At 55.5% G+C, this 42,827-nt stretch carries 37 protein-coding genes; 23 read left to right on the forward strand and 14 right to left on the reverse strand.

Annotation, left to right across the window (positions count from 1 at the left end):
* The 11 genes from ACFQUU_RS25310 to ACFQUU_RS25360 all read right to left on the reverse strand — a co-directional run.
* Window positions 1–220 (reverse strand): acyl-CoA dehydrogenase family protein (locus ACFQUU_RS25310; protein ID WP_382250896.1); only part of this gene is annotated, 220 nt, incomplete at its 3' end.
* 46 nt (window positions 221–266) lie between these two features.
* The gene (locus ACFQUU_RS25315; protein WP_382250897.1) at window positions 267–3,854 is read right to left on the reverse strand and encodes a molybdopterin cofactor-binding domain-containing protein; all 3,588 of its coding nucleotides are present in this window, start codon (window positions 3,852–3,854) and stop codon (window positions 267–269) included.
* A complete protein-coding gene (locus ACFQUU_RS25320) occupies window positions 3,851–4,348 on the reverse strand; it encodes a (2Fe-2S)-binding protein (RefSeq protein ID WP_382250898.1) in 498 nt (165 codons plus the stop codon). The genes ACFQUU_RS25315 and ACFQUU_RS25320 overlap by 4 nt, the downstream gene beginning before the upstream one ends.
* Before the next feature lie 10 nt (window positions 4,349–4,358).
* On the reverse strand, window positions 4,359–5,135 hold the full coding sequence (locus ACFQUU_RS25325) for an ABC transporter ATP-binding protein (protein WP_382250899.1): 777 nt from the start codon (window positions 5,133–5,135) through the stop codon (window positions 4,359–4,361).
* A complete protein-coding gene (locus ACFQUU_RS25330) occupies window positions 5,135–5,914 on the reverse strand; it encodes an ABC transporter ATP-binding protein (protein WP_382250900.1) in 780 nt (259 codons plus the stop codon). The genes ACFQUU_RS25325 and ACFQUU_RS25330 overlap by 1 nt, the downstream gene beginning before the upstream one ends.
* Window positions 5,914–7,809, reverse strand: a complete 1,896-nt coding sequence (locus ACFQUU_RS25335) for an ABC transporter permease (protein WP_382250901.1) — start codon at window positions 7,807–7,809, stop codon at window positions 5,914–5,916. Before ACFQUU_RS25335 ends, ACFQUU_RS25330 begins: the two co-directional genes overlap by 1 nt.
* A 127-nt stretch (window positions 7,810–7,936) precedes the next feature.
* Entirely contained in the window at window positions 7,937–9,142 is a 1,206-nt protein-coding gene (locus tag ACFQUU_RS25340; protein ID WP_382250902.1) for an ABC transporter substrate-binding protein, read from the reverse strand.
* Window positions 9,143–9,196: 54 nt separating this feature from the next.
* Complete coding sequence (locus tag ACFQUU_RS25345) at window positions 9,197–9,781, reverse strand: amino acid synthesis family protein (RefSeq protein ID WP_382250903.1); 585 nt, start codon at window positions 9,779–9,781, stop codon at window positions 9,197–9,199.
* Between the two features lie 58 nt (window positions 9,782–9,839).
* Window positions 9,840–10,481, reverse strand: coding sequence for an amino acid synthesis family protein (locus ACFQUU_RS25350; protein WP_382250904.1), 642 nt, complete (start codon window positions 10,479–10,481; stop codon window positions 9,840–9,842).
* 71 nt (window positions 10,482–10,552) lie between these two features.
* Window positions 10,553–11,482: a UPF0280 family protein gene (locus tag ACFQUU_RS25355; RefSeq protein WP_382250905.1), complete on the reverse strand. Its 930-nt coding sequence runs from the start codon at window positions 11,480–11,482 to the stop codon at window positions 10,553–10,555.
* A gap of 13 nt (window positions 11,483–11,495) precedes the next feature.
* Window positions 11,496–13,139 carry a 6-hydroxynicotinate reductase gene (locus ACFQUU_RS25360; protein WP_382250906.1) on the reverse strand — a complete coding sequence of 548 codons (1,644 nt, stop codon included), beginning with the start codon at window positions 13,137–13,139 and terminating at the stop codon, window positions 11,496–11,498.
* A gap of 446 nt (window positions 13,140–13,585) precedes the next feature.
* Here ACFQUU_RS25360 and ACFQUU_RS25365 point away from each other — a divergent pair, with 446 nt between their 5' ends.
* The 4 genes from ACFQUU_RS25365 to ACFQUU_RS25380 all read left to right on the forward strand — a co-directional run bounded on the left by ACFQUU_RS25365 (window position 13,586) and on the right by ACFQUU_RS25380 (window position 17,441).
* Window positions 13,586–14,359 carry a ferredoxin--NADP reductase gene (locus ACFQUU_RS25365; RefSeq protein WP_382250907.1) on the forward strand — a complete coding sequence of 258 codons (774 nt, stop codon included), beginning with the start codon at window positions 13,586–13,588 and terminating at the stop codon, window positions 14,357–14,359.
* A gap of 64 nt (window positions 14,360–14,423) precedes the next feature.
* On the forward strand, window positions 14,424–15,155 hold the full coding sequence (locus ACFQUU_RS25370; protein ID WP_382250908.1) for a TetR family transcriptional regulator: 732 nt from the start codon (window positions 14,424–14,426) through the stop codon (window positions 15,153–15,155).
* Between the two features lie 79 nt (window positions 15,156–15,234).
* Window positions 15,235–16,434 (forward strand): amidohydrolase family protein, encoded by a 1,200-nt coding sequence (locus ACFQUU_RS25375; RefSeq protein WP_382250909.1) that lies wholly within the window; start codon window positions 15,235–15,237, stop codon window positions 16,432–16,434.
* 65 nt (window positions 16,435–16,499) lie between these two features.
* On the forward strand, window positions 16,500–17,441 hold the full coding sequence (locus tag ACFQUU_RS25380) for a DMT family transporter (RefSeq protein ID WP_382250910.1): 942 nt from the start codon (window positions 16,500–16,502) through the stop codon (window positions 17,439–17,441).
* Between the two features lie 191 nt (window positions 17,442–17,632).
* On the opposite strand, the gene ACFQUU_RS25385 is transcribed toward ACFQUU_RS25380, so the two are convergent.
* The gene (locus ACFQUU_RS25385) at window positions 17,633–18,460 is read right to left on the reverse strand and encodes a class I SAM-dependent methyltransferase (RefSeq protein WP_382250911.1); all 828 of its coding nucleotides are present in this window, start codon (window positions 18,458–18,460) and stop codon (window positions 17,633–17,635) included.
* A 497-nt stretch (window positions 18,461–18,957) separates the two neighbouring features.
* Here ACFQUU_RS25385 and ACFQUU_RS25390 point away from each other — a divergent pair, with 497 nt between their 5' ends.
* The 3 genes from ACFQUU_RS25390 (at window position 18,958) to ACFQUU_RS25400 (ending at window position 20,237) form a co-directional block, all read left to right on the forward strand.
* On the forward strand, window positions 18,958–19,128 hold the full coding sequence (locus ACFQUU_RS25390; RefSeq protein ID WP_382250912.1) for a CsbD family protein: 171 nt from the start codon (window positions 18,958–18,960) through the stop codon (window positions 19,126–19,128).
* Between the two features lie 444 nt (window positions 19,129–19,572).
* Window positions 19,573–19,824 carry a hypothetical protein gene (locus tag ACFQUU_RS25395; protein ID WP_382250913.1) on the forward strand — a complete coding sequence of 84 codons (252 nt, stop codon included), beginning with the start codon at window positions 19,573–19,575 and terminating at the stop codon, window positions 19,822–19,824.
* A 155-nt stretch (window positions 19,825–19,979) separates the two neighbouring features.
* Entirely contained in the window at window positions 19,980–20,237 is a 258-nt protein-coding gene (locus ACFQUU_RS25400; RefSeq protein ID WP_382250914.1) for a hypothetical protein, read from the forward strand.
* A 70-nt stretch (window positions 20,238–20,307) separates the two neighbouring features.
* Here the strand turns inward: ACFQUU_RS25400 and ACFQUU_RS25405 are convergent, their stop codons facing one another.
* Window positions 20,308–20,712 carry a VanZ family protein gene (locus ACFQUU_RS25405; protein ID WP_382250931.1) on the reverse strand — a complete coding sequence of 135 codons (405 nt, stop codon included), beginning with the start codon at window positions 20,710–20,712 and terminating at the stop codon, window positions 20,308–20,310.
* A 566-nt stretch (window positions 20,713–21,278) separates the two neighbouring features.
* Here ACFQUU_RS25405 and ACFQUU_RS25410 point away from each other — a divergent pair.
* From ACFQUU_RS25410 to ACFQUU_RS25485, 16 genes are all read left to right on the forward strand, one after another.
* The gene (locus tag ACFQUU_RS25410) at window positions 21,279–21,482 is read left to right on the forward strand and encodes a hypothetical protein (protein ID WP_382250915.1); all 204 of its coding nucleotides are present in this window, start codon (window positions 21,279–21,281) and stop codon (window positions 21,480–21,482) included.
* 1,242 nt (window positions 21,483–22,724) lie between these two features.
* On the forward strand, window positions 22,725–23,873 hold the full coding sequence (locus ACFQUU_RS25415; RefSeq protein WP_382250916.1) for a glycosyltransferase: 1,149 nt from the start codon (window positions 22,725–22,727) through the stop codon (window positions 23,871–23,873).
* Between the two features lie 184 nt (window positions 23,874–24,057).
* Window positions 24,058–25,203, forward strand: coding sequence for a glycosyltransferase family 4 protein (locus tag ACFQUU_RS25420; RefSeq protein ID WP_382250917.1), 1,146 nt, complete (start codon window positions 24,058–24,060; stop codon window positions 25,201–25,203).
* Complete coding sequence (locus tag ACFQUU_RS25425) at window positions 25,193–26,275, forward strand: NAD-dependent epimerase/dehydratase family protein (RefSeq protein ID WP_382250918.1); 1,083 nt, start codon at window positions 25,193–25,195, stop codon at window positions 26,273–26,275. The genes ACFQUU_RS25420 and ACFQUU_RS25425 overlap by 11 nt, the downstream gene beginning before the upstream one ends.
* Before the next feature lie 43 nt (window positions 26,276–26,318).
* The gene (locus ACFQUU_RS25430) at window positions 26,319–27,725 is read left to right on the forward strand and encodes a UDP-glucose dehydrogenase family protein (RefSeq protein WP_382250919.1); all 1,407 of its coding nucleotides are present in this window, start codon (window positions 26,319–26,321) and stop codon (window positions 27,723–27,725) included.
* A complete protein-coding gene (locus ACFQUU_RS25435) occupies window positions 27,715–28,848 on the forward strand; it encodes a GNAT family N-acetyltransferase (RefSeq protein WP_382250932.1) in 1,134 nt (377 codons plus the stop codon). Before ACFQUU_RS25430 ends, ACFQUU_RS25435 begins: the two co-directional genes overlap by 11 nt.
* 43 nt (window positions 28,849–28,891) lie before the next feature.
* Entirely contained in the window at window positions 28,892–29,713 is an 822-nt protein-coding gene (locus ACFQUU_RS25440) for a hypothetical protein (protein ID WP_382250920.1), read from the forward strand.
* Window positions 29,710–31,050: a murein biosynthesis integral membrane protein MurJ gene (gene murJ, locus ACFQUU_RS25445; protein WP_382250921.1), complete on the forward strand. Its 1,341-nt coding sequence runs from the start codon at window positions 29,710–29,712 to the stop codon at window positions 31,048–31,050. Before ACFQUU_RS25440 ends, murJ begins: the two co-directional genes overlap by 4 nt.
* Window positions 31,051–32,244, forward strand: coding sequence for a glycosyltransferase family 4 protein (locus tag ACFQUU_RS25450; protein WP_382250922.1), 1,194 nt, complete (start codon window positions 31,051–31,053; stop codon window positions 32,242–32,244). It begins immediately after the preceding gene.
* Window positions 32,225–33,478, forward strand: coding sequence for an O-antigen ligase family protein (locus ACFQUU_RS25455; RefSeq protein WP_382250923.1), 1,254 nt, complete (start codon window positions 32,225–32,227; stop codon window positions 33,476–33,478). Before ACFQUU_RS25450 ends, ACFQUU_RS25455 begins: the two co-directional genes overlap by 20 nt.
* A gap of 80 nt (window positions 33,479–33,558) precedes the next feature.
* The gene (asnB, locus tag ACFQUU_RS25460; RefSeq protein ID WP_382250924.1) at window positions 33,559–35,577 is read left to right on the forward strand and encodes an asparagine synthase (glutamine-hydrolyzing); all 2,019 of its coding nucleotides are present in this window, start codon (window positions 33,559–33,561) and stop codon (window positions 35,575–35,577) included.
* A gap of 331 nt (window positions 35,578–35,908) precedes the next feature.
* Window positions 35,909–36,769 (forward strand): class I SAM-dependent methyltransferase, encoded by an 861-nt coding sequence (locus ACFQUU_RS25465; RefSeq protein ID WP_382250925.1) that lies wholly within the window; start codon window positions 35,909–35,911, stop codon window positions 36,767–36,769.
* Between the two features lie 184 nt (window positions 36,770–36,953).
* Window positions 36,954–38,057 (forward strand): glycosyltransferase, encoded by a 1,104-nt coding sequence (locus ACFQUU_RS25470; RefSeq protein ID WP_382250926.1) that lies wholly within the window; start codon window positions 36,954–36,956, stop codon window positions 38,055–38,057.
* A 72-nt stretch (window positions 38,058–38,129) separates the two neighbouring features.
* A complete protein-coding gene (locus tag ACFQUU_RS25475; RefSeq protein ID WP_382250927.1) occupies window positions 38,130–39,875 on the forward strand; it encodes a hypothetical protein in 1,746 nt (581 codons plus the stop codon).
* Window positions 39,876–39,922: 47 nt separating this feature from the next.
* Complete coding sequence (locus ACFQUU_RS25480) at window positions 39,923–41,056, forward strand: glycosyltransferase family 4 protein (RefSeq protein ID WP_382250928.1); 1,134 nt, start codon at window positions 39,923–39,925, stop codon at window positions 41,054–41,056.
* 49 nt (window positions 41,057–41,105) lie between these two features.
* Window positions 41,106–42,596, forward strand: coding sequence for a hypothetical protein (locus tag ACFQUU_RS25485; RefSeq protein WP_382250929.1), 1,491 nt, complete (start codon window positions 41,106–41,108; stop codon window positions 42,594–42,596).
* Here ACFQUU_RS25485 and ACFQUU_RS25490 read toward each other — a convergent pair.
* Window positions 42,565–42,827, reverse strand: a 263-nt coding sequence (locus ACFQUU_RS25490) for a DUF4832 domain-containing protein (protein ID WP_382250930.1), incomplete at its 5' end; no start/stop codon positions are given. The genes ACFQUU_RS25485 and ACFQUU_RS25490 overlap by 32 nt on opposite strands.

A 42,827-nucleotide genomic window follows, 5' to 3' on the forward strand; every position in this document is an offset into this window, starting at 1 on the left:
CGGGGATGGTGGGGCCGAGCAGGCCGAGTTCGCCCATTTCGCGGAAGATCGCCGGATCGGTTTTTTCATGGCGGAAGGCTTCCAGCACGCGGGGTTGCAGCTTGTCCTGGCAATACGCATTGGCGGCGTCGCGCACCATGCGTTCGTCGTTGGTCAGCTGCTGGTCCAGCAGCAGCGGATCGTCCCAGTGAAAGCTGGCTTTTGCCTTCGATGCACTCATTTTGTTTCCCTCTTGTTTATCAGTTTTTCATGCCGACGGTTTATCGTTAATGATCACCGTGAGCGGTAGTGCGCAGCCTTGCGACCGTTTGCTCGATATTGCTCCACCCCGGTTTATCGGGCGCATATACTTGCCGCATGTAAGCGGCAATCCGTGCAACTTGCGCATCCGTGAGATTATCCCGGAATGCCGGCATGAATCCCATCTCTCCGCTCGCGGTTTCCTGAATGCCATGCAGGATCACCTGCACCAGGTTGTCTGGTGTGTTGCTGTGCAGATTACTATTGAGCGCAAGAGGTTTGTTCATGCCTAACTGCACTGGCCCTTTACCCTCATGATGGCAACTGCCGCAAGCAGCTGAGAACAGTCGACTATTCTCATCGCGGATCTGGTCCGCGCGAGCCTTAGCGCTGACGACGACTTCCGCAGCCACCATTTCCGCCTGTTGCAGGGAGACTGGCGCGTTGAATGAAGCAAGGTAGTGCGCCATCGCCTGGACATCCTCATCCGGGAGTTGCGACAATTCCCGGACCACCGGGGCCATCGGCCCGGCCGCTACACCATGATGCTCGGTATGCCCCTGCCGCAGATAGCGATAAAGTTCTTTTTCCGTCCACGGCACCGGCGCATGTGTGCGTGATGTGAGGGGCGGTGCTTCCCAGCCATCGATCATGGCACCGGCCAGAAAATCCGACCCCGACTTCTCGGCACCCATTGCATTGCGCGGGCTGTGGCATGCCGTACAGTGACCGACCCCATTGACCAGGTAAGCGCCCCGGTTCCATTGCGATGAACGGGCGGGATCCGCTGTTTCGGGGCCGGGTTGCAGGTACAGCGCGTTCCAAACGTTCATCAAAGGACGAAAGCCAAAGGGGAACTTCAGTGTCGACTCAGGCACTTCGGAATGTACGGAAGGTTGCGTCATCAGGTAAGCGTACAACGCCATCAGGTCGTCGTCGCTCATCTTGGTAAACGATGTGTACGGGAAGGCCGGATATAGGTGCCGGCCATCGCGCGAAATTCCTTCCCGCATGGCACGCTGAAATGCCGTGAATGACCATTTACCGATGCCGGTCTCCGGATCCGGAGTTAGATTTGTCGTAAAGATTTTTCCGAATGGAGTCTCCATCGCACGTCCGCCGGCGTTCCGCATGCCGCCCGGCGCGGTATGGCAAACCGCACAGTCACCCGCCGCAGCAAGCAAGCGGCCCCGCTCAATAACATTGGCCGTATAGATGCCGGGATCGATCCTGGAAATGTCGGGAATGCTGGATTTCCAACCTGCCATCGCGGCAAGCAGCCCGGCAGTACCGGCAATCAATGCGCCGGGTAGCGCCCACCAGGCGCGTCGATTGCGTGGCGATGGTGCGGGTATAGCTGGCGACGGTTCAAGCGCGGCCCTGACCACTTCCGGCGTAAAAGGCGGCTCTCGGAAACGCACGCCGGTAGCATCGAAAATTGCATTGGCGATCGCCGCAGTACCGGGAACGGATGAAGACTCACCCGCACCCAGAGGTGGCTGGCCGGGACGAGGCATCATCATCACATCGATAACTGGGACTTCGCGGAAGTTGAGGATGGGATAACTGCCCCACTCCCGATTCACAACAGTGTTGGTCTGTGGCTCGACCTGCACCTTTTCCTTCAGCGCGCGACTGGTGGTCTGCACCACGTTGCCATGGATCTGATGCTTCACACCAGCCGGGTTGACCATCAAGCCGGCGTCGTGGCCAACGACGACGCGACGCACATGGACTTCACCGGTATTGCGGTTGACTTCCACATCAGCGACCCATGCGGACCATGCCGCGCCAAAACCGGGAAACTTGCTATGCACATAACGGGCATACGCAAAACCCTGCCCTTTCAGGAAATCGCCGTCCGCTTCTTGTTGTTGCGGCCTAGTATGCGACACCCATCCGGCACGTTCAGCGGTGGCCTTGACCAGTTCGGCCGCCCTGTCATCCTTCAGATAACGCAGCCGGAACTCGACCGGATCCACACCAGCTTCCGTTGCCAGTTCATCAATGTAACTCTCATGCGCAAAAGAGTTCGGCAAGGCCGATACGCCACGTAACCAGGATGCGCGCAGGATCGGGGCCATGTCATTGATCGTGACACGCAAGTTCTTGTAGTCATAGGGAGGCACCGACGTGCGGTCGCCCATTTCATAGGCTATGGGCTCCGGGGCCACTTTGCCGGTTAATAGCAGGGCCAGTGGCACCGCGCCATTGGAAGGGTACGAAGTCTGGAAATCGTAAGCGGCAACGCTGCCGTCAGCATCCAGGCCGCCGCGCACTTCCATCAGCTGCGCCGCGCCTTTCGGCTCCCATTGATGCTCCTGCGCACGCGTCAGTTGCACGCGGACCGGATTGCCGACCGCACGTGACAATAACGCGGCATCGGCAGCCACGTCGTCCGCGCAGTTGCGGCCATAGCAACCGGCCGCTTCCATGCGAATCACGTCGATCGCGGTGTCAGGTAAATCCATCAGCTTGGCAAGGTCCGCGCGCAACACATGCGGGTTTTGCGAACCAGCCCACACGGTCATCCGGCCCTGTCGCCAGTCAGCCACCGCGCAGGAGGGACCGATGGATCCATGTAGCTGGTAAGGCCAGAGATATGTTCTGTCGATGCGTTTGGCTGCGCTTTCCAAGCCTGCATCGACGTCACCCTGATTGGCGACGACACGACGTGTCGAAGGATTGGCCCGGATTGCGGCAGCTACGTCGTCCAGCGCAGGTAGCGTGGGAAAATTTTTCCATTTGACGACAAGCTCACGCATCGCCTGCTCCGCGTGTTCCTCGCGCGCGGCAACCACGCCGACGAAATCACCGATCACCACGACGCCGGCGATGCCGGGAATATGTGCGATCGAGCGTTCATCGACGGATTCAAGCGTATTGCCAATAAAATCGCCATGATCGGCGCCGGCATACGGCGGCCGGATCACGCGACCATGCAACATGCCCGGCACACGGAGGTCATGCACATAAGTCAGTTCACCGGTGGCTTTGTCGGGAATGTCGACGCGCGGCATGCTCTGGCCCACCAGGCGATAGTCAGTCGGCGATTTGACCGGGGTGTTAAGATCGAGACGCAATTCGACATGTTCGCCCGCCAGCAGGTCGGCATAGGCAATCGACCTTTCTTGCATACCGTCGACGGCAATGATGCCCTTGTGAACGGTCAGCTGCTCCGGCGCCACGCCAAGTCGTTCGGCGGCCCGCGACAGCAACCATGCGCGCGCCTGTGCAGCGGCCGCACGCAACGGAACGGCGTGAATCTGCAGCGACGCGCTGGCTATGGTGGCTCCTTGATTTGGCGCGCGTGTAGTGTCGCCCAGAACCATGTTCACGCAGTCGAGCCGGATATCGAGCTCTTCCGCAACGATCTGTGACAAGGCGGTGCGGATGCCGGTACCAAGGTCGACGTGGCCGTTCAATGCGGTGACACTTCCATCGTCCCACACGGCGACCAGAATTTCGACGCCTTCGGCGGGATTTCCGGGGACGGTGGCAGGTTGACCCTTCACTGGCGGCGGTGGTGGCGGTGGATCGCGGGTAATGAGCAATACCCCGGTCGCCTCGTGGAAATCGCGTCTGGTCTTCGGCAGGTCTGCGCGCCGCGTCATTCGGACTCCTCTATGGTTTCGGTCATCAGCTTTGCGGCGCGATGGACCGCCTGCATGATCTCAATATGCGTTCCGCAACGGCATAAGTTGTGCGACAAAGCGTCCCTGATCTGTTCATCGTCCGGATTCGGATTTATCCGCAAGAGTGCAACTGTGACCATGATCATCCCGTTGAGACAATAGCCGCACTGGGCTGCCTGTTCCTCGATGAATGCGCGCTGGACGACGTGCAGAGCGCCCTTGCGGCCAAGGCCTTCCAGCGTTGTCACGCGTCGGCCAGCCACACCTTGCACAGGGATCACGCAGGAACGCGCCGCCCTGCCATCGATCAGCACTGTGCATGCCCCGCACTGCCCAAGACCACAGCCGTACTTGGGGCCGTTGAGTTCGAGGTCGTTACGAAGGATATAAAGCAGCGGCGCCTCTCCGGGCACTTCGAGGGCGTAATCCTTGCCATTGACGTGCAGAGGGATTGGTGGCGGCTTGATGCGCATAGGCCGCTCCTCAGACGCTGAGGTAAGCCTGCCGCACGGCCTCATTGGACGCAAGTTCTTCCATCGATCCGTCGAACCGGATCTGCCCCTTTTCCAATACGTAAGCGCGGTCTGACACGAGCTCCGCGAAATGCATGTTCTGTTCGGAGAGCAGGATACTGACGCCCTCGGCTTTGAGTTCCAGGATCATCTGCGCCATTTGTTCGACGATGACCGGCGCCACGCCTTCGGACGGCTCATCAAGGAGCACAAGGTAGGGATTGCCCATTAGCGTACGTGCGACCGTCAACATCTGTTGTTCGCCGCCGCTCATGCGGCCGCCGGGACGGTTGGGCATTTCGCCAAGGTTCGGAAAAAGCTTGAACAGGCGCTCCGGCGTCCATAAGGGTGCGGGCGTGCCATCGGGCCAGGTCCGTTTAGGCTGACGTCCGACATCAAGGTTTTCCATCACGGTGAGATCGGTAAACACGCGGCGGTCTTCCGGCACGAAACCGAGACCGCGAACCGCCGTTTCGTGTGGCTGCGCAGTAGAAATGTCATGTCCCATGAAGCTGAGCTGCCCTCTCCGCTTGGGTATCAGCCCCATGATGGCCTTGAGCGAGGTTGATTTGCCAGCGCCATTGCGTCCCATCAAAGCGACCACTTCACCACGGCGCACATCAAGATCGACATTGAACAGGATCTGCGCTGCGCCGTACCAGGCGTTGAGCGCCTTTACGCTGAGAAGCGCCTCGCCCACAACACCATTGGACGAGGTTCGCACCGGGTTTTCGACAACCGCCTGCATTACGCCACCTCCTTGGATAATTTCAGCTTTTCGAAAGTCTTGCCGGTGCCAAAATAGACTTCCTGAACTTTAGGATCGTCACGGATTTCATTCGGCTTGCCCTCGGCGATCAAACGTCCGCGTGCCAGCACGATCATCCGATCCGCATAGGCAAAGACCACATCCATACTGTGCTCGGTAAACAGCACCGCCATATTGCGTTCGGTAACAAGCTTTTTGGTCAGCGCCATTAAGTCGTTGCGCTCCTTGGGAGCCATGCCTGCGGTAGGCTCGTCCATCAACAGCAGTTTGGGCTGGTTCGCCATGGCGATCGCCAGCTCCACACGCTTAACATCGCCGTAGGCCAGTACGCTGCACGGGCGGTCGGCCTGTGCCTTCATGCCAACCTGCTCCAGCAAATCGAGCGCCTGGTCGCGCTTGTAGGCCGCGGCTTTACGCCACATTGAAAACAGCTTGCCGTCAGCAGACAGCAACGCCATCTGCACGTTTTCAACCACGGTCAGCGAAGCAAAGGTTTCCGCAATCTGAAAGGTGCGGCTGACACTGAGACGCCATATTTCACGTGGCTTGAGTCCGACCAGTTCCTTGCCGTCAAACAGGATCGAGCCGGCATCAGCCTTCAGCTGACCGTTCACCATGTTGAAGGTTGTCGATTTTCCCGCGCCGTTGGGGCCTATCAGGGCAAGCAATTCGCCGGCATGCAGTTCAAAACTGATGCCATCCACCGCCTTCACGCCGCCAAAGGACTTTCCGAGATTACTTACCGTCATCAGGCTCATCAGCGTGCCTCCTTGGCTTCGCGCTTGCGGTCGAACAGTTGCCGGGCAAAGCCCGCGATCCCCTGCGGGAAGAGTAACACCAGCAGCAGTATGATACCGCCCAGCATCGCGCGCCAGTAATCGGTATTGCGCGCCACCGTGTCATGCAGCCAGTTGAAAGTGACTGCGCCGACTACCGGCCCGATCAACGTCTGTATGCCGCCCAGCATCACCATGACGATACCGTCGACCGATTTGCCGACATACAAAGATTCAGGCGAGATGCTGCCTTTTGAAAACGCATAGAGCGCCCCCGCCGCGCCGGCTACCGTACCGGCAAGAATGAAGGCCGTCCATTGGATACGCTTGACGTTGATGCCGATTGCGTCGGCACGCAACGCAGAGTCGCGGCTTGCACGCATCGCATAACCAAATGGTGAATACAGGATGCGCCACAGTAGCAATACGCCACCGGCGACGATCACGAGGGTGAGATAGTAATACGAGGTCTTGTCCGACAACCATGTTGCGGGCCAGACACCGGTCAATCCATTGCTTCCGCCGGTGACGGTGTCCCACTGGTAAGTGATCGCCCAGGTAATCTGCGCGAATGCCAGCGTCAGCATCGCAAGGTATACGCCCGACAGCCGCACACAAAACCAGCCGAACAACAATGCACCAAGCGCCGCAACGAGAGGGGCAAGGACAAGTGCGGCCTCCATCGGCAGCCCGGCGGTACGCACCAGCAAGGCTGCACCATAGGCGCCAAGTCCGAAGTAAGCCGCGTGGCCGAATGAATGCATGCCCGCAGGCCCCATGATGAAGTGCAGGCCGGTGGCAAACAGGGCCGCGACCATCAGATCGATGGCAAGTACCGTGACATAAGGCGAATCGCGCATCACCAATGGGACCATGGCGAGCACAGCGATCAGCGCAAGGACACCGAACTTATACAGTGGCCTCGCCGCCCGCAATGGGGCCTCCGTGATGCCCGCGTTGCGTGTCGGCGCCTGCGGTCGCCCCAGCAAGCCGCTGGGACGTGCGACCAGCACGACCGCCATAACAAGGAACTCAACAACCAATGTCAGCTTGGAGAAAGACACGCTGATGCCGAACACGTCGACCAGCCCGAGCCAGATACAGACTGCTTTCAACTCGGCAATCAAGAGCGCAGCGACATAGGCACCGGTAATCGAACCCATGCCTCCCACTACAACGACAACGAAGGCAGCGCCAATGGTGACAAGGTCCATTTCAAGGTTGGCCGGTTCACGCGGCAATTGCAATGCGCCGCCCAAGCCGGCGAGCATCGCCCCAAGCGCAAACACACTGGTGAACAGCCAGGCTTCATTGACCCCAAGAGCGCTGACCATCTCGCGGTCCTGCGTCGCCGCGCGCACCAGCGTGCCCCACCTTGTACGCGTCAGCATCAGCCAGAGCAGTCCGAGCACAATCGGACCGATAACGATCAGGAACAAGTCATACGTGGGAAACTGCCTGCCGAAAATTTCCACTGCACCTTTGAGGCCGGGCGCCCGCGGACCGAGCAGTTCATCCGGTCCCCAGAACCACAGGGCAGCATCCTTGATGACAAGGACTAGCGCAAATGTGGCGAGCAGCTGAAATAATTCGGGCGCATGATAAATCCGCCGCAGCAATATCATTTCCACCAGCGCGCCAAGGATGCCGACGGCAAGCGCCGCGAGCAGAAGCGAGGGCCAAAAGCCCAAGCTGCCGCCGAGACGCTCGACCAGCGTATAGGCGATATAAATGCCCAACATGTAAAACGAGCCATGCGCAAAGTTCACGATGCGCGTTACGCCAAAGATCAGCGACAAGCCGGCCGCAACAAGAAACAGGGAGGATGCTCCCGCCAAACCATTCAGCAACTGCACCGCGAAGCCGGAAAAGCTCATGACACGTTCTTTCTATCAGCTGGATGAATCCATGACGATCTGCAACAAGAATACTGCCTGCCGGTCCGGGGAACGGCATCATGTGGGAGAGCAACGCCTACATGCGCGCCGCTCTCCCCTGCTTACTTCAGTCGGCTGGCCGGCGCTTTGCCACCACTTCGGCGGACGGCAAGTACTTCGCGCCGTCCAGGTAGCGGTAGTCCACCATGACGCCCTTGCCGCCTTCATTCTTGGTACGACCGACATAGGCACCCATGGTCGACTGATGGTCTTCCGCGCGATAGGTGATAGGTCCAAACGGTGTCTTGACGACCAAGCCCTCGAACGCCTTGACCAGCTTGTCGGTTTCCGTGGACTGCGCTTTTTTCATGCCGGCGGCCAATGACATGATCGCGCTATAGCCGACGATCGAACCCAGACGTGGATAGTCTTTGTACTTTGCTTCATAGGCTTTGCGGAAGGCAGTATGCTCCGGCGTCTGGATGCCGTACCACGGGTAGCCGGTGACGATCCAGCCATTTGGACTTTCGTCTTTCAGCGGGTCCATATATTCCGGTTCGCCGGTCAATAGGCTCACGACTTCACGACCCTTGAACAAGCCGCGCGTATTGCCTTCACGCACGAACTTAGACAGGTCCGCACCGAACAGTACATTGAATATCGCGTCGGGTTTGGCATCGGCAAGTGCCTGGGCCACACTTCCGGAGTCAACCTTGCCCAGCGGGGTGGCCTGTTCAGTGACGAACTCGACGTCCGGCTGTGCAGCCTTCAGCAATTCCTTGAAGGTTGCGACGGCGGACTGTCCATATTCATAATTGGGATAAACCAATGCCCAGCGCTTCTTCTTCAGCGCAGCGGCTTCCGGCACCAGCATCGCCACCTGCATGTAGGTCGATGGACGCAGACGATAGGTATAGCGGTTGCCATTCTCCCAGACGATCTTGTCAGTCAGCGGCTCGGCTGCCAGGAAAAAGAATTTGCGTTGCTTGGCAAAATCGGTCAGCGCCAGTCCGATATGGGACAGGAAGGAGCCCGTCAGTACATCCACCTTTTCACGCGATACGAGGTCTTCGGCGGCGCGCACCGCCTCGCCGGGATTGCCGTTGTCGTCGCGTGTAATCAGTTCGAACTTCTTGCCGTTGACGCCTCCCGATGCATTGACTTCTTCCACGGCGAGCTCAAGTCCCTTGCGGTAGGGCTCAAGAAAAGCCGGCTGGGCCTTGTAGCTGTTGATTTCGCCGATCTTGATGACGTTTTGCGCATAGGCGCCGACGGCGCTGGAGGCCGCCCAAAGGACAGCAGACGCTGCGAGCCAACTGGTAGTCTTGTTCATGGTTATCTCCTTATTTGTGGACCAATCGATGCGATCGTTCGCGCGATGCTGTGGCTAGCGCAAGCCATCCTCGCCTTTGATTTCGTGGGACTGGAGCCCTCCCACGCGGGGCAACGGCCGGCCACTGTCGGTGACGACAACAGCAACGACAATTTCGTTGGGCCGCGGCGCATCTGCGACCCGGGCTTCCATGGCGTCGAAATGACTGCGCACGAAAGCCGCATCCTTGTGACCGAGCGGCACATCGATCGCAGTGCCCAATCCGCCGCGCTTCTTGCTGGAAGGCACCAGAGCTGCGCCTTTACTGACGGCGATGCGCAGCGGCGCTCCAAGCTTGGGGTGCAGAATCGCGGCCGCGTGTTCCAGTTCGCCCGCCTCTCCCACAATGGCCGCCTTGCCATAGCTCTGTGCCTGTTCTGGTGCAATGCCCAATGCCTCGACGCATCGCTTGCCCAGCAGACCGCCGAGTTCTTCGCCAATGGTGATCAAGTCATCGAGCGATTCGGCATAGCGCCCGGCATAGGGATTGTCGATGACCGCCATGGCCAATGCCTTGCGTGTCGGCGGTGTGATCGCCTTGTCCATTTCGACATGGGTTTCTTCCACCTGCACAATCAGTTTGCGGATCTTTGCTGGCATTGCTCGTCCTTCCGTATGTAATGTGTCAAAGCCTGTCCGGATGCCTCGTTCACTGGCATTAGCGCAGTCCGTCCCACTGGGCGATGTCGGCCGCCTTCAGCCCGCCGACTCTTGCATGTACGCGCGGCCCAGTGCTCATGGCGAGAATTACGACCAATTCATCGGAACGTGGCGTTCCCGGCACCCGTACTTCGATTGCATCGAAATGGCTGCGCACATAGGCGGCGTTGATGTGGGTCAGGGGCACATCGAGCGTGCCGCCAGGACCGGTGACTTTCTTGGTGGAAGGAACAATGGACAAACCATTGCCGGGCTGCCCTTTAACGCCTCCGCCTTTACCGGCGGCATAGTCAGCCGGGTTTCCCTTCCATCCCAGCAATTCTCGCATTGCATACCCTCCCGGCACGTGCCAAAGCGCACCATGTTCCAGTTCGCCTGCAGAGCCGATCATCGCGCCCTTGCCATAACCTTCAATATGTTCGGCCGGCACGGCAAGATGCTCCAGCAGTTCGTGAGCCAGCCGGACGCCAAGCGGATTAAGTTCTTCCATCATCGGGAGAATATCGGGCTCATAGCGGCCAGCATACGGATTGGTCAGAACACCTGCGATATATCCACGCCTCAGCGGGTGCTCGCCCACGGGCCCGAACTCGTGGTAAATGTCTTCCACATGCCAGAAAACCCGACGTATCTCGATCATGGAAATGCCCTCGCAGGTGTTGATTGCATCATCGATTGAATCATGTCCCCAGCCCTTCCTTTTAATTTTTTCTAGAGTACCGCTGAATACCGACTCTTGCCAATATCGTACGCGATTCTTTGCGGAGAAAGTGTCTCGACACTCAGCCCATGATCATGCAAATGCATTACTTGTCCCTGGCATGCAAGTATCGCGTTCCAGATCAGTCCTTGTTCTTGCAATTGCCGTGCCTGTAACAATCCTGCTTGCAGAGCATCACGCGCCCGCGCGTGATCAAGTTGGGGCACGTCTACGGTAACCGGTATTTCTCCAAGATCAGTATCGTCCTTGAGTGAACAGGCAGGCACCCGCTTGATACGCACATCATCGATATTGACGGCATTGGCAATCACCGTGGCTGCGGCGTCCGCTTGGGCGGCGCTGGCCGCAAGCACCGTAACACTATCCGCGATGCCGAGCGAAAAACTGCGTCCACGCCAACCGCTGGTAGCGATGCCGCGCACAGGCATTGCCGCATCAATGCGAAGTTGGAGGTCCGCTGCCAGTGCCAGGCCTTTTGCCGCTTTTTCGGTTGCGGTGTCTATGTCGGTGCATATGCCTACCCGATATGAACTGCCTGCACTAAGGTAGAGCGCGATATCGCCACCATTGTTGACCGACGCACGGATGATATTGCGCCGCGCATAACAGGCGATGATCTCTTGTGCGACCGATCCTGCCACTGCAGCCATGGGAGTAATAAAGCCGGAGCGAAAGGGATAACACGCTTCCCACATGCGTTGGGCCACACTGCCTTTCAGCAGGCGTTGCTCACCCAGCGGCAAGCGCAAGGCTGGCAATTCGTCGACGAGTTCGGAAAGCAGCGTTTCGAAGCGCTGCCATGCGTCTGTATGGGCCGCATGGATAGTGTCAGGCGATCCGTCGGCCTGAATGATCAGGTCGATGGGTCCATGCGAAAAATGGAGGCGTCCGTCGGGTAGCGAAGCACGTTGAGCGAACATCTCTCGCACCCGCCTAGCCGAGCATCGGCCCGACCGCGGAAGGCCAGGCGTTGACATCGGGTTGCTGCAGCCACTTTCGCTGTTGCGGTGCGCCCTCGTTATGCCATGCACCACTTTGAAGGACAGAGGATAGCGGACGTACGTATTCCATGTGTCCGCCAAGCGCCTGATAGTCGGCAAGGCGCATCGTGAATTCAATCGGCGCAACGATGGCGGGCGTCGGCACAGTGCCGAAGCTATTGTCCGGCATGCGCGTCACATCGGTCATCACCGTGATGCCACCGCCAGGCCAGACATAGGCCGGTGCCCCGCCACAGGTGACATTGACGAGCGCATTCTTGATGGCGCGTGTCAGCAGAACCGGATTTTCTGTCACGCCGGCACGCAGGCTGCCACCGGCGCCGCCAAGGAACAGCACTGTGGTGAGCGACGGTTCGCAGTTTTCGCCAATACGCTCGACGACGCTATGCACTTCAGGAGGCATCGGCATTTCGACCGGCGTCAGGTTTTCATCGAGAATGAACCATGCGGCATGTTCGCCTGTCGTCGATGTCATCAGCAGGCGCATGCCTGGTCTGGCGATACTGGCATCCCAGCCTTCAAGAATGCTGAGCGGATCGGAAATGTCGGTGCCACCCCATCCGGTACCCGGATTGGCGACCTGAAAGTAGCGACCCGGCGTGGACTTGCGCCCACGAATCTTGACGCCGGACAGCGGCATATCGAGACAACGACCGGCCTGATGCTCGGTCAGCACGCCAGTAATATGGTCATCGACGACAATCACTTCGTCGACCTTACCGAATAATTGTTTGGCGAAGATGCCGATGGTCGCCGAGCCGCAGCCGACCCGCATACGCTGCTCTTCGATGCCATTGACAATAGGCGCTCGACCCGCCTGGATGACGATCTGGGAGCCGCCGTCAATCATGACCTCTGCAGCCTGCTTGTTGCCAAGCAATTGCATGATTTCGGCGGTCAGGCGGCCTTCTTTCTTGCTGCCGCCGGTCAGATGGTGGACGCCGCCCAATGAGAGCATCTGCGATCCGTACTCTGCCGTGGTGACATGACCGACGACCTCGCCCTTGTAGCGAATGTTCGCCTGTTCAGGGCCGAGGTAGCGGTCAGTGTCAATTTTTACCTTGAAGCTGCAGTAACTGAAGATCCCCTCGGTGACAACGGTCACCATATCAACGCCGTCGGACTGGGATGAAACGATGAAAGGAGCAGGTTTGTAGTCGGGATAGGTGGTCGATGAGCCGACCCCGGTAACAAAAACATCGTCAGCATGGAGCAGGTCGCCATTCCACGCGACCGGTGCACTTGCTGCACTTGCATTGCCACCAACCGGCTCAGCAGCCGTTGCAAGGTTTTCGGTGCCGTTTGCCAGCGTCCGCCCGGCAAATGGCACCAGAACTTGCTCGCCGCCATCGACAGCCTTTCGAAGCAGGATCACCGGATCGACGCGCACCAGTGTGCCGTCAACGTTGGCATATCGGTCGCAGGCCCCGGAGCGCCCTACCGTAATCTGGCACAGCACCGGACAAGCATTGCATTCGATCTTGTCACCTGCCATGCGCTCGCTGCGGGGCTTGGCCCGTTCCAGCACCTGGGGTTCCATCCCGGGCAATCCGTCGGTCTTCGTGTGCTCGGTCATGCTGGATGTCTCCGTTTAGCTCGACACGTTTTAGATTCGATTAAATGTAGTGTACACTACATTTTCGTTTAGTGTACACTACATATTCATGTAGAAACCACTCCATCAGCATCAGCCCAAGGTGCTTCAAACCCTTGTACATAGCGGGATGCGGAAAGGGAAACTGAGATGACTCGTGTTCTTACAGAAGCCTGCATCGCTTTTAATAGATTGCATGCATCGATTACATGGCGTGCATTACGAAGACAGTTTCTGAGGACGGGTGTCCGCCGAAACGGCGACGGCGATTTACTAGGCGCACTGCGGAGCACTCCACGGTCTGATCCAGCATCTCAAATTCACCTAATCCGCCGTCCGATCCAGACACTTGTCGGGAACAAACAGGTAAACTCATGCACCTTTAGCGTTGACCACGCCGGATTTTTTATTTTCGCAACGGAGAAAGCATGAGTGCCTTTAACGAAGAACGTGTCTTGAGCGTCCATCACTGGAATGGAAGCCTGTTCACGTTCACCACAACCCGCGACCCGTCACTGCGGTTCAGCAACGGCCATTTCACGATGATCGGCCTGCGCATCAATGGCAAACCCTTGCTGCGCGCCTACAGCATCGTCAGCGCCAATTACGAGGAACACCTCGAATTCCTGAGCATCAAGGTGCCGGAAGGCCCGCTGACTTCGCGTCTGCAGAATATCCAGGTCGGTGACACGGTCATTGTCGGCCGCAAGCCGACCGGCACGCTGGTAATCGACTATTTGTTACCCGGCAAGCGCCTCTACCTGCTGTCGACCGGCACCGGACTCGCGCCTTTCATGAGCATCATCCGCGATCCGGAAACCTATGAAAAATTCGACCAGGTCGTCCTGGTACATGGCGTTCGCACTACTGACGAACTGGCCTATCACGACCTGCTGGTTGAGCACTTGCCAAATCATGAATTCCTGGGCGACCTGGTCACCAGCAAACTGCGCTATTACCCGACGGTAACGCGGGAGCAGTACAAGAACATGGGCCGCATTACCGACTTGATCGAGAACGGCAAGCTGTTTTCCGACCTCGGCGTACCCGCCCTCAACCGCGAAACCGACCGCGTGATGATCTGCGGAAGTCCGGCGATGCTGCGTGACCTGAAGCGCATGCTGGAGGAACGCAGCTTCGTCGAAGGCAACACCTCGACACCCGGCGATTTTGTGATCGAACGCGCGTTCGCGGAACAATAAACGCTATGGCCTTGAAAGAAATTGCTATTTCCGCAAGGCAGGCGGTTTTTCAATAATATCCGACATGGCCACTTCCTCCCCCCGGCGCACCACTGGCACTGCGGCTTCCGCAAAGCGTCCGCGCCAGCGGGAGTTGGCGGCTCAGTCGACGCAGGAAAGCATCCTGCGCGCCGCCACCAAGGTATTTGCAAAACACGGTTTCGCTGGCGGCCGCATCGATCAGATATCGAAGGCGGCCAACTCGCATGACCGAATGATTTATTACTATTTCGGCAACAAGGAAGAACTCTTCATTGCCGTGATCGAGGACGCCTACCGCCGTTTCAACGAGGCGGAATCCAAGCTTGCCCTCAATCTTGACGACCCCATCGAAGACATGCAAACGCTGGTGCGTTTCATGTGGACCTATTATCAGCAGCATCCCGAGTTCATTACCCTGCTCAACAGCGAGAACCTGCATCGCGGCAAGCACATCTCGAAATCGATGCGCGCACGCGAGTATTCGTCGCCAGCCATTTCCCTGATGGGCCGAGTGCTCGCCAAAGGCGCCGAAACCGGCGTGTTTCGCGCCGACCTGAGGGCACGGGATATCTACCTAATGAGTGCTGCACTAGCCTATTTCTATTTATCCAATCGCTTCACGCTGTCAGCCTTCCTTGGCGAAGACCTCGGTGCGGCAGACGCTCTCGCTTACTGGGAAGAGTTCATCACATCGGCTGTGATCCGCCAGGTATGCGTCCATCCAGACGGACTTGCGTCCCAGGATAGGCCGCTTCCGATCATGTCGACCGGGTGAAGCGACAGATGGCGAATTGTTGTCATTGAATCCATCCCGCTTGCAGCGGGTAGCGTTTAACTGAAACAGGAGGCAGGCCATGGCAGATGCAGGTGGTGTTCAAACATCCGGAAAAGTCGTCATCAAGAACATCGGATTATTGCTTTCAGGAGACATTGATAACCCGGTGCTGTCGGCCGATACGATCGTGGTCAACGACGGTTTGATTACCGCCGTTGGATCCGCTTCCGATTGCGATACTGATCAGGCCGACGTGGTCATTGACGCACGCAAGACCTGCGTCGCGCCCGGGCTGATTGACAGCCACGTTCATCCCGTATTTGGTGACTGGACGCCACGACAGGGTCAGCTCGGCTGGATCGATTCCACGATGAATGGCGGCGTTACCACCATGATCTCAGCCGGTGAAGTGCATCTTCCCGGCCGGCCGAAAGATATCGTCGGCCTCAAGGCGCTGGCGATTACCGCGCAACGCGCTTTTGATAATTTCCGCCCGGGTGGCGTCAAAGTCCTCGCCGGCGCGCCGGTGATTGAAAAAGGCATGACGGAACAGGACTTCAAGGAGTTGGCGGAGGCTGGGGTTTCGCTGCTGGGCGAAGTCGGTCTCGGATCGGTGAAGGCTGGCGAAGAAGCGCAAAAGATGGTTGCCTGGGCGCGCAAGTACGGTATCCAGAGCACTATCCACACCGGCGGCCCGTCGATTCCTGGCTCCGGGCTGATCGACAAGGATGTCGTCCTCGAAGCCGACGCCGACGTGATCGGCCACATCAATGGCGGACACACCGCATTGCCGGAAGCCCACGTCTGCGAGCTCTGCGAAAAGTCGCGCCGCGCCATCGAGATTGTCCACAACGGCAATGAGCGTGTGGCAATTGCGGCCGCCCAGACGGCGATGCAGCTCAAGTGTCCGCATCGTGTCATCCTCGGCACGGACGGTCCGGCAGGCTCCGGCGTACAACCTCTGGGAATTCTGCGTATGGTTGCGCTGCTGTCGAGCATCGCCCGCATTCCCGCAGAGCTCGTGTTCTGCTTCGCAACCGGTAACACTGCGCGGATACGCAAGCTTAACTGCGGCCTCATTGAAGTGGGACGGGCAGCGGATTTCGTGTTCATGGACAAGGCACAGCATTCGGCGGGACGGGATCTGCTCGATAGCGTGCAACTCGGCGATATCCCTGGCGTCGGCATGGTGATGATCGATGGCATCGTGCGTTGCGGACGTAGCCGCAATACGCCGCCTGCCACGGAAATTCCTGTGATCGTGGGCGCAGCGCATTAAGTTGCGCCAGGACGTTCGCTTTTCCGTGCAACTTGCGGACCGGTATATCCCGATCCGCAGCCGCAATGCGTTCTAAATTTATGGCCAGCTCGCTTTTGCAACGCTTCGATGCACTGACGCCTTCGACCAAGGGCATGTGGCTGGGCTTGTGCGCGATGGCCTTGTTCGGGCTGACTTTGCCGATGACCCGACTTGCAATCGGATCAAATGCGGCACCTCAGCTGTCGCCATGGTTTGTGACCTTTGGACGTGCGGTTGTCGCCGCGATTCTGTCAATTGCGCTACTCACTATTACGCGTTCTCCATGGCCGGACCGAAAGCAGTGGCGCGCACTGATTATCGCTGCGCTGGGAAACGCGATCGGCTATCCCCTATTGCTTGCATTTGCATTGCGCAGCGTTACTGCAAGCCATGCAGCCGTGATAACCGCCTTGCTGCCGCTTGTTACGGCCGTAGCCGCCGCATGGACATTGCGCCAACGGGTTGGAGTTGGCTTCTGGCTCTGCGCATGTACAGGTACCGCCCTGGTGGTTGTGTACTCACTGCTTCGTTCTTCGAGTTCAGGCAGCGGCTTCCAACTCGATATGGCCGACCTGCTACTGGTGGCCGCAGTACTGGCTGCATCAGTCGGCTATGTTCAGGGGGCGCTGGTGACTCCTGCATTGGGCGCGGAGCGCGTGATCTGCTGGGTGACCGTTATCTCTCTCCCTGTCACGCTTCCGGGAGCTTTGCTGACCTGGCCAGCCACGTCAGTCACAGGCACTGCCTGGATAGGCTTTGCGTACGTCGGCCTGTTCTCGATGTGGGTTGCATTCTTTGCCTGGTACCGCGCGCTCGCACTTGGCGGGTCGGTGCGTGTCAGCCAGGTCCAGTTGCTGCAACCTTTCTTTGCAATGGCTTTCTCAGTGCCATTGCTAGGCGAGAAACTCGATCCACTTACCTTGGGCTTTGGTGCAGCGGTGGTGTTTACCGTTTATCTCGGAAAGAGACTGAGCTCACGGCCGTGAATCTGTGCGATTGCGCGTTTACTACACAGTGTAATTTCACCCAATCTGCGCGCTGCGATGCAGGATTTCTCCCCCCTCGTGATGATGACAGGAACTGCGCATAGCAAGCCCGGACGATGCCGGGCCACTGGGCGCGGCCGGATCGATTGCCTGAAAGCGCCTATCCCGGTAACCAGTTGGAACCGGTACGTTTACCCACGGACTGCAATAACCTCCAGATATTCTGAATCGACCTTCGTTGTTCCATCCGTCGCGCGATTATTGGCGCTCCAGAGCTCTTCCAGATCACGCCGCAACGCCTCCTGTTCAGTAGTGCCCAACGCCGCCTTGGCGCGTAGCGTCGGCCCATAAAAGTTGAAGAAAAATTCCACGACCTCGGCAGGAGAAAATGGATAGTGCATGGGATACATGCGTCGCGTCGTCTTCATGTTCGAACTGCCATTCCGTAACCGTTCACGCACGGTAGCATCGTCGCCCCACTGCAGAGGTGATGGCATGATGGGCGGGGGTGGAACATGCTTGCCAATGATCTTGAACATTTGTCCTACGTGCCCCTCCGGTGTCCAGTTCGCCATCGCCACCCGACCTCCCGGACGACAGACACGTATCAACTCGGCGGCCACATGCGTTGGACGTGGAGCGAACATGGCGCCGATCAAGCTGACTACCAGGTCGAAAGAGGCATCTGGATACGGCAGCATTTCGGCATCGCCTTCATCGAAGCGGGCATTGACGTTTTCCGCCTTGGCGCGCGCCCTTGCCTGCTCCACGAGATTCGTCGCAAGGTCAATGCCTGTGACCTTCACGCCGGCACGGGCAGCTGGAATGGCAATCTGGCCCGCACCGCAGGCAACATCAAGCATGCGTGTCTCAGGTGCTACTTCAAGCCGCTCGTAGAACTCAAGGGCGCCAGGTTCAAGGTACTTGGCGAAATGTCCGTAGTCGCCCGACATCCATGTTGCCTTCAAGCGTGTCTTTAGTGCTTCCATATCGGGTGTCATCCCGGCTGTATCGGCCATGATTTTTTCTCCTTGATGGAAAGGAACTCGTGTTGGGCTAGAGTGCAAATGGATAGAAGCGTGGGCGAAGACGTTCAGGAAGTTTGTAGAAAAATCTGATTGCTCACCGCCTTAAGCGCATTCATGCCACGCGCTTCAGTGTTGGCGCGTGGTCAGTGCATGTCAATGTTCTCCGTCTGCGTTTCTGGGTGCCGGTTGAGCGTGCGCAAACAAGGCGTGTTTTACGTGCTCGTTCAGAAATGCTTTCAGAATCTCACTGTGAACACGCAGTAACTGCATGGTAATCGACCATAGTGCAAATGACTGGCAGGTTCTCCCTTTCCGTTTAGCACCTATACCATGTGGGCAGTCAATCGACCTTGCTGCGCGCAGCGTCGATTAGTCGGAAGCAGGTCCTTTTCGTTGCACTTGGCACGCAGCAGCGTTCTGAAACTTTCTTAAAACGAATGACTCTTAATTGTTAACCGAATCACTCTTGAAAACGGAAAGGACACATCATGAACCAGGATCAAGTAAAAGGCAGCGTGAAGGATGCCGCAGGTAAGGTGCAGCAGAAAGCCGGTGAAATGATGCACAATGAAAAGCAGCAGGAAAAGGGTATTGAAAAGCAGGTTGAAGGTCAGGTGCAAAAAACAGTCGGCAATGTGAAGGACACCTTTAATAAGTAAATACCGTAAAGGGCTCATTCAGTTTGGCTGTCCTGTTACTCTTTACCAATCTTCTCTGACATAGAAACAAAGACTCCTCGTCACAAAGTGGCATTGGCGAGGAGTATTCTTGGACAGAATTCCGGTTGGAATATTCGCCCGAATATCCGGTTGACGTGTTAGGCCACGTCGTTTAAGCGCCGTGTACTTATCTAATATCTATACTCCTCACCTGTTGTGTTTCGGGGTAGTCGCTTACCGGGAGCAAACCATACACGTGATCCGGCTGAATTCGATACGCCTAGTCACCAACCTAGCCGCACTAGGCTAACCTTCAAACGTAATTATTTACTGAGCCAAACTTTCGATACAAGACAGCATATTGAATTGTATCCATATTGCACTGCGACTTGTCCGCGTCAGTCAGAGTTCTATACTGTACGCATTGTAGTTACGGAGGAAGATGTGGATAAGTACCGGATTCTTGAACGCATGATGAGGGACCGGGACGACGCAGTCGATACCGATCTCTATTGCATTGCTGCATTACTTGCGGAGCGGCTTGAAGAGATTTCTTCCAAACTTGGACCTTCCGAACTTGAGCGCTTCATAGAAATTGGCGCTGCGATATGCCGTTACGGTTATCGCGAGTTTGGAATTGGTGCTCCGGTCGATGACTTGTTTCCTCAGAGCGAAATTTGGGGAAGCCTGCGTTAATTTTATTGCCCCGCAGGACGGTTTGTGCAGATTTGTCTCGCTGTGCCAACGCCTACGACATCACATTAAAAAAATCTGTACAACACGTTTTACACTGAACCTGCGCAGGCATATACTAATTCTTGTGCACTGCACTGCACTGTAGCGAGGTCAACATGCAAAAATCCATTTCTCGTTCGTCGCCGCTCAAGGCAATTCCTGTCGGTGATATTTCTTCCAGCACGCCTGCTTTGTTCGATACAGACAGATCGAATCGTCCTGAAAAGCTAACGCGTGAGGATGTATCTCGATGCATTAACATCTGGGCGAAAATGTACCGTCTCAATGATGACGATACCAGCGCCGCAGAGTTGTGCATGCCCTCTCGGACATGGCTAGGCAGAAGCCCGGACCGCCTTAAACGTTTTGAATAACTGAACGAAAAATTCTACTCAAGATACAAGACTATTCGTCTTGCAGAAGCCGGGCTTGGCCCGGCTCTCATTACGGCGTCCGAACGCGGCGCCGCTTCGTCTCCAGACATATCCATAGCAGTGTCGACATCAGTATGCCGGCACTCGCATCAACATACCAGTCCCCAATTGCCCCTCTTCGATACGGAAGAAAAGTCTGGACATACTCGTCCAAGGCACCCATGAGCGCAATCATCACTACAGTCGTGAGGCCCTTCGCCGAATACTCGTTACGGAAACCCGTGAACAAAAGGAATGCGATCACCGAATATGTAATGAAATGAAGAATAAGGCCTGAGGCGAACTCGCCCACCTCCGTGCGAGCCCCTGGGATCGATCCGAAAACTAGTACAGCAAGATAGATAAGCAAAGCGGCGATAAAGCGCAGTCTGTGGTATCTGTCATCAATCATTAGTCTGACAAACGACATTCGCATCCTTCCTATGACTATGCAGAACAGAACACGAGGGTACCGCAATAAGTCATCGAAGATGTTCGCATTGATCAAAACATAGGTCAGCAAGCTTTAGCCCGCATTCGGGCGCACCACGCACCTTAAACGGGAAAAATATTCCGAGAGGAAATTAACGTCAGTGCAGATAGCCTGTCCATCAAGAGCCAGAAAAACAGGTTTCTCAAAGATGTCTCGGACGGACAAATAAAAGTCATCTCATATTAATGAATGATCGGCTTCGGAAACCGAGCACCAAATCATCGAATTCTTATCGTGTTAGCGCAGAGTTACGGCGACCAATTCATTAGTGATCTAAAAAGCTGTGGGCAAAAGCACGATAAATCGATTTTCTATCGAGATTCCGTACTTATTCTTTAGGAAAGTGAATAGTACATTAAAGCTACCTGTGACGCAGTCTAAATAACTCGGCACGGGAAGGGGTCTGTTAAGATCATTTTGGATCGCAAAGCGGAGCAAGACACTTTCCGAACGGGGCCTGTTTGGATACGGCGGCTATGCATGGAAAAAGGACTGTTGGAGCCGCGAAAATGCTTGCCTTCCTCGATGCCACGCTGCCAAAGCTCATGCAGAACCTGGGACAATCAGAATCCAAGTACAACAGCTTGCGTAACAACCAAGGCACGGTCGATTTGGGCGAAGAGGCAAATTCCATGTTGCAGCAATCCATATCTACGGAAGCCAAAATGGTTGAACGTCGCCAGCGCAAGGAAGGACTGCTCAACAGATTCTAAGAATCGCATCCTGTCGTTGAAACAATCAACCAGCAGATGCGTGAACTCAAGCGTGATCTGGCTTTCCTTAAACCCAATGTTGCTCCTGCATTCTGCACCTTCACTATTTTGCGTCTGGGATGTGTCACCCCCTTTATCCAGCCCTTCCCTGCATAGGCATACTGAACGATCTTTCGCTCTTGATGACAGCTTGCGATACACCACTCTCTGTCTGTTGCGTTACGCAATTTCATAGACGAAGATTCGTTGCGCATGACGTGCAAAACGTCCGATGTCTCTCGCGCCAAAAGTAATTCAATGGTAAAGGTCATCGCGCAGTTGATTGCACCACCCCATTGCAGAAATGCCTATCTCGTATAAGCCCCCCATACAACTTGCTGGAATCGGCTCCTCCAAGCTTCTGTTTTGACAGCACTCGCCTGCTCTTCCTAATCTGCATCATCATTCATTTCCTAGCCTTTCGAAAAATATTAGTCCCGCTAGTTTCTTTAGCAGCGAGTTAAGCGGGAAACATCCTCAGGTTCCATCAGCAAGATCTCTACATATCCTCATCAGGTTGCAAAATCGGTCTAATTTCTCGTACAAGCACACAGAGGATTATCGCCTTCGTGCATCCAGGACGCGTTCGCATCCATGATAAATATCATCTCATCTTCGGGTTCGATTCATCGATTAAAAAATGCGATGAGTTAATGCATAGGCCATATCGATCAAACGAAATTTCGTACTTATTTCTTTGTTTATTAAATCTTAGAATGTCTTGGAACGAAGACAAAGCCGCGGCGCCCGAAAGTCGGTAGTGCACAGGTGGAAAATTGGGATGAACTGCTCTTTCGGGATGGTCATGTGTCGTCCTGGGGCAACGCATATTCGCCTATATGACTGGGCAGGAGAAGAACACTGCTCAATACCAATTGTATGAGCGCTTCACGTGCTAATGGGTAAAGAGGCGGCAATGCGCCACCTCTTTACTATCCTGTGATCTGTTTGAGGTGCAATCATGATGTTTTCAACTCGACCGGCGCGAAAAGTTGTTGCAACCCTCACTCTCGATTGGCCAAATACAGTTATGAGGCAGGCTCAGATAAGCTCAGGCGGCGTCAGTGCTGTCATGTAACCGTACGGAGCGATGCTGAAACAATGCGGCAGGCAACAAGTGTTGGATTGCTCGCATACCCGATTGGCACGAAGCATGGCACCAGCGGCGGAGCCATGTAAATAGGGAGCATAAAATTGCTTTGGATGGAATTTTTCGACAGCATGCTGACTGCCTGGATTTGCACTCTTTTTCTGAGTATGCTGATCGTCTTCACTCAAGGCTGGCATGGACGGCTTTCTCTCGACAGCACGCTCATCGGTGCGCAAAAATTCCACGATACGCCGGTCCCTCGCATTGGCGGGCTCGCACTAGCCATCGGTATCGGGATGGCTTTCACCATCGATTTCCTCGGCGATCGCAGTAATGAACAACGCTTGAGCGGAGGAGCGTTGCTGCTGCTGGTTGCCGGCATGCCTGCATTCCTGTCCGGGCTGCTCGAAGACCTCACGAAAAGCGTATCGGTAAGGCGCCGTCTTTTCGCAACGTTTGCAAGTGCGTTGTTGGCCTGGCTCCTGCTTGACGCCTATCTTCCACGTCTAGATATCTGGGGAGTAGACACGTTACTGCACACCATGCCGCTGCTTGCTGTTGTCATTACGGCCTTCGCCGTTGCAGGCGTTGCCAACTCGATTAACATCATCGATGGCTTCCACGGAGTTGCAGGGGGAGCCGTGGTGATCATGCTTTCTGCCCTGGCATTCATTGCATGGCGAGTTGGCGATACCTTCGTTGCCCGATTGGCCATTCTCGGCATCGGTGCAACAGTCGGTTTCCTGATGGTGAACTATCCGACCGGGAAACTGTTCATGGGCGACGGTGGCGCCTACCTTCTCGGATTCTGGCTGGCGGAAGTCGCTGTACTGCTTGTCGCCCGCAATCCATCCGTTTCCGCATGGCAGATGCTTGCAATCTGTGCTTATCCGGTAATTGAAGTCCTGTACAGCGTGTACCGGAAAGCCGTGATCCGCAAGATGAGCCCCGGAGTGCCAGACCGGCTGCACATGCATATGCTCATCTACCGCCGCGTTGTCTGCCAAATATTGCCGAAGAGAAGAGAACGCCCTTGGATAAGAAATTGCGCAGTTGCATGGGTCACGTCAATCTGGATCGCATTCACAACGCTTTTGGCACTCAGTTTAGGCAACAGCACCAGCGGTGCATTGGCAGTATTCGCCGCGGAAGCGCTGATTTATATCGTGATCTATGCACGGCTCGTGCGTGGGCGCTGGTGCTTCGGTCCTGTCGTGGTGCTAGGTGTACGTGAGTATGCAAACCTAAGGAAGTCACCCTGAGTGAGCCATTGGAATCCGATAACCAGATGCTGCCTAAACCGCCTTTTTCACCATGACCAGACCATCTTTACGCCTTGTGCCGAGGCATGAGGGATACTGCAGGCGCGTATGAATTGGACGCCAGTATCGATACCTTTCCGAAGTCGGCCCCGTGTCAGACGGCCTATCACTAAGTGGTGAAAAATTGAGAATCTGTTTTCTTGTCAGTTCACTCGATGCCGGCGGCGCAGAGCGCGTGGCAACGACCTTATGCAATGCGTGGGCAGCGCGCGGCGACGACGTATCGTTGATAGCAACCTTTTCCGCAGGCGGAGAACCATTTTATGCGGTCTCAGATGCCGTGGAATTGGTCTCGCTGGCCGACGTCGTCAAGACCAGGAATAAAAACATTGGTAGCTACGCCAAACGCTTCGTGGCGCTACGCAGCCTGCTAACGGAAAGAAACCCGGACGTCGTTATTTCCTTTTTGCCGAACGTCAATGTCGCTGCCGTGTTAACCACGCTATTTACAGGAATTCCATTGATACTTTGCGAACGGAATGATCCGAGCGGACGCTCGCCGCGCAGTTTTTGGGAGTTTTGTTCCAGGCTGACATTTCGATACGGCGACATGTTTACCGTACAGACGGATGCGGTTTCCGAAAAGATCCATCATTACTATCCGGGATTGAAGCGAGTGCGCACGATTCCCAATCCCATCCCGGAGGACGTGGCAGCCCACGAGGCCGTCATGCGCAATAACGATCGGAAGATCTTGCTGAGCATGGGCCGGCTCGAAGACCAGAAGCAGTTCGACAAAGCCATCGCCGCGTTTTCCGCCGTAGCAGCGCGCTTTCCCGACTGGGACTTCAATATCTACGGCGAAGGCCCGCTGAAGCCCCAACTCCAGGCTTGCATCGAACAGCATGGCATGGCCGAACGTATTGCGCTCAAGGGTAGGACAACCAAGCCATGGGAAGTCATGGCGGGCGCGGATGCTTTCTTGATGACATCGAAATTCGAAGGCTTTCCAAATGCGCTGCTCGAAGCCATGGGAGTGGGGCTGCCATGCGTGGTTACCGATTGCCCAAGCGGGCCGAGTGAGATGACACGCCAGGGAAAAGATGCGCTGCTCGTTCCGATGCAAGATCAGAAGGCACTCATTTCAGCACTGGAAGACATCATGCGCGATGAGGAATTGCGATGCACGTTAGGCAATCAGGCAAGAAATTCAGTCTTGCGGCGATACAGTTTGAAAGCGGTCATCGAACAATGGGATCGGATTTTCAGCGAAGTACGCAGTCCGACGCAGAAAGACGGATTTCTCCAAGGAGAAGCGAATGAGGCGTGACAGGGATACCATCATCGTGACCGGTGCGGCAGGATTCATCGGCAGCCATGTCGCGGCTCGCCTGGCAGATATGGGCTGCCACGTAATAGGATGCGATAACTTCAACAGTTACTACCTTCAACGATTGAAAACAGACCGGGTCAAAGCACTGCTAGACCCGCGCGGCATCGATTGCTTGCAAGTCGAGCTTGCCCATGCATCGGAAGTGCAGCTGCTGTTCGATCATTACCAGCCGACACGTGTTATCCATCTTGCTGCACAGGCAGGCGTGCGATACTCATTGGAAAACCCGTCCGCCTATGTGCAGTCCAACCTGGTTGGCTTTTGTAATGTGCTCGAAGCATGCAAGCAGCATCAGGTGCAGCATTTCCTTTATGCCAGCAGCAGCAGCGTGTACGGAATGAACCGCAAGGCACCCTTCGCCGAATGCGACCGGACGGACGAGCCCGTATCGCTGTATGCCGCCACCAAGAAATCCAACGAACTGATCGCGTATTCCTACAGCCACCTTTTCGGACTGCGCACGACGGGACTGCGCTTTTTTACTGTCTACGGCCCATGGGGCCGGCCTGACATGGCGTATTTCAGCTTTACGGAGAAGATGGTCAACGGCGAGCCGATTCAGGTATTTGCAGATGGAAATCTTGAACGGGATTTCACTTATATCGATGACATCGTCGAAGGCGTGGTACGCCTGGTGGTAAATCCGCCACCGACCGAGACAGGACGCGCCCCGCATCTCATACTCAATATCGGAAACCACTGTCCCGTGAGCGTCATGGACTTTGTCGCGACGCTTGAAAAGATGCTTGGCATTCGTGCCGACATTGAATTCCTTCCCATGCAGTCTGGCGATGTTCCGGCCACATATGCCGATACCGACCTCCTGCGTAACTACACCGGCTTTGCACCGTCTACGTCGCTGGAGGATGGTTTGCGCAGGTTTGCCGACTGGTACAGAACCTGGTCAGACGAAAAAGCGGTTGACCTCGCTCCCGGTCCGCCACGTGGCGTTGCAAGCATTCATTACCTGAATCGCGGCACGGTGCCGCTCTTCCAGTACAAGGATTGAAGTTGCAGGTCGTACGAAGTACGAAGAACAACGAGGGCTGACCATGAAGATAACGATTATCGGTACTGGCTATGTCGGATTGGTCACGGGCGCATGCCTTGCCGAACAGGGAAACGATGTGCTCTGCTTCGATATCGATGAACACAAGATCGATATTCTGAACAGCGGAGGCATGCCGCTGCATGAGCCAGGGCTGGCCGAGATCGTCGATCGCAACCGCGCCACCGGACGGATGGTCTTTTCCAGCGATGCGGGCGCCAGCGTGGCGCACGGTGACATCCAGTTCATTGCCGTCGGCACCCCGCCGGATGAAGACGGCTCCGCCGATTTAAAATATGTGCTTGCCGCCGCCCGCAATATCGGCAAGCGCATGACCGGGTTCAAGGTCATCGTAAACAAGTCGACGGTGCCGGTCGGGACCGCCGAGAAGGTCCACGAAGCCATTCAGGAACAACTGGCGATCCGGGGAAGCCGCCCCGGATTTTCCGTCGTCTCCAATCCAGAATTCCTGAAGGAAGGCGCAGCGGTCGAGGACTTTATGCGGCCGGACCGCATCATCGTCGGCTGCGACCAGACCCCCGAGGGCATGCGCGCTCGCGACATGATGAAAATGCTCTACGCACCCTTCAACCGCAATCATGACCGCATGCTCTGGATGGATGTGCGGTCAGCAGAATTCACCAAGTATGCTGCTAACGCAATGCTGGCGACCCGGATATCGTTCATGAACGAGTTGGCTGTCCTGGCCGATAAGGTAAATGTCGATATCGAAGAAGTGCGGCGCGGCATTGGCTCCGATCCGCGCATTGGTTACAGCTTCTTGTACGCAGGCTGCGGCTACGGCGGTTCCTGCTTCCCGAAGGATCTTCAGGCACTGAAGCAAACTGCGAATTCTTACGACCTGGATCTACAGATACTGCGCGCCGTTGAAGCCGTCAACGATTCACAAAAGCATCTGCTTGGCCGAAGAATCGTTGAGCGTTTCGGCGGCGACCTAAGCAGCAGGCATTTCGCCGTGTGGGGACTCGCGTTCAAACCGGATACGGACGACATGCGGGAAGCTCCATCGCGGGTATTGCTGCGTGACCTTCTGCAGCGCGGTGCATCGATTGCTGTATACGATCCGGTAGCGATGGCTGAAGCAAGGCGGGTGCTCGATATAGATTTTGCTGATGAGCCCGAAGTATTGGCGCGGATCCATTTCTGCAGCCATCCGATGGAAGCCCTGCAGAACGCCGACGCACTAGCCATCGTCACAGAGTGGAAAGCCTTCCGCAGCCCGGACTTCGAAACAGTCAAAAGGCAGCTCAAGGAACCGATCATCTTCGACGGACGCAACCTGTTCGAGCCTGACGCCATGGTCAACGCTGGTTTCGAATATGTCGGGATCGGACGGTCGCGGCAAACCGCTTCTGCATCGCTAAGGGGACCCCGTGGCCATGCATATTGAACTTTATCGCGGCATCGCCGGCTTGGAGAAGCTGCAATCCGATTGGTCCAATCTGTTTGCCCAAGCCAAGTGTCCGCGTTTCTACCATGCCTACGGGTGGTGGCTTGCGTATCTTCGTCATTTGGAAGCGAAACCGGGATCGGTATGCTTTTTTCTATTTCGGGATGCACGCGGCCCGCTGGCGATTCTGCCAGTGAAGCACAGCATCAGATGGTGGTATGGCCTGCCGCGCCGGGAAATCGCCTTTCCGGAACATCCCCATATGCCGCTCAACGACATGTTGTACCGGGAGGATTTGAATGTTGCCGCCCTCCTTTCCCAATGGCGAGAAAGCCTGCGCTCGGAACATCGGCTCGACTGGGACATGATGAGGTTTGGCATGACGCTGCCGGAGTCGCCGCTCCGCGACCTTACGCAGGACTCTGCGGCTACCATGCGGGAAGACCCGCCATGTTCATATATTGCGTGCGACATGCCCTACGAGCAATTGTTCCAAGGGCTTTCCAAAAATTTCAAGACAAACCTGAAGAAGGCACGCAATAGGCTGGGCAAGGCTGCCGATGCCGATTACTTCGTCGCCATGGAGCCCGCCGATCTCGAACGGCATTTCGAGGATTTCTTAGGTGTCGAGGCTTCCGGCTGGAAGGGTGCCGCCGGCAGCGGCACGGCAATTGCGCTGCATCCAGCGTTGAAAAGCTTTTACCATGAGTTGATGTACCAGTTTGCGCCACAACGCCGTGTGTGCATCAATTTCTTGCGTGCCGAAAACCAGATCATTGCCGCGTGCTTTTGTTTGCGCGACGACGACACCCTCTATGTGTTGAAGATCGCGTATGACGAAACGCGTGCGAAGCTAAGCCCGGGACAGCTTCTGATGGAGAGAATTATTCGCGACGGCACCGATTTCGGCAAGTATCGTTATGTGAACCTGGTTACCGATGCTGCTTGGCACCAAGATTGGCAACCACGGCGTTTCGATGTGGGCACCGTACGCCTTACAAATAGAACGCCGATTGGTCTGCTGACACAATTAGAAATTTCAACACGGCAAAGCGTTAAACCGCTCTATCACCGAATAATCGCAAGGTGCCGCCAATTCAGGCCGGAGAAGAGCGTTGCTTAATAAACGAATCGGCGCCAAGCGAATTCGAGGTATGGATAATGAGATGGAACGACCTATGCGACCAAAATTAATTTCGATTTGGTTCAGTGATGAAATCAGCACTTGGCGTGCATTCTGGTTCACCGAATATATGCAGAGTTCGGTCGTAAAGCCACGTGCTGGATACGTGCAGGAAGTGTTTTATACAAAGCATATCGACTTGACTCAGGACGAGAAGCAAATTCTTGCAGCTTTTTCACCGAACACGCGGCGCGAAATCGCGCGAGCAACCAGGGAAGGCATTGAGATGCATGAATCGGTTGATCTGGAAGAGTTCGTGCCCTTCTTTAACAAATTTGCAGAGAACAAGGGCCTCGATTACAGGGTAAAGCGCGAGACATTTAGACAAACACGGAGTGCATTACGGCTCTTCAAGGCGATCAAGGACAGCCAAACCATTGCTATGCACTTATACATATGTGATTACAGAAAGGCGAGAGTCAGACTTCTTTACAGCGCATCCTTATTACGGGATGAAGGCAAGGCCATCAGCAATGCGGTCATTGGCGTGGCGAATAAGGCCGCGCATTTTCATGAAATGCGCCTATTCAAACAACAAGGGTTCCAGGTTTTTGATTTTGGCGGCTATGCTTATCAGACCCAGGATCCGGATCTTATCAAAATTAATTTTTTTAAAGACAGTTTTGGAGGAGCGTTGGTGCGTGAAGCAAACTATCGCTCATTTCCGTTGCATCTTGCATCTTGTTGGTTCCAATGGCGTAACAAGTCCGCGTTGCATAAGAGCTTACAAGCCAAGGTCTTGAACCAGCAAAAGGATATAGGTAGCAATAGACAGCTTCCGGAATTTGTAGAAGGTGCCAAGTGAAACTGCTTATGGCCGTAAGCAATAGGGTTAAGGAATTTCATCCAGACCATCATGCCGTCTTCAAGGGCATGACCCTGGTCGTGCTTTTTCTCTTCGTTGGCAAGTTCTTAGGAGCAGCCAAGGAGATGGCCGTGGCATATCGATACGGCGTTGGTCCTGAGCTCGATGCCTATCTTTTCGTCTTCAACATCATGAGCTGGGCGGTCAGCATTTGGTTCACCGTCGTCGGCGTCGTCATCGTTCCTCTCTGGGCACGTGTGCATGGGGACGGTTCTCTATCTCGTTTCCGCGCCGAACTGCTCGGCTTGACGCTAATTTTCGGCGCAACCTTGGCGCTGCTGTTCTGGATCGTCCTTCCACTGCTGCTGAGCTCCAGCCTGGTCACCTTGCCCTCGAATATCAAGAGCGCCACGATACGCATGGTTCCTGTATTCATCCTGCTGGCACCCCTCGGCGCGGCGACCAGCTTGTTTTCGACGTGGATCCTCGCCGATGGCAAGCATATCGGCACGCTGCTTGAGGGCGTACCTGCAATCGCAATCGGCATTTCGGTTCTTATGTTTGCAAGCGGAGATATTGATGTATTGGTTTGGGGCACCGTGGCCGGCAGTGCCCTGTATTTGATCTGCCTTGCCGCAACGCTGGCGCGCCGCAAGGCCCTCGAGGCGCCTCGCTTCACGCGGCATTCCGAGCACTGGCCGCTGTTCTGGAAGGGGTTCGGCATCATGGCGTTGGGTCAGGCATGCATGAACGTGATCAGCATCATGGACCAATTGTTTGCCGTCCGTCTAGGGCCCGGCGCCGTCGCCACTTTAAGTTACTCTGACCGCATTACCGCGTTGCTGCTGAGTCTAGGCGGCATCGCCATCAGCCGCGCCACGCTGCCGGTCTTCTCGAAAGCACAAAGCCGGGGTGATGGCCAGGTATATGGCATTGCGCGGCAATGGACCGGGCTGATGTTCGCGGCCGGTGTGCTGGTGGCATTGCTGGCGTGGGCAGGCGCGCCTTACGGCGTCAGGTTGCTGTTCCAGCGCGGCGCATTCACTGAAGAAGACGCCGTCACGGTCACGACGGTGTTTTGTTACGGCCTGTTGCAGATACCGTTCTTTTTTGCCGGACTAGTGCTGATCTCGAATCTCTTGAGCCTCGGTCTACATCACTGGGTAGCGAAGGTTGGAATCACACTATTTATCATTAAGGTCATCGGCAATTATTTGCTTGTGCCGGTACTGGGTATCAAGGGCATCGCCGTTGCGACAGCAGTCATGTACGTCTTTTCGTTTACGATCCTGTGGGCGCTGGCGGCGTATGCTCACCATACCAATGCGAGGGTTTGAGTGAAACTCCTGATATTCATTCACTCCTTGAACGCCGGCGGGGCGGAGCGCGTCACCACCCACTTGGCAAACTATTGGTCTTCATGCGGACACGAACTAACATTGGTCACGCTCGCTCCAGTCGCGGCCGATTTCTACGAAGTTGCTCCGACCATCAGGCGGATTGCCTTGAACCTGACCAGTACACCAAACGGCTTGATTGCTGGTGTCCGGGAAAATCTGCGCCGCATTGGCGCGCTACGTGCACTCCTAAAGCAGGAAGACCCCGATTTCGCGATCTCGATGATGAGCACGTCGAACGTGCTGCTTGCTCTCGCGACAAAGGAGCTGCCCCGGATTCGCGCCATTGGCGTCGAGCATACCTATCCACCGCAAGCGCCGTTAGGCCTCCCTTGGGAAATCCTGCGCTATGCCACTTATAGCCAGCTTGCGGCGGTGGTGTCATTGACGCACGAATGCGCGCACTGGCTGCGAAAAAAAACGACCGCTTCCAAGGTGCCCATCATTCCCAATGCGGCGGTCTGGCCGCTTGCCGATCAGATACCCAGTGTAGACCCAGAAAAGGTCTGCTCGCCGGGCCGCAAGCTGCTGCTCGGAGTTGGACGCTTGAGCGAAGAAAAGAATTTTGACAAGCTGATCGAAGTGTTCGAACGATTAGCTACACACCATGCGGAATGGGACTTGGCCCTCCTCGGCGAAGGACCCGAACGACCCGCGCTGGAGGCGCGTATCAAGGGCGCCGGACTGACAGGACGCATCTTTTTGCCAGGGCGAATCGGCAATATAGGACGGTGGTATGAGCGGGCGGACCTGTATGTGATGACGTCGCGCTTTGAAGGGTTTCCGAATACGCTGGTAGAAGCCATGGCATACGGCCTGCCCGCAATTAGCTTCGATTGCGATACCGGCCCACGGGACATCATCCGCCATGGCATTGATGGATTGTTGGTGCCACCCAACGATCTGGATTCCTTACAAGCAGCACTGAAGCGATTGATGAGCGATAGCAACCTACGGAATGTCTATGGGATGCGCGCCATCGAAACTCGGCAGAGGTTTTCCATCGAAAAGATTGCCGCAATGTGGCAATTCCTATTCGACGAATGCACTCGCAGTCGGGCAAGACCCGGCGTCGCCGAAGCAATGCGTAAAGAGTTGGTGAAAGGCACGACAAATGAACACAAGAGTACATGAGACTGATCCCGGCATGTCCTTTTCTTACGCGCCTACCTGGCACTCCTTTGCTTCCAGAGTAGTGTGGGGATGGTTGCACTACACGTATGCGTTGATTCTGGTCGCCGTGCTAGTGATGGTTTACCTAAACTTGCCGAACTATGGGAATACCCTAAACAGCGCACTAGCGCCGAAGTATTTCTACTTCACCGTCGCCTTCTTGCTATGTCCGCTGTTCGTGCAATCGAAGGCGCTACTGGCCTATATATTGTCGCCTTTTGCGCTTTGGGCATTCATCTGTCTGATACTCAACCTGATTCATCTGCTCGGTGTAGCCGACGGCGAATTCGCCAGGATGCAGATTATCCTGATGCGAATCCAATACCTCATGCTCACATTGTTGCTAGGCTTTGCCTTCGCGTACGCGCGCACAGCATCCTACGAATGGGTATTCCCGCTGATCGCGTTCGTGGCTCCGGCCATCGTGATTCTCGATTTCATAGTGCCTAGTCTCCTGTACCCTAGCGGCACGCCCGGAACGGTACCCGGCCGCGCTTCCGCCACTTACATCAACCCCACCATTGCAGGTGAAGTCATCCTTCTGGCCTATGTAATGGCAATTCCGGCCTTGAAAATGGTGTACCGGACCCCCCTTCTAATCCTTGCCGGTATTGGCGTCACCTTGACGTTCTCGCGCTCTTCCATCATTGCCTGGATCGCGCTGTGGGTTATCCTGCAATCACGGCGCGTGCTGCCGAAGTCTGCCTTCCTGTTGCTCGTTGCCGGTCTGATTAGCATCCCGTTATTGATAACTGGCTTTTCCAGCTATATCGAAAACCGCCATGATTTAACCGAGGCGGTCACCGATCTTCAGTCGCGTCTGAATTTCTTCAGCCAAATGCAATTGGACGATCGCAGCGCCGCTGGACGCTCAGCCATGCTGCAGGCTGGCTGGAACTTGTTTCTTGAGTACCCGGTGGAGGGAGCAGGCGCCGGGGCCACATACGTGTGGTGGCATTCTCTTGGCGTACATAACCAACTGATCTTGTTTGCAGCCGAGTACGGCTTAGCCGGCCTTCTGCTCTGGATGAGCTTAGGCATCGTATTGGCAAGGGGAAAATACTTCGAGGACAAAAGTCTCCAGCTTACCGTGCTGTTTCTGTTCGTTTTCAATTCAATGTTCACTCACAACATGCTCGATATGCTTCATTGGTTACTCACATTCGCGCTCGTGAGCGGCAGGCGACGAACATAAGCAGGGCCGTTGTTACTTTTGAATGCATGCTGCATGCACGAAGCATGACAGTAATAGATAGAAAAATGGGGAGAGCGATTATGTGTGGCATAGCTGGTTTGTTGCATAGCTCGACGGTGCGCGACATCGGGCAGAACAACGCCATCCTGAGGAAAATGACCGATAGTCTCTCGCATCGCGGCCCGGACGATGCTGGTTACTGGCACGACGCCACCCATGGTATCGGCCTCGGTCATCGGCGCTTGTCGGTTGTGGACCTGTCGCCTAACGGGCATCAGCCCATGCTGTCGGGTAGTGCGCGCTACATCATCGTCTTCAATGGCGAGATCTATAATTATCTGCAGCTTCGTGCCGAGCTGGAATCCGCGGGGCGGGCGCCGGCATGGCGCGGTCATTCCGACACGGAGACGTTGCTTGCGGGCTTTGACGCTTGGGGCATCGGGACGACAGTTGATCGTGCCATCGGCATGTTCGCCTTTGCGGTCTGGGACCGTGAAGCCGTATCTCTAACGCTTGTGCGCGACCGCCTCGGTGAAAAACCGCTGTACTACGGCTGGCAGCAGCGCGGCGGCTCACCCGTGTTCCTGTTCGGTTCCGAATTGAAGGCGTTGAAAATACATCCCGCATTTGAGGGCGAGATTGATCGCGGCGCATTGAGCCTGCAACTGCGGCATGGTTGTATACCAAGCCCGTACTCCATCTACTGTGGCATCGCGAAGCTGCCGCCGGGCTGTCTCCTTACGGTGTCTCCACGTCGGCGCGAACCGCAGATAACGAAGTACTGGAACGCATTCGAAGCGGGCAGGTCGCAGGCAGAACACGCATTCGCCGGCAACCCCGCGCAAGCGGTTGATCGATTGGAAGCGCTGCTGACGGACGCGGTGCAGCAACAGATGATCGCGGATGTTCCGCTTGGCGCGTTTCTCTCCGGCGGCATCGACTCGTCCACAGTCGTTGCATTGATGCAGCGCCAGTCTTCGCGCCCGGTGAAAACCTTTGCCATCGGCTTCCACGAGGACGGATATAACGAGGCGGAACATGCGAAGGCAGTGGCGCAGCATCTCGGCACGGACCACACCGGACTGTATGTCACCGCGCAGGATGCGCTTGAAGTAATTCCCCGCCTTCCTGCGTTATACGACGAACCCTTCGCCGACCCATCACAGATTCCGACCTTCCTGGTGTCGCAGCTTGCAAGACGGCAGGTGACGGTATCGCTCTCAGGCGATGCCGGCGACGAATTGTTCGGCGGTTACAACCGCTATCACAACACGGCTAGGCTGTGGCAACGGCTCTCCGGCAGCCCGCATTTCCTGCGCCGGGCGATGGCGCTGGGGCTGCGCAGCGTTTCCACGGAAGGATGGGATAGGTTGGCGCGGCCCTTCAGGCAGGTACTGCCCGGAGCGATACGCCAAGGCAATATCGGCCACAAACTGCACAAGGGTGCAGGGCTGCTGCAGTCCGCATCGATCGATGCGCTTTACCACGGGATCATGTCGCATTGGCTTGATCCGGCAGCCATCGTGATCGGTGGTGCCGAACCGCCGACGCCATTGACCAGCGGGCTGCCCGGGTACGTCGGGCCTGACTGCCTGTCGCAGATGGCAATGCAGGACCTGCATGTTTATCTACCAGATGACATCTTGGTCAAGGTGGACCGAGCCGCGATGGGTGTATCGCTAGAAACCCGCGTTCCCATGCTCGACCATCGGGTCGTCGAATTCGCATTGCGGCTGCCGCCATCGATGAAGCTGCGCGACGGACAGGCGAAATGGGTACTGCGGCAAGTGCTGTACCGACATGTTCCGCGCACGCTGATCGACAGGCCCAAGGCAGGATTTGCAGTTCCCATCGCACACTGGTTACGCGGCCCACTGCGCGATTGGGCGCAAGCCCTTCTTGCTCCGGAGCGCTTGCGTCAGGAAGGATTTTTCGAAGCTGCTCCGGTCGTGCAAAAGTGGAACGAGCATTTGTCCGGCGTTTATAACTGGGAGTATCACTTGTGGAATGTACTGATGTTCCAGGCATGGCTAGAGCATAACCGGACGGAAAACGCTTCCGCGTTCGCAACGTCGGTCGCCGCAAGAAATGCGGCCTGAGGTGCTTGCGAAACCGAGTCGGGTAGACGCATACAACGGGACCTACACCTGTGGAGTTTTCTGATGTTCCATGCATGGCACAAGTATGGCGCGAATGGATCGCCTCCACGTTTTGCAAGCCGTTGACAAGGACCAGACATGCTGCATGACCCAATCATCGCTGTACCGACGCATGCGGGTGCGGCTATTGGGACAAGCATCTGCATGAATCTATATTTGCTCTGGGCCGCTTGTCCTGGAACGCTTCGTTGTCTTGAGAGATTGATATTGGTCCGCTCGTAGGATGAAAACCGTGGAAATGTTGCCACGCTAAAAAAGAGGAGTAAGCGATATGGCTGATGGAGTATCCATAAAGACTCACGCAGAAGAAATTCAACGCGGTGAGCGTTTCGCGTTTGGCGCAAACTGGCTGCGATTTTTGAAAGGTTTAAACGACGGAACGATCCAGGAGGCTATTCATAGTCTCAAGACAATGCTTGAGGTCGAAAACTTGAATGGCAAAACGTTCCTGGATATTGGCAGCGGAAGCGGTTTGTTTTCCCTTGCCGCGAGATACCTAGGCGCCAAGGTAGTTTCGTTTGATTATGATCCACAATCGGTAGCGTGCACCAACGAACTGAAAAACCGCTATTTCACAAATGATAGCAACTGGCAAATCCAAAGCGGCTCGGTGCTCGACAGGACATATCTGAACAACTTGGGCAAATTCGACGTCGTCTACTCTTGGGGCGTACTCCATCACACTGGCGAGATGTGGACGGCGATGGCAAATATTGATCAGAACGTCGCCCCAGGTGGAAAACTTTTTATCGCTCTATACAACGATCAAGGCAGGCCCTCCAAGCGCTGGTGGAGCGTTAAGAAAGCGTACGTGTCTCTACCCAACACCATGCGTTGGCTGGTGCTTGTCCCATGCTACGTCAGGTTATGGGGACCGACGATGGTAAGGGATTTGATTGCCCTGCGGCCATTCAGTACTTGGCTTTCGTACAAAAGCAATCGTGGCATGTCGCCGCACCGGGATGTCATTGACTGGGTTGGCGGCTTTCCATTCGAAGTGTCGAAGCCAGAACAGATTTTCGATTTCTATAGAAACCTCGGCTACAGCTTGTTGAGATTGAAGACATGTGCCGGCGGACTGGGCTGTAACGAGTTCGTCTTCCAGAAAAAACGTCAGGATTCATCGCTGTAACGTAGATGGTAGTCATCGTACTGCCTGCTGCAACAGCCATATAGGTGTTACAGCATCAGTCATGGGAAGGCTTCGTGCCTGGCACGGGTTGGTATGTGGGTCAATACGGAGAATATTGCTAACAAATGCACACATTCAGTCGTCAACTGCCTGGGATCTATCATCTCAACTGTTCAGGAATAGGATGATGAAAATCGCTTTCGTGACAACCTCTCTGGGCATGGGTGGTGCCGAGAACCAGGTAGTGATGCTGGCCGACCGATTTGCCGCACTCGGCTACACGGTTTTGATCATTTCACTGACTGGCGATACCGTCATATTGCCGCAGCATGCATCGGTAACCGTTGAAGCGTTGAACATGAGGCGCAACCCGATCAGCTTTGCCGCCGCCTACCGACACGCTCGCCAATTGCTGCGGCAGTTCCGGCCGGATGTGGTTCACAGCCATATGGTGCATGCAAACATATTTGCGCGGCTGCTGCGCGTCACCATTCCCATGCCGCGTCTGATTTGCACCGCTCACAACACCAATGAAGGCGGAGCGGGACGCATGCTGGCCTACCGCCTGACAGACCGTCTCGCCGATATCACGACCAATGTGAGCGAGGAAGCGGTGAAATGTTTTATCGAACGCAATGCAGTGCAGCCGCATCGGATTGTGGCGGTCCATAACGGGATTGACTGCGACCGCTTCTCCTTTGATGCCAAGGCGCGCCGTCGGCTTCGCGTTGAGATGGGCGTACAGGAAAGCACGCAGGTACTTCTTGCAGTGGGCCGCTTTTCGGAGCAGAAGGACTACGCAAATCTGCTTTCCGCCTTTGCTTCGGTTTTCAGGAAGCGCCCCGACTGCGTGCTATGGATCGCCGGTTTAGGGGAGCAGAAATCGCAATGCGAGCAACGTGCCAACGAGCTTGGCATCGTGGACAAGGTACGTTTCCTCGGCCTGCGTCGTGACATTCCTTCTTTGATGAGCGCGGCGGATATCTTTGTGCTGTCTTCTGCATGGGAAGGATTGCCGCTCGTGATAGGCGAAGCCATGGCATGCGAGCGCATTGTCGTTTCTACTGACGCGGGCGGTATCGGCGAATGGCTCGGCGACACGGGATATGTGGTGCCAACGCGTAACAGTATTGCGTTGAGTGCGGCACTTCTACAGGCACTCGACATGCAGGAAGACGCCAGGCTGGCGCAAGGACGGGCGGCACGCGAGCGCGTGCTCCAACACTACTCGCTCGCCGCTACCGTGTCGCGCTGGCTGGCGATTTATCAGGGACGATATGGTGTGTGACACAGCACATGCCGGCCTGTAAAAACGGGTGATAAATGCTGCACCAACACTGGGTGCTTGGGAGTGGATGCGATGAATCAAATCAGGATTGGCCTGCTCATCGATGACATGGCAATGCCGGCATGGATAGGCAGAATGCTCGAGCATATCATCAAGGAGCCGGGATTATCCATAGCGCTTATCGTGCGCAATCTCGCTGCGCAGAAGATGAGGCACCCTTCGCTGGCATGGCCCACTGCGGCCAAAGACGACATGTTTCTCTACAACCTGTGGGTATCTGCCGATGCTCGACGGTTTGCCGCAAGCCGCACCGCAGCACGGAAGGTGGACCTGTCGTCGATGTTGGTTGGCATTCCGGTATTGGACGTGATGTCGAAGCAGGAAGATGGTCAGGATGAATTTTTTGCAGTCGATACGACAAAAATCATGCAATACCGGCTCGATGTTCTGCTGCAGCTAGGATTTGGTGACCTGCGTGGCGACATATTGCAAGCCGCCGCCTGTGGAGTATGGGCTTACCGCTATGGAGATGCTGATGCGGACCCTCGCGTGTTTCCAGGAACATGGGAAGTCTTACTCGGAAAGGCCGTTACCGAAAGTACGCTCGAAATCCTTGCCGCGGAGTCCCGGCAAAGCATAGTCTTGTACCGCTCATGTTCGCCAACCGACTCCATTTCGCCCGCACGAGGCGTGGACCGCATGGCGTGGAAGATAACTGCCTTTGTCCCAAGAAGACTGCGTGAACTCCGGCAACTCGGCAATACCGCCTTCTTGGAGAAATACCGGCAGGCCCAGTCCTTCGTCATCAGTGACAGCGATATTCCGAATTCTTGTCCGGACAACTTAACGGTAGCACGACTGTTATGCCGTCGGGTCCTTCAAAAGCTGACGACGCGTCTTCGGAACAGGAATTCATTCGAGCAATGGACCTTGCTCTACCGTATTGGCAACACAGACCATTTAACGCCGGTTCGCGCGTACAAACAATTGATACCGCCAAAAGATCGCTTCTGGGCTGATCCATGCACAGTGCTCCACGAAGGAAAGCATGCTGTCTTTATTGAGGAGTGCGATTATGCAAGCGATATTGGCTATATCTCGGCCATCCAGTTCGATGAACATGAGGAGCCTGTCCTGCCGCCAGTAAAAATCCTGGAAAAACCTTATCACTTGTCATATCCGTTCATTTTTGAAGATGACGGAACGCTGTACATGATTCCGGAATCGGCGCATGCCAACGTGATTTCTTTGTACCGGTGCCAACAGTTCCCGCACGAATGGGTATTCGTCATGAACCTGATGGAAGATGTCATCGCGTACGACACAACGATCTGGCGCCACAACAACAAATACTGGCTTTTCACAACTGTCTGTGACGATCGCGAGGCGTCTTCATGGGATGAGTTGTCTCTGTATTTTTCCGATACGTTGCTCAGCACTGACTGGAAACCTCACCCCTGCAATCCGATTGTATCGGATGTGCGATGTGCACGTTCTGCCGGCAGGATTTATGAACGCGATGGCAAATGGTATAGACCAGCACAGGATTGCTCTCGCAGATATGGCGGCGCCATCGCGCTGCGTCAGATCGAGACGATTGATGAAAAGTCGTACAAAGAAGCACCGGCAGGACGCATTGAGGTAACACCGAATGACGGCATTATCGGTACCCATACATTCAGTCAGGCAGGCCGGTTGACATGCATAGACGGAATAGTACGGCGCCGCAAGGCGCCCATGGGGAAAGTGAAGTATGCCGCTTTCGCTCACCCGTTCTTGTCCACCGCAAGATGGCTGTCGTTGCGCAACCGGAGCTAGCTGCGCCTACTAACACCAAAATTCTTCTATACACAAGGCTATCAACCATGACCAAAGTCGCTTTTGTCGTGACGAAATCGGAATTCGGAGGCGCACAGGAATATCTGCGAATATTGATGTCCTCCATGCGTCAGTATGAGTCGGTGCTCATTTCCGGTGATACCGGTTTCCTTACCGAGACAGCTGCGCGACTAAACGTGACATACCGGATTTGCGATGGCCTGGTGCATGCGGTGCGCCCGACACAGGACGTCAAGGCAATCTGGAACATGTATGCGCTGCTGTGCCGGGAAAAACCTGATTTGGTGCATGCCAATTCGTCGAAGGCCGGTGTCGTCGCGCGCCTGGCGGCCCGGCTTGCCGGTATTCCAGTGGTCTTCACTGCGCACGGATGGGCGTTTACCGAAGGGGTGGGCAGCAGGCACGCGCAGGTTTATCGATGGATAGAAAAAGGAATGGCGCCATTGGCAAGGAAGATTATTTGCGTTTCCCATTATGATGAAAAGCTGGCAGCAGAGTCCGGGATCACTCAAGGAGCCGATACACTGACAGTACACAACGGCATACCAGACGTTCCGGACTGCGTTACAACGCATACCAATTCTGTCCCATGCATAGTCATGGTGGCACGTTTTTGCCTTCAAAAGGATCACGAGACGCTGCTTCGCGCCGTGCATTTGCTAAAGGATTACCACTTCACACTGCGTTGCGTGGGCGATGGACCGCTTCTTGAACATTGCCGCAAACTGGCTGCCACCCTGGGAATACAGGATAAGGTCGAATTCCTGGGTGCGCGCAGCGATGTGCGCGACATCCTCAGGAATGCCGATATATTTACGCTTGTCAGCGCATGGGAAGGTTTTCCTTTAAGTATTCTTGAAGGGATGCGCGCTGGATTGCCAGTGGTCGCAACACGTATCGGCGGCACACCCGAATCGGTGAAGGATGAAGTCACAGGATTGCTGGTCCCGCCAAAGAATCCCGTCGCACTAGCCGATGCGCTACGCCGCCTCATTGCACGACCCGATCTGCGCAGGAGCATGGGCCATGCGGGACGCGAACGCTATCTTCGGCAGTTTACTGCTGAGCACATGGTTCTCAAGACTGCAGAAGTCTATGCAAGTGCTTTAACACATACGAAGCATCACTCCCAATCTGTGTTTGAACCAGACCGGCATTGAAAGACGGCAACCGGCGAGGCGTGCCCACAATCATTCAAGGAGTCTTACCGTGGTAAGAAAAATCTGCGTTGTCGAAACCAATGAAGTCCCTATCAGGGTGTGGAAGGAGTATTGCAAGATTTATCCGGACTCTGTCGTTGCACGCCTTTTCGGACAAGGAAAACTTTACCGTACCATTGCTGATGATGTGGCGTATGAATTTTTGTATCCGTCGCAATCGTGGGCATCGTTAAATACCGGCTTGCCTTACTCCGAGCATCGAATTCATTGGTATAACGACCCGAAACCCAATATGGGTTTGTTCTGGTGGCATCAAGCCGCAGTAAGCGGTAAGCGCGTCGGCCTGGTCAACGTTCTGCATACTTCACCGCTCTCTGCTTTGAGCAAGGAAGCCGACTACGATTTCCTATTGCCGGACTGCTTTTCACCTTCCAGTGAAACTAAGCCGCAGCGCTATGAAGCCTTCCAGTCGCTGAACCTGCAACTGACCGAGAAGAACAGCCGGACATCCACCGCTGGGTTTTCCGATATCATGCGGTTGGCTCGAAAGGCCGTCATTCATCCCGGTACGTTCGGCTTGACGGGGTTTTCTGTCGCAGAAACAGTACGTGCCGCGCCTGGAATACTGCGATCGCGCGAACGCCTGCGCAATTTGCAGTGCCCGCCATTGGCATCGATCTTTCTGGATCTGCTAAAGCAGCATGACCCGGATATTTCCGTCATGTTCACCAACCACATCGCTGCAGCACAGCATCGTTATTGGTATGCACTTTTTCCACAGGATTATGCGGAGAAAATCTACGATGATGACTGGATCGAGCGTTACCGGTTTGACATCCTGAATGGCGTCGGGCTGCTTGATCGTTATCTCACGAAACTCAGCGCATATTGCAAGCACACTGACAGAATCCTGATCATCGTGTCCTCAATGGGACAGCACGCCAATCCTAAGCTGACCAAAAAGTATGTGCTGCAAACAAGCAGGGCATACCGGCTCGAAGAACCCGAAAAGTTTCTAGATGCTGTAATCGGTAGCAATGCTGCCGTCGCAGAGCGGGCAATGGTTCCGCAATACACCTATGCCTTTCCTGATACCGCATCCGCACAGGCAGCCTTGGATCGGATAGCGCATTTCCTTGAAATGAATCCGGAAATGAACGGTTCCAGAGTCGACATTGTCAACGCGAAAGTGACTGTCACAGTATGGATAAACGGAACGCCGACACACCTGAATACCGAGAAAGGTCGTTTGCCTCTAAGGCAATTTGGGTTCGAAACATTGGTGATTGACGATCATCATTCCGGCTGCCATCATCCGGACGGCACGCTGTTGGTATGGAACGATCGCGAAGATGAACTGTTTAGTTCACGCGATACGCCAGAATCATTTTCTTATCTTCGCTATGCCGCTGAATTGCGGCGGTATCTGGGACTTGCGAATCCCTGCGAAGCGGCACGTTGCAACATGGCGCCTACCACCAATTCACAAAAAGCCCGAGACACTACGATCAATGCGATCTGGCGTGCCGCTCAATCGTGAGAATATGCCCAAGCCGGTTGAAGCCGGTGTTGGCTTCCCAGACATTGTTGTTGGCCAGCTGGATCGCATACTCTGGACGGTCGTGCAACGATGCCATCGGATCGGCCAGGTGCAGCAGCACTTCATAGTTGCCCGAACTGATGCCGGCCGGTAGCGTCACCGTCTGGCTTACCGTGACCGACTGCCCCGGCAGCCACTTGCGCGGATCGGCATTGAGCTTGAAGCGGTGCA

Origin of the sequence: Herbaspirillum sp. GCM10030257 (assembly GCF_042666555.1) — a bacterium.
Taxonomy (GTDB): Bacteria; Pseudomonadota; Gammaproteobacteria; order Burkholderiales; family Burkholderiaceae_D; genus Noviherbaspirillum.

Excerpts from the sequence above, each read along its gene's own strand:
- asnB (WP_382250924.1), top strand. The coding sequence starts at position 33,559 with ATGTGTGGCATAGCTGGTTTGTTGCATAGCTCGACGGTGCGCGACATC.
- ACFQUU_RS25480 (WP_382250928.1), top strand. The coding sequence starts at position 39,923 with ATGACCAAAGTCGCTTTTGTCGTGACGAAATCGGAATTCGGAGGCGCA.
- ACFQUU_RS25415 (WP_382250916.1), top strand. The coding sequence starts at position 22,725 with ATGGAATTTTTCGACAGCATGCTGACTGCCTGGATTTGCACTCTTTTT.
- ACFQUU_RS25355 (WP_382250905.1), bottom strand. The coding sequence starts at position 11,482 with ATGTTCGCTCAACGTGCTTCGCTACCCGACGGACGCCTCCATTTTTCG.
- ACFQUU_RS25430 (WP_382250919.1), top strand. The coding sequence starts at position 26,319 with ATGAAGATAACGATTATCGGTACTGGCTATGTCGGATTGGTCACGGGC.
- ACFQUU_RS25320 (WP_382250898.1), bottom strand. The coding sequence starts at position 4,348 with ATGCGCATCAAGCCGCCACCAATCCCTCTGCACGTCAATGGCAAGGAT.
- ACFQUU_RS25370 (WP_382250908.1), top strand. The coding sequence starts at position 14,424 with ATGGCCACTTCCTCCCCCCGGCGCACCACTGGCACTGCGGCTTCCGCA.
- ACFQUU_RS25455 (WP_382250923.1), top strand. The coding sequence starts at position 32,225 with ATGAACACAAGAGTACATGAGACTGATCCCGGCATGTCCTTTTCTTAC.
- ACFQUU_RS25405 (WP_382250931.1), bottom strand. The coding sequence starts at position 20,712 with ATGCGAATGTCGTTTGTCAGACTAATGATTGATGACAGATACCACAGA.
- ACFQUU_RS25380 (WP_382250910.1), top strand. The coding sequence starts at position 16,500 with ATGCGTTCTAAATTTATGGCCAGCTCGCTTTTGCAACGCTTCGATGCA.
- ACFQUU_RS25375 (WP_382250909.1), top strand. The coding sequence starts at position 15,235 with ATGGCAGATGCAGGTGGTGTTCAAACATCCGGAAAAGTCGTCATCAAG.
- ACFQUU_RS25470 (WP_382250926.1), top strand. The coding sequence starts at position 36,954 with ATGATGAAAATCGCTTTCGTGACAACCTCTCTGGGCATGGGTGGTGCC.
- ACFQUU_RS25340 (WP_382250902.1), bottom strand. The coding sequence starts at position 9,142 with ATGAACAAGACTACCAGTTGGCTCGCAGCGTCTGCTGTCCTTTGGGCG.
- ACFQUU_RS25465 (WP_382250925.1), top strand. The coding sequence starts at position 35,909 with ATGGCTGATGGAGTATCCATAAAGACTCACGCAGAAGAAATTCAACGC.
- ACFQUU_RS25435 (WP_382250932.1), top strand. The coding sequence starts at position 27,715 with ATGCATATTGAACTTTATCGCGGCATCGCCGGCTTGGAGAAGCTGCAA.
- ACFQUU_RS25440 (WP_382250920.1), top strand. The coding sequence starts at position 28,892 with ATGGAACGACCTATGCGACCAAAATTAATTTCGATTTGGTTCAGTGAT.
- ACFQUU_RS25385 (WP_382250911.1), bottom strand. The coding sequence starts at position 18,460 with ATGGCCGATACAGCCGGGATGACACCCGATATGGAAGCACTAAAGACA.
- ACFQUU_RS25475 (WP_382250927.1), top strand. The coding sequence starts at position 38,130 with ATGAATCAAATCAGGATTGGCCTGCTCATCGATGACATGGCAATGCCG.
- ACFQUU_RS25325 (WP_382250899.1), bottom strand. The coding sequence starts at position 5,135 with ATGCAGGCGGTTGTCGAAAACCCGGTGCGAACCTCGTCCAATGGTGTT.
- ACFQUU_RS25335 (WP_382250901.1), bottom strand. The coding sequence starts at position 7,809 with ATGAGCTTTTCCGGCTTCGCGGTGCAGTTGCTGAATGGTTTGGCGGGA.
- ACFQUU_RS25400 (WP_382250914.1), top strand. The coding sequence starts at position 19,980 with ATGCAAAAATCCATTTCTCGTTCGTCGCCGCTCAAGGCAATTCCTGTC.
- ACFQUU_RS25315 (WP_382250897.1), bottom strand. The coding sequence starts at position 3,854 with ATGACGCGGCGCGCAGACCTGCCGAAGACCAGACGCGATTTCCACGAG.
- ACFQUU_RS25330 (WP_382250900.1), bottom strand. The coding sequence starts at position 5,914 with ATGAGCCTGATGACGGTAAGTAATCTCGGAAAGTCCTTTGGCGGCGTG.
- ACFQUU_RS25410 (WP_382250915.1), top strand. The coding sequence starts at position 21,279 with ATGCTTGCCTTCCTCGATGCCACGCTGCCAAAGCTCATGCAGAACCTG.
- ACFQUU_RS25390 (WP_382250912.1), top strand. The coding sequence starts at position 18,958 with ATGAACCAGGATCAAGTAAAAGGCAGCGTGAAGGATGCCGCAGGTAAG.
- ACFQUU_RS25350 (WP_382250904.1), bottom strand. The coding sequence starts at position 10,481 with ATGATCGAGATACGTCGGGTTTTCTGGCATGTGGAAGACATTTACCAC.
- ACFQUU_RS25365 (WP_382250907.1), top strand. The coding sequence starts at position 13,586 with ATGAGTGCCTTTAACGAAGAACGTGTCTTGAGCGTCCATCACTGGAAT.
- ACFQUU_RS25345 (WP_382250903.1), bottom strand. The coding sequence starts at position 9,781 with ATGCCAGCAAAGATCCGCAAACTGATTGTGCAGGTGGAAGAAACCCAT.
- ACFQUU_RS25360 (WP_382250906.1), bottom strand. The coding sequence starts at position 13,139 with ATGACCGAGCACACGAAGACCGACGGATTGCCCGGGATGGAACCCCAG.
- ACFQUU_RS25425 (WP_382250918.1), top strand. The coding sequence starts at position 25,193 with ATGAGGCGTGACAGGGATACCATCATCGTGACCGGTGCGGCAGGATTC.